General features: G+C 53.3%; 48 protein-coding genes, 2 tRNA genes and 2 pseudogenes (2 of these 52 running past the window's edge). 19 read left to right on the plus strand and 33 right to left on the minus strand.

Going from position 1 to position 57,671, the window contains the following annotated elements; all coding sequences use genetic code 11:
• From purL to ftsH, 11 genes are all read right to left on the minus strand, one after another.
• Window positions 1-3,690 carry the 5' portion of a phosphoribosylformylglycinamidine synthase gene (gene purL / locus ACQE3E_RS12155; protein WP_313730245.1) on the minus strand. 183 nt of this gene lie to the left of the window's left edge, so only the first 3,690 of its 3,873 coding nucleotides appear in the window; the start codon lies at window positions 3,688-3,690; the stop codon falls past the left edge of the window.
• 90 nt (window positions 3,691-3,780) lie between these two features.
• Window positions 3,781-4,566, minus strand: a complete 786-nt coding sequence (bamC, locus tag ACQE3E_RS12160) for an outer membrane protein assembly factor BamC (protein WP_313730244.1) — start codon at window positions 4,564-4,566, stop codon at window positions 3,781-3,783.
• Between the two features lies 1 nt (window position 4,567).
• Complete coding sequence (gene dapA / locus ACQE3E_RS12165; protein WP_064029676.1) at window positions 4,568-5,443, minus strand: 4-hydroxy-tetrahydrodipicolinate synthase; 876 nt, start codon at window positions 5,441-5,443, stop codon at window positions 4,568-4,570.
• Between the two features lie 81 nt (window positions 5,444-5,524).
• On the minus strand, window positions 5,525-6,220 hold the full coding sequence (locus tag ACQE3E_RS12170; protein ID WP_168031644.1) for a phosphatase PAP2 family protein: 696 nt from the start codon (window positions 6,218-6,220) through the stop codon (window positions 5,525-5,527).
• The gene (locus tag ACQE3E_RS12175; protein WP_313730242.1) at window positions 6,207-7,736 is read right to left on the minus strand and encodes an ArnT family glycosyltransferase; all 1,530 of its coding nucleotides are present in this window, start codon (window positions 7,734-7,736) and stop codon (window positions 6,207-6,209) included. Before ACQE3E_RS12175 ends, ACQE3E_RS12170 begins: the two co-directional genes overlap by 14 nt.
• Window positions 7,733-9,478, minus strand: a complete 1,746-nt coding sequence (gene recJ / locus ACQE3E_RS12180) for a single-stranded-DNA-specific exonuclease RecJ (protein WP_313730267.1) — start codon at window positions 9,476-9,478, stop codon at window positions 7,733-7,735. Before recJ ends, ACQE3E_RS12175 begins: the two co-directional genes overlap by 4 nt.
• A gap of 53 nt (window positions 9,479-9,531) precedes the next feature.
• Window positions 9,532-10,626, minus strand: a complete 1,095-nt coding sequence (gene thrC / locus ACQE3E_RS12185; RefSeq protein ID WP_064029682.1) for a threonine synthase — start codon at window positions 10,624-10,626, stop codon at window positions 9,532-9,534.
• A gap of 3 nt (window positions 10,627-10,629) precedes the next feature.
• A complete protein-coding gene (locus tag ACQE3E_RS12190; RefSeq protein WP_313730241.1) occupies window positions 10,630-11,940 on the minus strand; it encodes a homoserine dehydrogenase in 1,311 nt (436 codons plus the stop codon).
• A 35-nt stretch (window positions 11,941-11,975) separates the two neighbouring features.
• Complete coding sequence (alaC, locus tag ACQE3E_RS12195) at window positions 11,976-13,160, minus strand: alanine transaminase (RefSeq protein WP_064029686.1); 1,185 nt, start codon at window positions 13,158-13,160, stop codon at window positions 11,976-11,978.
• A gap of 183 nt (window positions 13,161-13,343) precedes the next feature.
• The gene (locus tag ACQE3E_RS12200) at window positions 13,344-13,496 is read right to left on the minus strand and encodes a hypothetical protein (protein ID WP_197471820.1); all 153 of its coding nucleotides are present in this window, start codon (window positions 13,494-13,496) and stop codon (window positions 13,344-13,346) included.
• 25 nt (window positions 13,497-13,521) lie between these two features.
• Window positions 13,522-15,429 carry an ATP-dependent zinc metalloprotease FtsH gene (gene ftsH / locus ACQE3E_RS12205; protein WP_313730240.1) on the minus strand — a complete coding sequence of 636 codons (1,908 nt, stop codon included), beginning with the start codon at window positions 15,427-15,429 and terminating at the stop codon, window positions 13,522-13,524.
• Between the two features lie 331 nt (window positions 15,430-15,760).
• Here ftsH and ACQE3E_RS12210 point away from each other — a divergent pair, with 331 nt between their 5' ends.
• The 17 genes from ACQE3E_RS12210 (at window position 15,761) to ACQE3E_RS12290 (ending at window position 33,619) form a co-directional block, all read left to right on the plus strand.
• Window positions 15,761-16,717 (plus strand): hypothetical protein, encoded by a 957-nt coding sequence (locus ACQE3E_RS12210; protein WP_313730239.1) that lies wholly within the window; start codon window positions 15,761-15,763, stop codon window positions 16,715-16,717.
• Window positions 16,710-17,795 carry a flavin monoamine oxidase family protein gene (locus tag ACQE3E_RS12215; RefSeq protein ID WP_427500584.1) on the plus strand — a complete coding sequence of 362 codons (1,086 nt, stop codon included), beginning with the start codon at window positions 16,710-16,712 and terminating at the stop codon, window positions 17,793-17,795. Before ACQE3E_RS12210 ends, ACQE3E_RS12215 begins: the two co-directional genes overlap by 8 nt.
• Window positions 17,796-17,812: 17 nt before the next feature.
• Window positions 17,813-18,280, plus strand: coding sequence for a hypothetical protein (locus ACQE3E_RS12220; protein ID WP_064029692.1), 468 nt, complete (start codon window positions 17,813-17,815; stop codon window positions 18,278-18,280).
• A 3-nt stretch (window positions 18,281-18,283) separates the two neighbouring features.
• Entirely contained in the window at window positions 18,284-18,904 is a 621-nt protein-coding gene (locus tag ACQE3E_RS12225) for a glutathione S-transferase family protein (RefSeq protein ID WP_064029694.1), read from the plus strand.
• A 402-nt stretch (window positions 18,905-19,306) separates the two neighbouring features.
• Complete coding sequence (locus ACQE3E_RS12230; protein WP_168031660.1) at window positions 19,307-20,110, plus strand: spermine synthase; 804 nt, start codon at window positions 19,307-19,309, stop codon at window positions 20,108-20,110.
• Window positions 20,107-22,266, plus strand: coding sequence for a YgiQ family radical SAM protein (locus tag ACQE3E_RS12235; RefSeq protein WP_313730237.1), 2,160 nt, complete (start codon window positions 20,107-20,109; stop codon window positions 22,264-22,266). Before ACQE3E_RS12230 ends, ACQE3E_RS12235 begins: the two co-directional genes overlap by 4 nt.
• A gap of 132 nt (window positions 22,267-22,398) precedes the next feature.
• On the plus strand, window positions 22,399-23,229 hold the full coding sequence (locus ACQE3E_RS12240) for an ABC transporter permease (RefSeq protein WP_313730236.1): 831 nt from the start codon (window positions 22,399-22,401) through the stop codon (window positions 23,227-23,229).
• A gap of 19 nt (window positions 23,230-23,248) precedes the next feature.
• Complete coding sequence (locus ACQE3E_RS12245) at window positions 23,249-24,511, plus strand: polysaccharide ABC transporter ATP-binding protein (protein WP_313730235.1); 1,263 nt, start codon at window positions 23,249-23,251, stop codon at window positions 24,509-24,511.
• Window positions 24,508-25,194 (plus strand): class I SAM-dependent methyltransferase, encoded by a 687-nt coding sequence (locus ACQE3E_RS12250; RefSeq protein ID WP_313730234.1) that lies wholly within the window; start codon window positions 24,508-24,510, stop codon window positions 25,192-25,194. Before ACQE3E_RS12245 ends, ACQE3E_RS12250 begins: the two co-directional genes overlap by 4 nt.
• A complete protein-coding gene (locus ACQE3E_RS12255; protein WP_313730233.1) occupies window positions 25,191-26,147 on the plus strand; it encodes a glycosyltransferase family 10 domain-containing protein in 957 nt (318 codons plus the stop codon). The genes ACQE3E_RS12250 and ACQE3E_RS12255 overlap by 4 nt, the downstream gene beginning before the upstream one ends.
• A gap of 78 nt (window positions 26,148-26,225) precedes the next feature.
• A complete protein-coding gene (locus ACQE3E_RS12260) occupies window positions 26,226-26,870 on the plus strand; it encodes an FkbM family methyltransferase (RefSeq protein ID WP_313730232.1) in 645 nt (214 codons plus the stop codon).
• Window positions 26,871-27,005: 135 nt separating this feature from the next.
• Window positions 27,006-27,875 carry an alpha-1,2-fucosyltransferase gene (locus ACQE3E_RS12265; RefSeq protein ID WP_427500585.1) on the plus strand — a complete coding sequence of 290 codons (870 nt, stop codon included), beginning with the start codon at window positions 27,006-27,008 and terminating at the stop codon, window positions 27,873-27,875.
• Window positions 27,872-28,906, plus strand: coding sequence for a glycosyltransferase family 2 protein (locus ACQE3E_RS12270; RefSeq protein WP_313730230.1), 1,035 nt, complete (start codon window positions 27,872-27,874; stop codon window positions 28,904-28,906). The genes ACQE3E_RS12265 and ACQE3E_RS12270 overlap by 4 nt, the downstream gene beginning before the upstream one ends.
• Window positions 28,907-28,910: 4 nt before the next feature.
• Window positions 28,911-30,152 (plus strand): glycosyltransferase, encoded by a 1,242-nt coding sequence (locus ACQE3E_RS12275; protein WP_313730229.1) that lies wholly within the window; start codon window positions 28,911-28,913, stop codon window positions 30,150-30,152.
• Window positions 30,139-31,398, plus strand: a complete 1,260-nt coding sequence (locus ACQE3E_RS12280) for a glycosyltransferase family 2 protein (RefSeq protein WP_313730228.1) — start codon at window positions 30,139-30,141, stop codon at window positions 31,396-31,398. Before ACQE3E_RS12275 ends, ACQE3E_RS12280 begins: the two co-directional genes overlap by 14 nt.
• Window positions 31,399-31,427: 29 nt before the next feature.
• On the plus strand, window positions 31,428-32,495 hold the full coding sequence (locus ACQE3E_RS12285) for a glycosyltransferase (RefSeq protein ID WP_427500586.1): 1,068 nt from the start codon (window positions 31,428-31,430) through the stop codon (window positions 32,493-32,495).
• Window positions 32,492-33,619 (plus strand): FAD-dependent oxidoreductase, encoded by a 1,128-nt coding sequence (locus ACQE3E_RS12290; RefSeq protein WP_427500587.1) that lies wholly within the window; start codon window positions 32,492-32,494, stop codon window positions 33,617-33,619. The genes ACQE3E_RS12285 and ACQE3E_RS12290 overlap by 4 nt, the downstream gene beginning before the upstream one ends.
• Here ACQE3E_RS12290 and ACQE3E_RS12295 read toward each other — a convergent pair.
• The 22 genes and pseudogenes from ACQE3E_RS12295 to gcvT all read right to left on the minus strand — a co-directional run bounded on the left by ACQE3E_RS12295 (window position 33,612) and on the right by gcvT (window position 56,233).
• On the minus strand, window positions 33,612-34,856 hold the full coding sequence (locus tag ACQE3E_RS12295; protein ID WP_427500588.1) for a glycosyltransferase: 1,245 nt from the start codon (window positions 34,854-34,856) through the stop codon (window positions 33,612-33,614). The genes ACQE3E_RS12290 and ACQE3E_RS12295 overlap by 8 nt on opposite strands.
• A gap of 16 nt (window positions 34,857-34,872) precedes the next feature.
• A complete protein-coding gene (locus ACQE3E_RS12300; RefSeq protein ID WP_071156663.1) occupies window positions 34,873-36,000 on the minus strand; it encodes a sodium ion-translocating decarboxylase subunit beta in 1,128 nt (375 codons plus the stop codon).
• Between the two features lie 38 nt (window positions 36,001-36,038).
• Window positions 36,039-37,862: a sodium-extruding oxaloacetate decarboxylase subunit alpha gene (gene oadA, locus ACQE3E_RS12305; protein WP_427500589.1), complete on the minus strand. Its 1,824-nt coding sequence runs from the start codon at window positions 37,860-37,862 to the stop codon at window positions 36,039-36,041.
• 55 nt (window positions 37,863-37,917) lie between these two features.
• On the minus strand, window positions 37,918-38,157 hold the full coding sequence (locus tag ACQE3E_RS12310; protein WP_064029716.1) for an OadG family protein: 240 nt from the start codon (window positions 38,155-38,157) through the stop codon (window positions 37,918-37,920).
• Between the two features lie 287 nt (window positions 38,158-38,444).
• Window positions 38,445-38,912 (minus strand): peroxiredoxin, encoded by a 468-nt coding sequence (locus ACQE3E_RS12315; RefSeq protein ID WP_313730222.1) that lies wholly within the window; start codon window positions 38,910-38,912, stop codon window positions 38,445-38,447.
• Between the two features lie 4 nt (window positions 38,913-38,916).
• Window positions 38,917-39,441, minus strand: a complete 525-nt coding sequence (locus tag ACQE3E_RS12320; RefSeq protein WP_071157051.1) for a glycine cleavage system protein R — start codon at window positions 39,439-39,441, stop codon at window positions 38,917-38,919.
• An 83-nt stretch (window positions 39,442-39,524) separates the two neighbouring features.
• The gene (gene pgaD, locus ACQE3E_RS12325) at window positions 39,525-39,965 is read right to left on the minus strand and encodes a poly-beta-1,6-N-acetyl-D-glucosamine biosynthesis protein PgaD (RefSeq protein WP_313730221.1); all 441 of its coding nucleotides are present in this window, start codon (window positions 39,963-39,965) and stop codon (window positions 39,525-39,527) included.
• Window positions 39,962-41,299 carry a poly-beta-1,6-N-acetyl-D-glucosamine synthase gene (gene pgaC, locus ACQE3E_RS12330; protein WP_313730220.1) on the minus strand — a complete coding sequence of 446 codons (1,338 nt, stop codon included), beginning with the start codon at window positions 41,297-41,299 and terminating at the stop codon, window positions 39,962-39,964. Before pgaC ends, pgaD begins: the two co-directional genes overlap by 4 nt.
• Window positions 41,300-41,317: 18 nt before the next feature.
• The gene (pgaB, locus tag ACQE3E_RS12335; protein ID WP_313730219.1) at window positions 41,318-43,231 is read right to left on the minus strand and encodes a poly-beta-1,6-N-acetyl-D-glucosamine N-deacetylase PgaB; all 1,914 of its coding nucleotides are present in this window, start codon (window positions 43,229-43,231) and stop codon (window positions 41,318-41,320) included.
• Between the two features lie 477 nt (window positions 43,232-43,708).
• A pseudogene (locus ACQE3E_RS12340) lies at window positions 43,709-44,190 on the minus strand (type I restriction endonuclease subunit R); the annotation flags it as partial.
• Between the two features lie 269 nt (window positions 44,191-44,459).
• Window positions 44,460-44,536: transfer RNA gene (locus ACQE3E_RS12345), tRNA-Pro, on the minus strand.
• A gap of 58 nt (window positions 44,537-44,594) precedes the next feature.
• Window positions 44,595-44,948, minus strand: coding sequence for a MerR family transcriptional regulator (locus ACQE3E_RS12350; protein WP_064029728.1), 354 nt, complete (start codon window positions 44,946-44,948; stop codon window positions 44,595-44,597).
• Window positions 44,932-45,228 carry an integration host factor subunit alpha gene (ihfA, locus tag ACQE3E_RS12355; protein WP_426993711.1) on the minus strand — a complete coding sequence of 99 codons (297 nt, stop codon included), beginning with the start codon at window positions 45,226-45,228 and terminating at the stop codon, window positions 44,932-44,934. Before ihfA ends, ACQE3E_RS12350 begins: the two co-directional genes overlap by 17 nt.
• A 2-nt stretch (window positions 45,229-45,230) precedes the next feature.
• Window positions 45,231-47,606, minus strand: a complete 2,376-nt coding sequence (gene pheT, locus ACQE3E_RS12360) for a phenylalanine--tRNA ligase subunit beta (protein WP_313730217.1) — start codon at window positions 47,604-47,606, stop codon at window positions 45,231-45,233.
• Window positions 47,607-47,620: 14 nt separating this feature from the next.
• Window positions 47,621-48,640 carry a phenylalanine--tRNA ligase subunit alpha gene (gene pheS / locus ACQE3E_RS12365; protein ID WP_064029733.1) on the minus strand — a complete coding sequence of 340 codons (1,020 nt, stop codon included), beginning with the start codon at window positions 48,638-48,640 and terminating at the stop codon, window positions 47,621-47,623.
• Between the two features lie 127 nt (window positions 48,641-48,767).
• Window positions 48,768-49,130 (minus strand): 50S ribosomal protein L20, encoded by a 363-nt coding sequence (rplT, locus tag ACQE3E_RS12370; RefSeq protein ID WP_064029735.1) that lies wholly within the window; start codon window positions 49,128-49,130, stop codon window positions 48,768-48,770.
• A gap of 31 nt (window positions 49,131-49,161) precedes the next feature.
• Window positions 49,162-49,359, minus strand: coding sequence for a 50S ribosomal protein L35 (rpmI, locus tag ACQE3E_RS12375; protein WP_054761633.1), 198 nt, complete (start codon window positions 49,357-49,359; stop codon window positions 49,162-49,164).
• 148 nt (window positions 49,360-49,507) lie between these two features.
• On the minus strand, window positions 49,508-50,032 hold the full coding sequence (gene infC / locus ACQE3E_RS12380; protein WP_082885574.1) for a translation initiation factor IF-3: 525 nt from the start codon (window positions 50,030-50,032) through the stop codon (window positions 49,508-49,510).
• 22 nt (window positions 50,033-50,054) lie between these two features.
• Window positions 50,055-51,962, minus strand: coding sequence for a threonine--tRNA ligase (gene thrS, locus ACQE3E_RS12385; protein ID WP_427500590.1), 1,908 nt, complete (start codon window positions 51,960-51,962; stop codon window positions 50,055-50,057).
• A 48-nt stretch (window positions 51,963-52,010) separates the two neighbouring features.
• Window positions 52,011-52,088: transfer RNA gene (locus ACQE3E_RS12390), tRNA-Val, on the minus strand.
• Window positions 52,089-52,237: 149 nt separating this feature from the next.
• Window positions 52,238-55,144, minus strand: a complete 2,907-nt coding sequence (gene gcvP / locus ACQE3E_RS12395; protein WP_427500591.1) for an aminomethyl-transferring glycine dehydrogenase — start codon at window positions 55,142-55,144, stop codon at window positions 52,238-52,240.
• Between the two features lie 3 nt (window positions 55,145-55,147).
• Complete coding sequence (gene gcvT, locus ACQE3E_RS12400) at window positions 55,148-56,233, minus strand: glycine cleavage system aminomethyltransferase GcvT (RefSeq protein ID WP_427500592.1); 1,086 nt, start codon at window positions 56,231-56,233, stop codon at window positions 55,148-55,150.
• A gap of 242 nt (window positions 56,234-56,475) precedes the next feature.
• Here gcvT and bfr point away from each other — a divergent pair, with 242 nt between their 5' ends.
• Window positions 56,476-56,943: a bacterioferritin gene (bfr, locus tag ACQE3E_RS12405; protein ID WP_071156611.1), complete on the plus strand. Its 468-nt coding sequence runs from the start codon at window positions 56,476-56,478 to the stop codon at window positions 56,941-56,943.
• Between the two features lie 146 nt (window positions 56,944-57,089).
• A pseudogene (gene groEL / locus ACQE3E_RS12410) lies at window positions 57,090-57,671 on the plus strand (chaperonin GroEL) (its annotated part continues 430 nt past the right edge of the window); the annotation flags it as partial.

Here is a 57,671-nt window from a genome sequence, read left to right on the forward strand (position 1 = left end):
CGCGGGGAAGGCTTCGGTTGCTTGGCCGGCGTTGTCCACATAGCGCACGGCGATCAGCCCGTCACATGGTCCCTGTTCGCCAAACACCGCCCTACCCTCGCCGTGCGCCACCACCACCGGCAATCTGGACCCGGCCATGCCGTCGAAGAAAATCGACGGCGACGCGGCAATTTCGACCATCGCGACACGAGCCTCGAACTGCTCCGACAAGTTACGTTTGAACGCCGGCCAATGTTCGGCGCCCGGGATGATGTCCTTCAAGCCCGACATCATCTGGCAGCCGTTGCAGACGCCCAGGCCAAAGGTATCCGGGCGGGCGAAGAAGGCGGCGAATTCATCGCGCGCCTTCGGGTTGAACAAAATCGACTTGGCCCAACCGCCGCCGGCGCCGAGTACATCGCCGTAGGAAAAGCCGCCGCAGGCCACTAAACCCTTGAAGTCGCTCAGACTAAGCCGGCCGGCGATAATGTCGGTCATGTGCACGTCGATCGCGGCAAAGCCGGCACGGTCAAATGCCGCCGCCATTTCTACGTGGCCATTGACACCCTGTTCGCGCAAGATGGCGACTTTGGGGCGCTCGGCATGCACGAATTGAGCGCTGATATCGTCGTTGATATCGTAGGTCAACACCGCCGACAAGCCGGGATCGCCATCATCGGCAATACGTTCAAATTGCTGTTCGGCGCAATCCGGATTGTCGCGGAGCGCTTGCATCCGGTAGCTGACTTGCGACCAAGTTTGCTGCAATTCGGCGCGCGTCGCACCGTAAAGCTGTTGTCCCGCCTTGAATATCCGCAATTGCTGACCGTCGACGACGCGACCGACCACATGGCTGCAATCGTCTAGACCGGCGTGGTCCAGCAGGCGAGCAACGTGGTTATAGTCGCTATTTTTGACCTGCAACACCGCGCCTAATTCTTCGTTGAACAACGCCGTCAGTGCGTCGCCCGGCAAATCGGACAAATCCAGATCGACACCCAGGCGGCCGGCGAACAGCATTTCGGCGACTGTCGCCAACAGACCGCCGTCGGCGCGGTCGTGGTAGGCCAAGATCAGGCCTTTGTCGTTCAAGGTTTGGATCGTTTCGAAGAAACGTTTGAACAACATCGCATCGTCCAGATCCGGCGCTTGGTTGCCGAGCTGACAATAAACCTGAGCCAGAACCGAGCCGCCGAGACGATTTTTGCCGAATCCCAAGTCTATCAGCAACAGTACGCTATCTTCGGCCTTCAGTTCGGGGGTCAAGGTGGTACGGATGTCCGTGACCGGCGCGAACGCGGTAATGATCAACGACAGCGGCGCCGTCATGGTGTTATCCGTTTGACCGTCGTGCCAGACCGTCTTCATCGACAGCGAATCCTTGCCAACCGGAATTGCGATGCCCAGCTCCGGGCACAATTCCATACCGACCGCCCTGACGGTATCGAACAATGCCGCGTCTTCGCCGGGACTGCCGCAAGCCGCCATCCAGTTCGCCGATAATTTGACATCGCTCAGTTTGGCTATGCGCGCGGCGGCCAGATTGGTCAGCGCTTCGCCGATCGCCATCCGGCCGGATGCCGGGCCGTCGATCAGCGCCAGCGGCGTGCGTTCGCCCATCGCCATCGCTTCGCCGGTATACGCGTAAAAGCCCGACGCGGCGACCGCGACGTCGGCAACCGGCACCTGCCAAGGACCGACCATCTGGTCGCGCGCCACCAACCCGGTCACCGAACGGTCGCCGATATGAATCAGGAAACTCTTGTCGGCCACGGCCGGAAATGCCAGCACGCGCTTGATCGCTTCGGCCAGTTCGACCGGTTCCAGCGATAAGTCCGGCAGATTTTTACTGATACGTTGCACATCGCGATGCATTTTCGGCGGCTTACCGAACAGCACCGACATCGGCAGATCGATAGGTGTAGACGTTCCGAACCATTCGTCGCTCAAACTCAAATGTTCTTCGTCGGTGGCGTGGCCGATCACCGCGTACAAACAATGCTCGCGTTGGCAGAATGATTCGAACAAATCCAAAGATTCCGGTTTGATCGCCACCACGTAGCGTTCCTGGGCCTCATTGCACCAGATTTGCATCGGCGACATGCCTTTGTCGGCACTCCGCACCTTGCGCAGCTCGAAACGGCCGCCGCGATCGCAGTCGTGGATAATCTCCGGCACCGCGTTGGACAAACCGCCGGCGCCGATGTCGTGGATCGAAACAATCGGAGTGCGCTCGCCCAGCGAATTGCAGTGGTTGATCACTTCCTGACAACGGCGCTGCATCTCCGGGTTTTCCCGTTGCACCGACGCGAAATCCAGTTCCGCCGCGCTGGCGCCGGAGCTTTGCGACGAAGCCGCGCCGCCGCCCAGGCCAATCAACATCGCCGGGCCACCCAAAATGACGATCAAGGCCCCGGTAGGGATCGCTTGCTTTTCGACCAACATCGGCCGGATGTTACCCAAACCGCCGGCGATCATGATCGGTTTATGATAGCCGCGATATTGTCCGGCTTGGCCGGTTTCGGCCGGCTGCTCGAAGCTGCGAAAATAGCCGGCGATATTCGGCCGGCCGAATTCGTTGTTGAACGCCGCGCCGCCGATCGGGCCGTCCAGCATGATGTCGAGCGCCGACGCGATGCGTTCCGGCTTGCCGAGGTCGGTCTCCCAGGGCTGCGGGAAACCGGGAATTTTCAAATGGGACACGCTAAAGCCGGTCAAACCGGCCTTGGGCGCGGAACCGCGGCCGGTGGCGCCTTCGTCGCGTATCTCGCCGCCTGAACCGGTCGCGGCGCCGGGGTGCGGCGAAATCGCGGTCGGGTGGTTATGGGTCTCGACCTTCATCAAAATATGCGCGGCTTCCTCGACATAGCCGTAACGATGGCTGTGCGCGTCGCGAATAAACACTTGCGCGCTAGGTCCTTCCAGCACCGAGGCATTATCCTTGTAAGCCGACAGTACGCCTTGCGGATGCAGATTGTGGGTGTTGCGGATCATCGCGAACAGCGATTTGGCCTGTTCTTCGCCGTCTATCGTCCAGCTGGCGTTGAAAATTTTGTGGCGGCAGTGCTCGGAGTTAGCCTGGGCGAACATCATCAGTTCCACGTCGGTCGGATTGCGGCCAAGCTTTGTGAAACTGTCGGTCAGATAATCGATTTCGTCGGCCGACAATGCCAGGCCCAATTCGACGTTGGCTTGCTCCAGCGCGGCACGGCCGCGTTCGATTATCGCCACGGTTTGCAGCGGTTTGGGTTCGTGTTCGGCAAACAGAGTCAGTTCGGCAAGATTCGTGACGACTTGCTGCGTCATCCTGTCGTGGAGTGCGGCCGTCAACGCGGCTATGTCCGATTCGTCAAACGGTGAGCTAGTGGTGAACGCGTATTCGATACCGCGCTCAATCCGCTTGACCGAGGTCAAGCCGCAGCGTTCGGCGATCTCCGAGGCTTTGCTGGACCATGGCGAAATAGTTCCCAGCCTGGGTACGACGCAAACCCGATTCATCGGCTCAGCCGGCCAAGCCTCATGACGATCGCCATAATCCAACAAGCGTTCCAGCATCGCCCGTTGGTCAGTATCCAGATCGGCCGCTAATTGCACGAAGTGCAGATAACGGGCCGCGACGGCGGTCACTTGGGGCTGCTGAGCTTGCAAGACGCTGAGTAGTTTTTCGATTCGAAAACGGGACAGTGCGGAGCTACCGGGTAGGGTCAACATGGGCATGTACTCGATATTAGGTGCGGCGTCGGCCGCGAGGCTGTTTGGATACGGTGAATTCAGGCGCGCGGGCGGCGCGGGGCGAACCCGTCAGGGTTGCGCGGCCGGCTCGCCATCCGCCGGCAAGTCCTGCTTGATACCGTCGGTGATCAAGCGCAATAACGAAGTCGCGGCGGCATTGGACAAACTTCGACCTTCGCTGTCTTGCACCGTCACTTCGGTGGCATCGGCCGATAAGGCCTGCAAGCTGATCCGGTACTCGAGTTCCTGGCTGGGATCGTCGCCGAACATGAAATTAAACTCGTCCAGAATAGAGCCGTCTTCGGGTTTGATCGCATTCGGATCGTATTTGACAAAGAAATAGCCTTTGTCCATGTTACGTTCGACGATCTCCAACTTCTGGCGACTCAGCGATTTGCTGACCAACCACCAAGCTTGGATAATCGATTGATCGATTTCCAGACTGCTGACGCCGTCGCTAGTCTGGCGCTGGGGGCGTTCGCCGGCGGATTCGGCCGGCGAAACGCCGGGCGCCGGCTCTACCGGCGCCTTGGCGACTTCCGGTTTCGCGGCCGGCTCCCTTGGCTTGGCCGCGGCCGGCTCCGCTGCCGCGGACGAACTCGTCTCCGCCGTCTCGACCGGTACCGACGCGGTCGCGGCGACCGGCGCCGGGGTGTCGGTCCGAGTGGCGGCGGGCGCGCGGGTCGGAAAGGTTTTGTTTTTCAAATCGTCCGGCACGACTAATTCGGGGATCTCTGTCGTAAACTGGTAATCCCGCTCTTTATCGGGAAACAGGCTTTTGACGTAACCGCAACCGCCCACCGCGCTCAGCACACCCGCCAGCAATAGCCAGCGACCTAACCGAATGGCGCGCATGTTAAAGCGCACCCGCCTGCCGCATCGCGGCTCTTACCGGGTCGTAACAATCCTCGGTCAGCCAAGTCAACGGCAAACGAATACCGGTACCGATCAGGCCCATTTCGGCGACGGCCCATTTCACCGGAATCGGATTGGACTGAATGAACAGCTTGGCATGCAATCCTTGCAATTTGGCGTCTATCGCTTCGGCTGCCGCCCGGTCGCCGCGCATCGCGGCCGTCAACATGTCGTGAACCAGGCGTGGCGCGACGTTGCCGGTCACGGTGATGCTGCCGTTGCCGCCCAATAGACAGAATTCCAGACTGGTGGCGTCGTCGCCGGTGTAAATCGCAAACTCGGCACCGGTGAGATCCCGGATTTGCCGGACTCTTTCCAATTTGCCGGTCGCCTCTTTAACGCCGACAATGTTTTCGACTTGCGCCAAACGGCCGACGGTTTCCGGCAACAAATCGCAACCGGTACGGCCTGGGACGTTGTAAAGGATCTGCGGGATGTCGACCGCTTCCGCGACGGCTTTGTAATGCAGATACAAGCCTTGTTGAGTCGGTTTATTGTAATAAGGCGTCACCAGCAAACAGGCATCCGCTCCGGCCGCCTTGGCCCGCCGAGTCAGCGCGATCGCTTCGCGGGTGCAATTGGCGCCGGTGCCGGCGATCACCGGTATCCGGCCGGCGACATATTCGACGCTTGCCTGGATGACTCGGCAATGCTCGTCTTCGTCCAGCGTCGCCGATTCGCCGGTCGTGCCGACCGCGACCAAAGCGTCGGTACCTTGCTCGATATGAAACTCCACCAAGCGCTTCAGAGCGGCGAAATCCACTGCGCCGTCATCCGTCATCGGGGTTACCAGAGCAACGATACTACCTTGAATCATGCAAATCTCTCGTCAGGAATTAATCAAAAACAGTCGGCATTATATCAAGCCAAGCGCTAAAGCCCAGTGCGCTTACCGATTTTAACCGTCGCGGCGGCGAAACCATTTAATCTCGAGAAACCAGCCGTAATACAGCGCGAACGCCACCAAAAACACCAGATACCCGGACCAAAGAATGTCCGATAAAAAATGGCCGCCCGCGGTCATCCGGGTGAACCCCAAGGTCCAACCCAACGCCAAGGTCAACAATAAATAGACCAGCTTGTGGTTTTGCGACAGAAAATACAGCACGAAAAAACTGTAGCCGACCGAACAATGACCGCAGACGAAAGACTTGTCCGGCGTTCCGCCGATCTTGCCGGGCGGAATATAGCGATGCTCGCCGCCGAACTCGGTTACGTGCACCGGCCGCGGCCGCCCCCAATGATCCTTGACGATCAAATTGACGACCACGCCCGGTCCTACCGCGATCACCAACAGAATGTAAAGCGCCCGCCGCCGGAAGCGGCGAGTGAAGTGGTGAAAATGGCTGGAGATATATACCGCCAACGCCGCGACACCCGACCACACGGTAAACGGAAACGCGTAGTCGTAGAGCGGCTTAACCAACCACCAATGCCGATACGGCCAAGCTTGTTCCGGGTCGTCGGGCCGATAAAACCAACCGGCGATCGTCAAATCCAGATCGGTCAACCAGAAAACCAAGGTCGTCGTGGTCGCGAGCAGAAACCAAATGGCCAATTCCAATCGGGCGCGGGCGAGTTTACGGTGAGGCATGACCTTCCTGATGCAGTGTTAGCGGCGCTGGCCAAGCCTTCAACTTCTCGGCCCGATAAACATAGTATTTTGTCGACGGCTTGGCCGGATCGGCGACTTCGCCCAGCAAAGTCAGGCCTTCCAGGCTGTCCGACCAGCGCTTGTCGAAGCGCGCGGCTTGAATGTCGGCGACCAGAAACGCCGGCTGGCCCAAGCGTTCGTTCGGACCGGGCCAGACTTCGTACTGCGAGGTCACGCCGCCGCTGGCTTCGTAGCGGTAGACGCGAGGATGGTCCGGCAAATAAAACGCCAGCTGACTGGCCAAAAAGCGGTGTCCGACCGTGACGAGGACCGACCGGTCCGAGCCGGATTCGGTCCGATAGGTGTCGATACGCTCCGCCAACACCCGCCATTGCTTGAAACGTTTCGTCGGATCGAGTTTGGAGTTTTGCAAATTCAAGGCTTGTAAAACCGCCGGTAACGCATAGGTCAGCAAGACCATCGCCAAGCCGACCGCCAAGCCGGCTTTCAACCAGCGGCCGGGAGCCGGCGCGGCGCCGGCCACTAGAATCAAGCCAGTGAAATAAAACGGCATCGGCCAGTTGCCCTGGACTTTTTGGCCGAAACTCAGCGCCAAAATCAACAACAACCAGGCCGGCCCCATCAGCCATAGAAAGCGCCGCTCGTCATCCCATTGCCGAAATCCGGACAACCCGCGTAGCGCGGTCGCCAGCGTCAAAACAAACATCAGCGGATTCAACAGCAACAGTTGGTAAAACCAGAAATCACGAACATCGCGCAGGCGTCGCCAAGCATCGAATTCACCCTCGTTGCCGAAATGACTCTTGCTATGACCGAACATGACCCAATCATGCTGGTCGTTCCAGACCAGAATAGGCACCGCGGCCAAAACGACCGGCGCCAGATAGCGCCAAAAGTCACCGCGAAAATGCCGGCGCCGCGCCGTGCTAGCGCCCAAAAACACCGCCAACGCCAACGGCTGCAGCAATGCGGCCTGCTTGCTCAGCAAGGCGAACGCGGTCGCGCATCCCGCCCACAGCCAAGCCCGCTGGTGACCGTCGAACACGGCGCGGCGCAGATAATAAACCGCGGCGATCCAAAAACAATATAACGGCGGATCGATGGTCATCAGAAAATTGGCCAGCACATTGTTCGGCGTCGCCAATACCAGCAACAGCGTCAGCGCCGCCGCCCGCGTGCCGTAAAACGCCCAGGCCGTGGCGTGCAGATAGTAAAGAAAACCGGTGCCGAGCAACACCGCCGGCAGCCTTACCGCCCAAGCGGTATCGCCGAACGACCAGGTGGAAGCGCCTATCAGCCAGGCTACCATCGGCGGTTTGCTGTAATAGCACCAGTCCGGTCGCCGCGACCAGTCCCAGTAATAACTCTCGTCGCCGATCAGATCCAGGCCGTTGAACGCCAAGAAGCCGATCCGTAGTGCGAGAATCGCCAGCAGCAACGGCCAGCGCCATCGGTGTACGCTGTCCAACCAGTGCTCGAAACCGGCCGCGCTCATTCCCATTTCTCCAAATAATGCACCAGCAATTGCAGACTGCGTTGTCCGCGAAATTCGTTGATATCCAGTTTAAAGGCCGCATTCACCTTGCGGCAACCCAGCCAATTTTCCGGCCTATCGGCAAAAAACGCGATGGCGTCGAACAATTGGCCGCCGAACGGTAATTTGAGCACCAGCTTCAGGTGCTGCTGCCCGACAATGCGACATTGGATGACATCGAACACGCCGTTAAACACTGGCTCCGGAAAAGCCTGCCCCCAAACGGCGGCTTGTTGCAAAGTTTCGGCAAAGGCCAGCGTCATGTGCGCCTCATCCAGTTCGCCGTCGCTATAGACTTTTTGTTCGAGATCCACCGCATCCAGACGAGCTTCGACCGCGCCGGCAAACGCCAACGCAAAGTGCGGGTAATCGTGCAATTTGATCGTCAATCCGGCCGCCATCGCGTGACCGCCGAATTTTTCCAACACCTGAGGATGAGCGGCCGCGACATCGGCCAACACGTCGCGGATATGCACGCCGGGTATAGACCGGGCCGAACCCTTGATGTCGCCGTGGTCGGCCGGCGCGAATGCGATCACCGGCCGGTGCAATCTGTCCTTGATCCGCGAAGCCAGAATGCCGACCACGCCTTGATGCCAATTGGCGTCGTACAAGCAAACCCCGGCCGGGACGTGCTTTTCGTCCAGCGCCTTCATCTCGGCCAGCAAGGCCATCGCTTCGGATTTCATCTGGCCTTCGACGTCGCGGCGATCCTGATTCAGGGCGTGCAGCTGCTCGGCGATGTCGCGGGCCAGACCGGCGTCTTCCGTTAACAGGCATTGAATGCCCAAACTCATGTCGTCCATCCGACCGGCCGCGTTCAGGCGCGGCGCCAACGCAAAGCCAAGATCGGCAGCATGGATGCCGGCCAGCGTTTTGCCGGCCACTTCCGCGAGTGCTTTAATGCCCGGCTGACATTGTCCCGAGCGTATTCGCAACAAACCCTGGTGCACCAGTATCCGGTTGACCTGATCCAGCGCAACGACGTCGGCGACCGTACCGAGCGCGACATAATCCAGCAATTGCGCCAGATTCGGCTCGGCGATGCCGTTTTTCTCGAACCAATGCCGCTCGCGCAGCCGAATCCGCAAGGCCATTAGCACATAGAACATCACACCGACCCCGGCGATGTGGCGACTGGGAAACTTGTCGTCGGGCAGATTGGGATTAACGATGGCGTCGGCATCCGGTAATTCTTGGCCGGGCAAATGATGATCGGTCACCAACACTTTAATGCCGGCCGCCTTGGCCACCGCCACCCCGGCAATGCTGGAAATGCCGTTATCGACGGTGACGATCAAATCTGGCTTCCGGCGTTTGACCAGTTCGACGATTTCCGGCGTCAAGCCGTAACCGAATTCGAAACGGTTGGGTACGACGAAATCCACCCCGCGAGCGCCCATCAACGCCAAACCCTTGATCGCCAATGCGCAACTGGTTGCGCCGTCGGCATCGAAATCCGCGACGATCGTAATCGCCAAGCGCTGCTCGACCGCGTTCACCAAGTGCTCGACCATCGACTTGATACCGGACAACAACCACGGCGACGGCAAACGCGCCAGACCGCGATCCAGTTCGTCGCTACCCTGCACGCCGCGACTGGCGAAGATGCGCTGCAACACCGGGTCCATCCCGTCGAAATGGCCGTGCTTGACCAGCACCGGCCGCGGCACGATCGCTTTCTTGCTGCCCTGTAAGTACATGTCTTCCAATAAAAAAGCCGGCTAAGCCGGCTTCGCCAAGTTCGCGGCGGCGATCACATGTTGTCCAGAATCGCTTTTTTTACGGCATCCAGCGTGGCTTCTATCGTGACCGGATGCGTGTCCTTACACTGAGCGATCGCGGTATCGGGGTCCTTGATGCCGTTACCGGTCAATGTACAGACGATGGTACTGCCGTCCGGAATCTTACCGCTACCGATATCGTGCAGCGCGCCGGCCAGCGAGGTGGCGGAGGCCGGCTCGCAGAAGATGCCTTCGAATTGCGACAACATCTTTTGCGCGGCCAGAATTTGTTCGTCGCCGAACGACGCAAACCAGCCGCCGGATTCTTTTTGGACGTTCCAAGCCAAATCCCAGGATTGCGGGTGGCCGATCCGAATCGCGGTCGCGACCGTTTCCGGGTTGTCGACCATTTTGCCGACCACGAACGGCGCCGCGCCGGCGGCTTGATATCCGCACATCACCGGACGCTTATCGATGACGGCCGCGTGGCCGGCGCTGTCGGAGGCGTATTCGCTGTAACCCTTCCAATACGCGGTGATGTTGCCGGCGTTGCCGACCGGCAGACAGTGAAAGTCCGGCGCCCGGCCCAGTTCGTCGACAATCTCGAACGCGGCGGTCTTTTGGCCTTCCAAACGAAACGGGTTGATCGAATTGACAATGGTAACCGGCGCGTGGTCGGCGACTTGTTTGACCAAGGCCATGCCGGCGTCGAAATTACCGTTGATCTGGATGATTTGCGCGCCGTACATCAGGGTCTGCGCCAATTTACCCAACGCGATCTTACCCTCCGGAATCAACACGAAAGCTTTGATGCCGGCCCGCACCGCGTAAGCGGCGGCGGCGGCCGAGGTATTGCCGGTCGAGGCGCAGATGATGGCCTGGCTACCGGCTTCGACAGCTTTGGTGACCGCCATCGTCATGCCGCGATCCTTGAACGAGCCGGTTGGATTCAGACCTTCGAACTTGACGTAAATATCGACATCCTTGCCGATCAGGCGGGGGATGTTTTGCAATTGAATCAGCGGAGTGTTGCCCTCGCCCAAGCTGATCAGCCGAGTGGTGTCGGAGACCGGCAGGCGATCGCGGTAATGCTCTATCAAGCCGGTGTAGCGTGTGTGTTGTGCCATTGATTATCCTAAGGTTTCCAAGCGGATGCGCGCGACTTTGCCGCTGACCGTGGTCAACGCTTCGATGTCGGCGATCGCCGCATTCATTTCTTTTTCCAAGGTTTGCTGGGTCAGCATGATGATAGCCACCGACGTTTCGCCTTGCGGCGGCTCTTTTTGAATCAAGGCTTCGATGCTGATGTTGTATTTGGCTAGAATCCGGGTCACATCGGCTAGCACGCCGGGCTTGTCCTCGGCAGTCAAGCGCAGGTAGTACGCCGTTCGAATCGCGTCGGCGGACAGGACCGGAATATCGGCGATGGCGTCGGCCTGAAAGGCCAGATGCGGTACTCGGTTTTCCGGATCGCTGGTCATCGCCCGCACCACATCCACCAAATCCGCCACCACCGCCGACGCGGTCGGCTCCGCGCCGGCGCCAGCGCCGTAATACAAGGTCGGCCCGACCGCATCGCCGCAAACCAACACCGCATTCATGACACCCTCCACGTTGGCGATCAAGCGGCGCTTCGGGATCAGCGTCGGATGCACGCGCAATTCGATGCCGGACTCGGTCTTGCGGGCAATACCCAGATTTTTGATTCGATAGCCCAAGGCCTCGGCGTATTCCACGTCGAGGCGGGTGATTTTGGTAATCCCCTCGGTGAAGACTTTGTCGAACTGCAACGGTATGCCGAACGCGATCGACGCCAAGATCGTCAATTTATGGCCGGCGTCGATGCCTTCGACGTCGAAAGTCGGATCGGCTTCGGCATAACCCAAGGCTTGGGCTTCGGCCAATACATCCGCGAAGTCGCGACCTTTGTCGCGCATCTCGGTCAGGATGAAATTGCCGGTGCCGTTAATGATGCCGGCCAACCATTGAATTTGATTGCCGGCCAGGCCTTCGCGGATGGCTTTGATGATAGGAATGCCACCGGCCACCGCCGCTTCGAACAACACCATCACGCCTTTCTTGCCGGCTTCGGCGAATACCTCGTTGCCGTGCAGCGCGATCAAGGCCTTGTTGGCGGTGACCACGTGCTTACCGTTGGCAATCGCGGTCAAAACCAATTGTTTGGCGAGGTCGTACCCGCCTATCATTTCGACGACGACGTCTATCTCGGGATCGTTGACGATTTCGAACGGGTCGGTGGTGAGGGCGATGCCTTGGGTGTCGCAAATGCGTGCCCGGTTCAGGTCCCGCGCCGAGGCGCGGGTCACGACGATTTCGCGGCCGGCACGGCGCGCGATTTCTTCCGCGTTGCGTTTCAAGACGTTGACGGTACCGCCGCCGACGGTCCCCAACCCCAGTACACCCACTCTAACCGGCTTCAAATCCGACTCCTAAACTTTGTCCAAAATGGCGGCGATTATACAACGTTGTCTTTTTTCAGCATATTACGGATGCTGCGCAAGGCCTGCCGAGTGCGATGTTCGTTCTCGATCAAACTGAAGCGAATATGGTCGTCGCCGTGTTGGCCGAAACCGATGCCGGGCGATACCGCCACCTTGGCATCGATGATCAATTTCTTAGCGAATTCGATCGAACCCATGCCTTGATAGGCGTCCGGGATCTTGGCCCAAACGAACATCGTCGCCTTGGGTTTTTCCACATGCCAACCCATCGCGTTCAGGCCGTCGCACAATACGTCTCGGCGCGCCTTGTACATATCGCGGATTTCCGCGACGCAATCCTGCGGACCTTCCAGCGCGGTAATCGCCGCGACCTGGATCGGCGTAAAGGTACCGTAATCCATGTAAGATTTGATCCGGGTCAATGCCGCGACCAAGGTCGGATTACCGCACATGAAGCCGACCCGCCAGCCGGGCATGTTGTAACTTTTAGACAACGAGAAAAACTCGACCGCGATGTCCTTGGCGCCTTCCACTTGCAGAATCGACGGTGCGACGTAGCCGTCGAATACGATGTCGGCGTAGGCAATATCGTGAACGATCCAGATATTGTGTTCCTTACAAATCGCGACGACTTTCTCGAAAAAATCCAGCTCGACGCACTGGCAAGTCGGATTGCCGGGAAAGTTGAGGATCAGCATCTTAGGCTTAGGCCAGCATTCGGCGATGCCTTTGTGCAATTCCTCGAAGAAATCGGTACCGGGCGTCAGCGGCACGTGCCGAATGTCGGCGCCGGCGATGACGACGCCATAAGGATGGATCGGATAGGCTGGATTCGGCACCAACACCACGTCGCCGGGACCCAAGGTCGCTAGCGCCAGATGCGACAAGCCCTCCTTGGAGCCTATCGTGACAATGGCTTCGGTATTGAAATCCAAATCCACGTCGAAGCGTCTTTTATACCAACCGCAAATCGCCTTGCGCAGGCGCGGAATCCCTTTGGACACCGAATAACGGTGAGTATCGTCGCGCTGGGCGACTTCCAACATTTTGTTCAGGATGTGCGGCGGGGTCGGTTGGTCCGGATTGCCCATGCCGAAGTCGATAATGTCCTCGCCGTCCGCTCGGGCTTTGGCTTTCAGTTCGTTGACGATGTTGAAGACGTAAGGCGGTAGGCGGCTGATGCGATGAAATTCTTCCATTAACGACTCTTGATCTGGTGCTGGTGAGGTTTTAAACAAGGCCGGCTAAGGTACTGGTGTTGCCTGGCAATGTCAATTGCCGGCCCAAATGCAACAGGCCGGCGGCGAGGCTTATGGCCCGCAGCTGTAGCCTAGCGGCCTAAATGTCGACCGGCGGACTGAGCGGCGAGCCGGCGATAGCGATCAGCGGCCGGCCGAGGAGGATTTCTCCACGCCTTCGCTCGCGGGTTGGTTGAGATAGGAACCGCCCACCAAAAACACCAGTACTATCAGATACAGCACCGCCGCGATATTTTTTGCCCGTTTACTGCCGTCGTCCGGATTGATTTCAGTCATTGCCTCACTCGCTCTATCCTCTAATTCAAATACCGGCCAGCGCCGCCAACATATCATCGCGCTGGATCACCTCTTTTTCCTGCAGCAAGTCGGCAAGTCTGTCCAGCTGAGCGCGCCGGCCGGCCAGCACACCCGCCGCCCGATTTTCGGCCTCCTCCAACAATGCGCAGATTTCGGCGTCGACCGCGCGAGCGGTCTCTTCGCTGTAATTGCGCTGCTCGCCGACATCGCCGGGCAGAAATTGCAATTGCTGACGTTGGCCGTAGACCCTCGGTCCCAGTTTTTTGCTCATGCCCAAGTAGCACACCATGTTACGGGCGATTTCGCTGGCGCGCTCCAGGTCGTTTTGCGCCCCGGTCGAAACGCTACCCAGCGCCGATTGCTCGGCGGCGCGGCCGGCCAATAGGATGGCCAACTGATCTTTCAACTCAGCTTCGGTGGACAGATATTTTTCCTCGACCGGCAGTTGCAACGTGAAGCCCAGTGCCGAGACTCCGCGCGGAATAATGGAAATTTTATGCACCGGCTGGCCGGTCGGCAAGTTTTCCGCGACCAGGGCGTGCCCGGCCTCGTGGTAAGCCACCCGGCGTTTTTCGTCCGGCCCCAGAATGCGATTTTTCTTTTCCGGACCGGCCATCACGCGATCGATAGCAGCCTCGAAATCGGCCATCGTCACGGTTTCTCGGCCGCCGCGGGCGGCCAGGATGGCCGCTTCGTTGGCGATATTCGACAAGTCCGCGCCGACGAAGCCCGGCGTGCGCTTGGCAACGGTCTGCAAATCCACGTCATCGGCCAAACGCATCGCCTTGCAATGCAGCGTCAAGATCGCCACCCGGTCGATCAAATCGGGTTTATCGACGACGATTTGCCGATCGAAGCGTCCGGCGCGCAATAAGGCCTTGTCGAGGATCTCCGGCCGATTGGTCGCGGCCATCACCACGACGCCGGCAGTCGCGTCGAAGCCATCCATCTCGGTCAATAACTGGTTCAGGGTTTGTTCGCGTTCGTCGTTGCCGGGCATGGCCATCGGCCCGCCGCGACTGCGGCCGATCGCATCGAGCTCGTCGATAAAAATAATGCAAGGCGCTTTTTGGCGGGCCTGCTCGAACAAATCCCGCACCCTGGCCGCGCCGATGCCGACGAACAGCTCGATGAATTCCGAAGCGCTGATGTTGAAAAACGGCACCCCCGCTTCGCCGGACACCGCCCTGGCCAACAGCGTCTTGCCGGTACCCGGCGCGCCGACCAACAACACTCCTTTGGGCATCCGGCCGCCGAGTTTTTGCAATTTTTCCGGGGACTTTAAAAAGTCGATGGTTTCCTTCAGTTCCTGTTTGGCGCTTTCGGCGCCGGCCACGTCTTCGAAGGTGGTTTTGACCGCTTCTTGTTGGATTCTGACCTTGTTGCCGAGGTTCAGAAACGACCGCCCCGCCCCGCCGGTCATTTTCGGTAACAGCCACATCCAGATTCCGGCGAAAATCGCTAGCGGTATCACCCAGTTAAACAGCAGATTGCTCAGCCAATTGTCGCCGCTACGCACCACGTATTCGACCCGGTGTTCCTGAAGTTGCTTTCCCAAGGCGTCGTCCCACAGCGGCACGGTAAAAAACTGCTTGCCCAGAACCTTGTCTTCGGTCTTGAGGGTACCGTTGATAAAGCGTTGCGTCACCACGGCTTTTTCGACTTGGTTGTCGTTGACCAAGGCCAAGAATTGGCTGTAGGGAATTTCGCGGCCTTCGATACGCTCGCCACCGGCCAGTATCGACAACAATAGCACGCCGACCAAGGCATACCAAAACCAGCGAGGCGACCTAGGCTTATCACCGTCGGCGGCGGGCGCTTGCTGCTTCCAAGCCCGATAATGGTCTTGCAACCACGCCCAAGCCGCCGACCACAATTTCGCCAGCGCTTCGATTACTTGCTTACCCGTCATGACCACCCCCGGTTATTGGTTATTATCTCGGAAAAAATCGGTTCTTCGTCGCGTCCCGTGCTCGATCAAGTCGACAGCCTACCAGACTTTCGGACCGGCGCGAGTTCGTCGCCGCGCGGCGCCATTCGGCGTCCGGATTCGTCGGCCTAAGTGCCGAAACCAGGCGCGTGACAAATTCTTAGTCGATTTGTCGTCTCTCCGACACAAGCCACCTCGGATATCTTAGGCTTACGGCCTCGGTAAGCCTTCCCTGATTTTACCCACATGTCAACAAGTTACGGCTTTCAGTCCGCAATGCCGCCACAAGCGGGACGCTTGGCCCCGATTTTGTATGGCCGAGTACATGACCAACCATTCGCAGCCGACAGCCGACCCCAGCGAACACATTTTTCCGCTGCCTGGACGCCAACTACCGCCGAAAGCCGGTATCCACCCGATGGCGGCGATTTCGCCCGGCCGGCGCTACCCGCTCAATCCGAATTTCGCGAACATTGCCGGCGGCATCGATGGCCTGATCGGCGGCTACCGTTTATCCCTGGACAGAGCCGAGATCCTGCCGATAGTTCCGAACCAAGGCACTGCTCACGGCTTCGTCTGGGACGAGGGCCGCCTGCCGGTCGGCGTCGCGACTGAGTTGGCCGCGTCGCACGGCGGCGGCGGACGCAGCCGCCTGACCTTGCACGCGGCTACTCTGGAAGGACTCGAGGTCAAACTGATTCAGCAACTACCGGTGTTGAACATCACCCCGAGGTTTGCGGTGGAGTGGGAAACCCGCGGCCACGGCGCACAGCTCGGCGTCGTGCAGCTAGTCGAATCGGCCCGCACCGCCCATTTCGCCGACGGCGGCACGTTGAACCTACTGAATACCTCGAGCGCCAATACCGGGCCGGTTTTATATCTGGACGATCCCGGCGCGCCTTCGCCAGTCATTCCGGTGTGCGGCTTTCAAAACGCCGATGAAACCAGCCGCTTCGAGTTCAGCGAGTCGGTGCGCCAGCCAATTTACGCCGAATTGGACGGCCAACCGGTCGCGTCTATCAGCGTCCTGGAGCAATACACGCTGTACTTCCTAGCCAACGCCGCGCCGGACCGGCCGGATGATTTCATTTGGACACCAGTGCATTTGCCGATCGTTTGGGGCTGGAGCATACGAGTGCAACAACGCTTCGACGGCGTTTGGGACATATTTCGGCGTAAGCTGATCATGCCGACACCGTCGACCGAAGCGCCGCCGTTACCGACCTGGACCGACAACAGCCTGCGTTGCCGGACTCCGTTGGATGTCTGAACTGTTGGAGGTTGCGATCGTCGGCGCCGGATTGTCCGGCTTGGCGCTAGCCGAACGGCTATCCGCCGCAGGCCGCGCGGTCGGCGTATTCGAAGCCCGCGACCGCTGCGGCGGACGCATATTGTCGGTGCCGTTGGCGGACAATTTAACAGTCGATTTGGGCCCGACCTGGCTGTGGCCCGGTAGCCAACCACGCATTGCCGCGCTGTGCCGTCGACTGGGATTGACATTATTTCGCCAAGCCGACGCAGGACAAAGTCTTTATAAAATCAGCGCGGACACCGTGCCGGTCGGCTATCACGACCGGCAAACCCACGCCGATGCCTGGCGCATTCAAGGCGGCTGCGCCGCATTGATCGATGCGCTGCTAGCCAAGCTCGCCGACATCGATATCCGCCTGAATCAAGCGTTATTGCGAATCGTCGACCGCGACGATCACGTCGAACTGAGCTTTTCGACCGTCAACGGAACCGACACCGTCCGAGCCAAACGCGCGGTCTTGACCGTTCCGCCGCGTTTGATGGCCGAACGAATCGCCTTCGTTCCGGCCCTGTCGGCCGACTTGTTCGAAGCATGCCGGGCCACCCCAACCTGGATGGCCGGCCACGTCAAGGCGGCAGTGGCCTATCCGAGCGCCTTTTGGCGCCAACAGGGCTGGTCCGGCAACGCGGTGTTACCCTACCCCGGCGCGATTTTGTCGGAAATTTACGACGCCGAAGACCCGCGCGGTGAGTTCGGCGCCTTGTTCGGCTTTTTTGGGATACCGGCCGAATTTCGCGACCGCTATCGTGCGGACTTGCCCGGCTTGCTGATTCACCATTTGTCCGAGCTCTACGGTCCGGGCGCGGCCGAGCCGTTACGATCGACGATACAAGACTGGAGCTTGGAGGCCTATACCGCCACCGCGCTGGACCGGCTGCCGCCGATAGGCCACCCCAATTACGGCCACCGTTGGTTGCAACTGGACCATTGGACCGACAAACTTTATTTCGGCGGCACCGAAACCGCCGCCGAGCACGGCGGCTATCTGGAAGGCGCGCTGGTCGCGGCGGAAAGAGTCTACGCCGCATTAACCTGAACCCTTCCGGAGTCACGATGACCGAACACCCCGTAAACACCGAAAGTCTGGCGCGTTTTGCCCGTCAGGCCGCCGAGATTAAAAGCGCCGCCCGATCCAGTTACGACCGCCTGCTGGCGGCGGATTTATCGCGGCAACGTTGGGACGGCTGTTTTCAACGCAATGTGCTGGCGGTGCTGGCGCAAGTCTACGACCAGGCTGCAAACGTACTACAAACGTTGCCGTTTGCCCCGGACCCCACGCCATTGGATAGGGGCATGTCCGCGCTGACCAAATTGGTGCTGGCCGAGTTCGACGGCTTTATCGAGACATTCCTCGCCTATGTCGTGGATAAACACCGCACGTCCTGCGCGTTGTCTAACTTCCCCGACGAACACAAACCCGATCGGGATTATCTCGAGGTGGTGAAACGCGATATCGCCCAGTTATGGCGGGAGTTTGCGGTCAACGTCAACAACCGATTTCTCGCCTTAACGACGGAGTAAACCATGAAGTTTTACATGACCCCCGGCTCGTGTTCGACCGGTATCCACATTTTGTTGGAAGAATTGGAACTGGTCTTCGAAGTCTATCCTGTCAATTTGTTGGCCGGCGATCAACTAAAACCCGAATATCTAGCGATCAACCCCAAGGGGACGATTCCGACGCTGGTGCGCGACGACGGCGGGACGTTGACCGAGTTCAGCGCAATCGCTTACTGGCTGGCACGCCGTTACCCCAAGGCTGGCCTGTTGCCGGGCGATGCCGACGGCGACGCCCGCGCGATAGAACTGATGGCACACGCGGTCGGCACCCTGCACGGCGCCGGTTTTGCCCGGATTTTTACGCCGGAAAAATTCGCCAGCCAATCCGCCGACATCGACGCGGTCAAAGCGCAAGGCCTGGAGATCGTCCGGCGCGGATTTGAGGTATTGAACGACAGTTTACCGACGGCAGGCTACGCACTGGGTCAATTCAGCATAGCCGACGCGGCCTTGTTCTACCCCTGCTTCTGGGCCGATAAAACCGCCATCGAGCTACCGGAACGTTGTCTGAATCACTATCGCCTGATGCTGACCCGGCCGGCAGTCCGGCAAGTGCTAATGGAAGAAGGTTATCGGGTGAACTAAGCAAGTCACCCGTAATTACCCGCCGGGCTGGTTGATCGCTCGGCTTTCGACAAGCCCGGTTGTCGGCGCTGGCGGCGGCTTTCTCCGGCCTGTCCTAAGACAAACTAGGGAAAAGTCGAGAAACTCGCATCGGAACGCGATATTCGTGGCGTTGTCTTGGGTATTTCTTCTTCGCATGAAACGCCCTCGATAAGAGTAACGCCGTCGGCGCGACGAAGTTGTCGCACTCCCACGATGACTTTCTACTGACTTCAGCTACTTTTTTTTACCGCAAAGTCCGGTTCCAGACTCGGGCCGCGACCAGTCGGCACACGCGTCCCTTTCCGTCACCCGCAACAATTCGCAAGACAATTATCGGTTTTTCAAGGAAAATACCGGGGATTTTCAACGTTTCCGCGTTACATGTACAAATACGACGGCCTGGTTATCCACCAAAGCCACGACGACGAGGGCATCATCGAAGTCGTCGATAACGATGGGGTTCGAGCTCTGCATTTCGGTTCGCACGCCCGGCAAAGCTCGATGTTGATCGCCGAACCCGACCGCCTGCATTCCCTGTACGCCCGCGCGATGATGGCCGGCCTGCTGTTTCAGCCGCCGCCCAGGGATACCCTGCTAATCGGCTTGGGCGGGGGCACGATCGCCAAGTTTCTGCTCCATCAATTTGCCGACTGCCGGGTGCGGGTGGTCGAGTTTCGCGGCAGCGTTTTAAAAGTGGCGCGCAGCCATTTCAGCCTGCCCTTCGATGCCCGCTTGAAAATTAAAATCGGTTGCGGCGCCCAACACGTCAGACAATATTCCCGCGAACATGGCGAATGCCACGATCTGATCATGATCGACGCCTATGACCACGACGGCATGGCCCCCGAGGTCAGTAGCGAAGCCTTTTTCGACGCCTGCCGAACCTTGCTGACCCGCGACGGTCTGTTGGTCATCAACCTTTGGGGTACCGACAAGCCGATGTTTCAACAAGTCAGTTGGAATCTGGGCCGGGTGTTCAACTGGCGGATGCTGTTTTTGCCGGTGCGCGGTCGCGGTAATATCATTGGCTTCGCCTTCGGCGATCAAACCGCGAAACCCACCCTAAAAAATCTGATAGACCGGGCCAAGCACCTGGAGCAACGCTATCAAATCGAATTTCCGACGTATCTATTGGACTTAAAACGCCACAATCCCAACGTTTTCAACCGGATCATCAAACCGTGATACACAACGCCCCCAACCTGTTCGGCTACAAAAAATACTGGGCTCACCGCTTCGGCCCGGCGCCGGAATTGCCGATGAGCCGCGCCGAAATGGACGCCTTGGGCTGGGATGCCTGTGACGTGATATTGGTGACCGGCGATGCCTACGTCGATCATCCCAGCTTCGGCATGGCGGTGATCGGCCGGGTGCTGGAGGCGCAAGGTTTCCGGGTCGGCATCATTTCCCAGCCGGACTGGCACAGCGCCGACGACTTTCGTACGCTCGGCCAGCCCAAGCTGTTCTTCGGTGTCACCGGTGGCAACATGGATTCGATGGTCAACCGCTATACCTCGGACAAGAAAATCCGCTCCAACGACGCCTACACCGCCGACGGCGCCGCCGGCAAGCGCCCGGACCGCGCGGTCAATGTGTATTCGCACCGCTGCCGCGAAGCGTATAAAAACGTGCCTATTATCATCGGCGGCATCGAGGCGAGTTTGCGCCGCATCGCCCATTACGACTATTGGTCGGACAAGGTGCGCAAGTCGATATTGCTGGATTCCAAGGCCGATTTGTTGGTGTACGGCAATGCCGAACGGCAGGTCGTCGAAATTGCCCATCGCTTGGCTAAAGGCGAGAGCATTCACGATTTGAAAGGCATTCGCGGCACCGTGCACTTCGTCAAACAAGTGCCGCAAGGTTGGATCGAAAAAGATTCAACCGACATTGACAAGCCCGGCGCGGTCATCGTCCACCAAAATCCGTATCAGGAGATGCCGGCATGCGAGGATAAACCCGTAGGAGGGGCTTTAGCCGCGACTGATAGTTTGAGCGGGGCTGACGCTCCTCCCACGCATCGTGAACAAGTCATCCAATTCAAACCGATCGCCAACAAGAATCGGGCGCAAACCGTGATTCGCCTGCCCGATTACGACGCGGTCAAGGACGATCCGATTTTGTACGCCCACGCTTCGCGGGTCATGCACGGCGAAACCAATCCCGGCAATGCTCGTGCGCTGATCCAACGCCACGGCAATCGGGAAGTGTGGATCAATCCGCCGCCGCTACCGCTAACCACCCCGGAAATGGACGGCGTGTTCGATCTGCCCTACTCGCGCTTGCCGCATCATGCTTACGGCAAGGCCAACATCCCAGCCTTTGAGATGATTCAGCATTCGGTGTTGATCATGCGCGGCTGTTTCGGCGGTTGCAGCTTTTGCTCGATCACCGAACACGAAGGCCGCATCATTCAGAACCGCTCGGAAGATTCGATCATTCGCGAAATCGAAGCCATCCGCGACACCTCGCCCAACTTCACCGGCCACATTTCCGACCTGGGCGGACCAACCGCCAACATGTGGCGGCTGGCCTGCAAGGACCCGAAAATCGAGGAGTCCTGCCGCAAGCCATCCTGCGTTTATCCCGGCATCTGCCACAACTTGAACACCGACCAGACGCCATTAATTAAGCTGTACCGGCGCGCCCGCGCGCTGCCAGGCATCAAAAAAATCTTCATCGCTTCCGGTCTGCGTTACGACATCGCCGTCGAAACCCCGGCCTATGTAAAAGAGTTGGTGACTCACCACGTCGGCGGCTATCTAAAAATCGCGCCCGAGCACACCGAACAAGGCCCGTTATCGAAGATGATGAAACCCGGCATGAGCAGTTACGACCGTTTCAAGGCGATGTTCGACAAATACTCCAAGGAAGCCGGTAAGGAACAGTATTTGATCCCTTACTTCATTGCCGCCCATCCCGGCACCACCGACCAGGACATGCTCAATCTCGCACTGTGGCTAAAACGAAATGGTTTTAGAGCCGATCAGGTGCAAGCCTTTTTGCCGTCACCGATGTCGATCGCGACTGCGATGTACCACTCGGGCAAGGACACGCTGCATAAAGTCGGCCGCAATGTGCCGGATATCGCGATTCCGCGTGGCGACAAGCAACGCAAGTTGCACAAAGCCTTTCTACGCTACCACGACCCGAAAAATTGGCCGCTGTTGAGGGAGGCTTTGAAACAAATGGGACGCGCGGATCTAATCGGTAATGGCAAACATCAACTGATTCCAAATTTTCAGCCCAAGGGCGACGCAGCGCCGCAGTCGCCAAAAATGCGTTTTGCCACCAAACACACCCAAGAAAAATCGCAGCCCGTCAAGGGCCGGCGGCGCTGAATCAGGCGTCATTGCCGCCAAAACCGTCCGTCAGTCGAGAAAATGCCGGTCTGAGCCGGCGTGGCTTCTCCCGTCTCAGCGATTTTCCGCTAAACTTTCGCTGCCTATACTTCCAACTTGCCCAAACAACCGATGTCCGGCCGTCCCCAAATCGTCATCACGCCAACAAAAACCCTAGGCGACTCCGGCCGGGAACTATGGGAATATCGGGATTTACTCTACTTTCTGGCTTGGCGCGACTTTAAAGTCCGCTACAAACAAACCGCGATTGGCGCGGCTTGGGCGATCATTAGGCCGTTATTGACGATGCTGGTGTTCACAGTAATCTTCGGCAGAATCGCCAAACTGCCAACGGAAGGCGAAGCACCTTATGCCATCATGGTGTTTACCGCGATGCTGCCCTGGTACTTTTTTGCCAATACCCTCAGCGAATCGGCGAATGCGGTGGTTAATAACTCCGCGATGATCAGCAAAGTCTATTTTCCGCGCATTATCGCGCCGACCGCACCGTTACTGGTAAACATCGTAGATTTCCTAATTTCATTCATATTATTGCTGGCGCTGATGGCATGGTATCGATTCCAGCCATCGATTTATATTTTTTTGATGCCTTTATTCCTGTTATTGGCGGCCATCACCGCCCTTGGTATAGGTTATTTAATATCGGCGCTTAATGTCAAATACCGGGATTTTCGTTACGTTATTCCTTTTATCGTACAGATAGGTTTATATATTTCGCCAGTCGGCTTTAGCAGCCAAGTCGTACCGGAACAATGGCGGATATGGTATTCCTTAAATCCGATGGTTGGCGTTATAGATGGGTTTCGCTGGATGATAATTGGTAATGGCGCCAATATTTATTGGGATGGTTTTATGCTATCTAATGCAATATCTCTGACATTATTCTTAATTGGTTATAGATACTTTATGCATACAGAACGGCAGTTTGCCGACAGCCTTTAAAAAACACGATTAAATTTTAATGAGTTGCGCAATTAAAGTCGAAAATCTCGGCAAAAAATACATTATTAAGCATCAGCAGCAAAGCCGTTATCATTATAACAGCCTGGGAGAATCTCTAAGTAGGCGCTTTAGAAATCTAACTAAAAATTTATTACACCCATTACAAAGCGATACTAATTTCGAAAACACCGAAGAATTCTGGGCACTCAAGGATATTAATTTTGAAATAGAACATGGCGACCGGGTCGGGATAATCGGCCGAAACGGTGCAGGCAAATCAACTCTATTAAAAATACTAGGCCGCATAACCCACCCCAGCACCGGAAGAATTACCATTAATGGCCGCGTATCAAGCTTGCTGGAAGTCGGCACAGGATTTCATCCTGAATTAACTGGTAGAGAAAATATATTCTTAAACGGCGCGATATTAGGCATGCGCAAGCACGAGATTCAAAGAAAATTCGACGAAATCGTTGATTTCGCGGAAGTAGAAAAATTTTTGGATACGCCGGTCAAGCATTATTCCTCGGGTATGTATGTCAGACTAGCTTTTGCCGTCGCAGCGCACTTGGAGCCGAATACCCTAATTGTAGATGAAGTGCTGGCTGTAGGGGATTTGCAATTTCAGAAGAAATGTATGGGAAAAATGAGCGCCATCGGCAAAGAGGGAAAAACGGTTTTGTTCGTAAGCCATAATATGGCGGCAATTAGTGCTCTGTGTAGTAAAGCCATGTTGCTTGGTAATGGGAGTAATCTCGCCATGGGAGATGTATCTAAGGTGACACTCGAGTATTTGAAGGAAGGCAATACTATTAAAGTCTTGCTTCCTTTGCAAAAAGATGAATTGATTATCCATGAGTTTTACGTACAACAAACTGGAGTACGAGTTGACCATATTGATGGAGGACAATCATTTAACGTAAACGTAAACTTTGAACTTTTGAAGACGGTAAGCGCATTTAGACTCGGCATATACTTTAAACTTCCTACCGGAGACGTGGTATTTAGGTCTTTTTTGGCAGATTGGGAGCCAACCTATGAATATATCGAATTAGGTAGATACTCGGTTACGTTAAAGGTCCCGCCTAATTTAATATTTCCAGGCACCTATCAAGTTCTTTTGCACGCCAGCAAGTATGGAGTTAAAGATTATTTAAATAAGAGCCACATAATAAAAGAGATAAATGTATTGCAGCCGAATAATTTTAATCAAACGCATATAAATGAAACCTTTAATTCACACATACTAATGCCTGAAAAATGGCTAGTAGAAAAGTTATGAGAAGTGTAAAAACACTCATTAATAAAATAATTTACATGTTCCCCTGGCTTAATTGGATAATGTTAGCTTACCCATTTAGAAAAATGATTAATTCATTTGCATATCATTGCGGGGTATATAAGAGAATTGGCAAACGCTTTAAGGGCTTGCATCTTGGTGCAGGAAGTCTAATTATTCAAAATTATCTCAATATCGACGGAAATCCTGCTTCCAAATGTGACATTGTAGCCGGGGTGGAGAAGATCCATCTCCAAGACTGCACAGTTGACAATATTTACACTTCGCATGTATTTGAACATATTCCTAGAGGACGAATATCCTTAGTGCTCAAGGAGTGGCACAGGGTATTATCCCAAGACGGCAAAGCGTATATTTGTGTACCGGATATGGAGGTTTTATGCAAGATATATTTAGAAGGGTTACCCAGCTATCGCGGTAGCCCGGATGTGCAGTCGCGTGTTGATTTAGCTTGCGACGTAATTTTTGGCGGCCAGATTAATCAATATGATTACCACTATTATGGCTATTCATTCGAAACTTTGCTACGGTATTTGAAGGATGCTGGATTTTCTGATGTAAAAATGTTCGACCGCGAAAAGATGACAGAATATCCTAATAGTGATGCATCCTTTGCAACCATTAATAGACGGCCTATTTCGCTTAATGTGGTTGCCTCAAAGTGACTAAAGTCAAACTAACAACTTCGTTTCCAGCTTGGCCTCTATTACGTCAGACACCCGGGTGGCGTGGTGAATGGGATGGTTATAAATTCTACGTAAATGATGACGCGATTATAGATTGCGATTATTGGGTTGTTTACGACGGTTTATTAAAGCCAGAAACAGCAATATGTCCAAATGACAATATAATTTTTATTGCATCCGAACCGCCTGATATTAAGCACTATAGCTCAAATTTCCTAAATCAATTCTCATTGGTGATATCCTGTGACAACACCATTGATCATCCAAACAATCTCATTGAGCAGCAATCATTGCCATGGATGGTAGGTATCAGACAGCTACACGGAAAATACGAGACATTATTAGATTTTGACACTCTTAACTCTTCTACAAACAATATTGTCAAACAAAAATTGTTATCTGTTATATGCTCTACAAAAACTATTACAAAAGGGCAAAGACAAAGATTATCTTTTATAGAAAACTTGGCAGAAAAGCATGGTAATAAGATAGACATCTTTGGTCGTGGCTTTAACGAAGTCCCTGACAAATGGGACTCAATTGCTCCATATAAGTACCATTTAGTCATGGAAAATAGTGATATTAATGACTATTTCACAGAAAAACTTACCGATGCATTTCTTGGTCGAGCATATCCTATTTATTGGGGCTGCCCTAATTTGGAAAAGTATTTTCCAAAAGAATCATTTTTTAGGATACAACTAGGAGATTGGCCTAAAATCAGCGAGATTATCGACAGCGAATTATATGAAAAATCAATAGGGCATATTGATGTAGCAAGAAATATGGTACTTCATAGATATAATTTGTTTTCGATGCTTACAAGCAAATTTAAGCAAAAAAAAACATCACCCACAAAAAGAACACAAACAATATTCCCTGAAAAAATAAGTAAGCTCTCTAGAGTTTCTTATCTCACAAAAAAATTTTAACTAATGATGTTAACTAAATATTTATGGAGAGTAAGGCTAACTTTCAGACAGGCACTACGACTTATAGCAGTTATTGCTATGAAACTTGGAGATAAAGTTTATCAAAGCGATCTTGAAAAAAACGTCGCACTTTGGAATCAAGATCGGGGAAATGAAACACATCGCTTGCAATATGAAGGAATTAGCAGAGACTCACTAGTCCTAGATGTAGGTGGCTATAAAGGCCAATGGGCGAGCGATATATATGCGATGCATCGATGTAGAATCTATATCATTGAACCTGTTGAACAGTTTGCGGAAATTATTAAAAAACGATTTACTCACAACTTAGATATTTCCGTGTTCGTCACAGCTTTGTCTGATGAGAATAGAATAGGTATGATTTCGATGGAGCAAAACGCATCTTCATTACTCAAAAAAGCTAATGAATGCGCACAAATAGATATTGTAGATGTAGTTGATTTCTTCAAAGAAAACAATATTGAGTCCGTCGCAATAATGAAAATTAATATTGAAGGAGCAGAATATCAACTACTTGAACGCATCCTCAATTCTGAGTTAGTTGAAAAAATTCAAAACTTGCAAATCCAATTTCATGACTTTATACCAAATGCTGAAGAAAAGAAGAAACTCATCCAAAAAAAACTTTCACATACCCACGTCTGCACGTATGAATATCCATTTGTTTGGGAAAACTGGAGTCTAAAATCAACGCTGCGGTAGAATAATACGTTATATATTTAAGCTAAATTTAGCTTAAAATAACATTATAGCGCGGCAATACAAAAAAAAGATACCAAGTGCATTGTGGAATGTGCATCATAAACTACTAGTTATTTTATAAATACTCTCATGATCATGCAGAACATTATCGGAGGCCTTGGAAACCAAATGTTTCAGTATGCTTTTATATATGCACAGAGCAGAATCCGAAACACATCATTTAAATTAGATATCAGCAGTTTTAAAACATACCCTTTGCGGAAATACACATTAAACCGATACAATATTAAAAATATAACTGCCTCATTTAAAGAAATAGATCAACTAAAGTTTAAGCATGAAGGCACTCTAGAGAGATTAACAAGAAAACTACAACACAAACCGAGACCTTTGGCATCTTCTTACTATAAAGAATCAAGCATGGAATTTGACCCAAATGTCTTCAATCAGAATGGTGACATTTATTTTGATGGTTATTGGCAGAGTGAGCGTTATTTTCACAACTATAGAAATGAACTATTGGACCAGTTTACGTTGAAATCGTCTATTCAGGAAAAAACTAAAAAATATCTAGAGATATTATTTTCGTGTTCGTCGATAAGTTTGCATATCAGGCGCGGGGACTATATAACCAATAAAACAACCAACAGCATACATGGGGCTTGTGATATTTCTTATTATCGAAAAGCCATGTCTCGGGTAATGATGGATATTAAACAGCCTAATTTTTTCATTTTCAGTGATGACTTAACTTGGGCTAAAGACAATTTATCAATTAACGAACCTGCTACGTTTATCGAACTTGATAATGAGTTTTCTGATTGCGATGAAATATTTCTAATGAGCCAGTGCAAACATAATATTATCGCTAACAGTTCATTTAGCTGGTGGGGAGCATGGCTCAACCAAAATCCGGAAAAAACTGTTATTGCCCCACAGCATTGGTTTCGTGATAATACTTTACAAACAAATGACATGATACCGGTAACTTGGATCAGATTATGAGTCCTCCGTTAATTTCAGTGATAATGCCTGTCTACAACGGCGCAGAATATTTGCCCGAATCAATTGAAAGCATACTTAAACAAAGTTTTATAGATTTCGAGTTTTTGATAATTGATGATGGATCAACAGACAACACATTTGAAATAATAAAAAAATATGCAAATTTAGACCATAGAATACAAGCCATCCATAACAAAAATAATATAGGCATAGCATCATCATTGAATATTGGTTTAGCACGCTCAAAGGCGCCATTGATTGCAAGAATGGATGCTGATGACATTTCCACAACAGATCGCCTTGAAAAACAATGGAACTTTCTTAAAAACAACCCTGAAATTGATGTAATTGGTTCTTACTATAGGATTTACGAATTTTTATGGCGCATAGTAAAAACACCTTCCAATCACGAAAATATACTGCCTAGACTACTATTTGATACAAGCTTTTTTCATCCCACTGTAATGTTCCGAAAACACACAGTCTTAGAATCAACTAATGGCTATCGAATAGAAACCACACCTGCCGAGGATTACGATTTATGGTGCAGATTGGCTGAAGACAAAAACATCATTTTTTCGAACATAAAAGAAACTTTACTACGTTACCGTATACATCCAACTATAGAACGCGTTGAATATTTAGATAGACAGTTTCAAAAGGCCAATGCCATTCGTAAACATCAATTAACGAAACTAGATTTATACCCAAATGAAAAAGAATTTATGTGTCACAGTTTTATGGCAAATCCCAATTTCTTTACCCTAACTAACATTCCATCACTTATGGATTGTTCGCGTTGGTTACATAAGATTGAAAATGCGAATTTAGAAACACAGATATATTCAAAAAAAACCTTAAGACAAGAACTAGAGTTTAGATGGACAACAGCTTGTCTACGCGCTGCATTTGTAAGACCAAGCGCAGCTTTAGAATTTATTCAGAGTGATTTGACCCCCCATTCATTAACCAAATTTTATTACGCACTGATAATGATATGGAGATATATAAAACACCGCCTCACTAAATAATAATATGTATATTGCTGTCATTAGCAAATCCGACGCTACAGGCGGAGGGGCCAGCCGAATCGCCGCAGGCTTAACGCAATTGCTAAATAATTCTCAGGACGACGAAGCTCATCACTGGGTTGGACGTCCCGGCGTAAATGCCGATTGGTATACCTTCAAATTACACGGCGGTCAATGGCTATCCTTACTTCAAGGCACATTCGCCATATTTTCCAGAGTAATTGGCTTACCAGATTTTCTTACTCCCGAGTTATTGATCCATTTACTGAGAAAACGCACTAGTTACTTGCTATATCACTTTCACGATATCTCCTTCACCTTTTCGCCCATTTCCTTAAAGTGGCTGGCTAAACGTAAGCCGGTTATTTGGACGTTCCACGATTGCTCTCCGTTTACTGGCGGTTGTATCGCCCCCATGGATTGCAATGCTTTATATTCAGGATGCAAACATTGCCCACAACTTGATAAATTGCCGTTGGGAACATCCATTGACTTAACCGGCTATATGCAACGCTATAAGCTAAACTTATTAAACCAACTACCTGTTATACCTATAATGCCTTCCCGTTGGTTAGCGGAGCAAGCCAAACGAGTAGTGAAATTTAAAGTCGATCCTATCATTATTCCTAATTACGTTGACTTAGATATTTATAAACCATTAGATAAAAACTCTGTTAGAAGAATTTTAGGCTTACCGCTCGATAGATTTATTGTATTGCTATCAGCAACTAGCTTATCCGACCACCATAAAGGTAATCATTTAGCTATTACAGCACTAAAGCAGAGCGGCATCCATCCGTTTATCATCGCCGTAGGGAAGCTGGAGCGACATCAAAAACACTTTTTTCAAGACCTTGACGTAAAAGTTACCGGATATATTTATAACGATCAATTATTAGCGCAATATTACGCAGCTGCTAATATATTTTTATATCCAACACTTGCCGATTCTTTCGGTTGTGTGGCCATTGAAACCATGGCTTGCGGAACACCAGCCATTGCTTTTGCAACAGGTGGCGTCCCAGAAGTTATTGAACACAACAAAACTGGCTGGTTAGTGAAAACCGGTGATGTACAAGGCTTAGTCGATGGCTTACATTATGCCGTTAATAATCCTAAACTATTAGAGGCATGGCGTACTGCCGGCCTGCAAAAAGTAAAAGCACGCTACACCAAAGAGCTATTCTTGGCGGCACATTTAAAAATCTATCAGCGAGTTTTAAATAACACTTATGCAGACCTCTAAAGTTGCAATTGTCATAGTAACATGGAATAAAAAAACATTCGTTTTAGAGCTGTTAAAGTCATTACAACTTCTTAGTTATCCAAATTACGACGTGGTCGTGGTCGATAACTGCTCTACCGACCAAACAAGCGACGCTATCGCGGAATATTTTCCAGACACCATTGTCATAAGCAACCCAGAAAACACCGGAGGAGCCGGCGGCTTTAATATAGGCTTGCAATACGCACAAGATAACGAGTATACCTATTGCTGGCTACTGGATAACGATGTAATCGTCGATAAAGATGCATTATTGTATTTGGTCAATACTTTGGAAAGCACTCCAGATGCCAGCATCTGCGGTTCACAAATATTAATAGTCGGCAGCGACATTGTACAAGAATGCGGTGGCAATATTAACTGGAAAAAGGCCAACATTACATTAAACAATCATGGCAAACCCAGGCATTTAGATAAATCGACATCCGGCGCTATCGAGGTTGATTACTGCGCTGCTTGCTCCATGCTCGCCAGGATGACCGATGTCAAACTTTATGGAAAAATCGATCCGGAGATGTTTATCTTCTGGGATGACATAGAATGGTCAACACGAATAAAGTCCTTCGGCAAAATGATACTCTGCAACACAAATTCTGTTGTTTGGCATCATTTCAATGGTTACAAGCCATCCAATGTATGGCGTGTTTACTACAGAGTCAGGAACAAGCTATATTTTTTCAACAAATACTCAAAATCTAAAACTGCCCTAGCCAAGCTTTTAGCAATTTACGAAGAACTGCAGGAATTTTACCACTACATGGGGATTGTCGATTATTCTTATTCTGTTGAATCAGCCATTACTGATTTTAAAAATGATATTCGAGGAAAATGGCCTTCCCAGGCTTACATCCCAACCACGGCCACACACTTTAAACCAGATATTATTCCCGATAACAATTATTTGGTAATTTATGATCATAATTATGGTCAACTAAGCTATTCAGCATTTGGCGATAACACAATACATTATGTCATAGACACCAATTTGTCCGCCACTAAGTTTTCGTTAGCGTTATTAAAATCGATTATTAGGCCTTCTATCGCAGTTGGCAATCAGTTAAATATATTTATGCTATTTTCTAGCTTTGCTATTCTCTTAACAGAAAACGGATCACGCGTCATTAAAAACAGCAAAATTAAAAACACAGCATTTATTATTTATCGCTGTATTTTTTTTGCTGGAAAATATATTTCTCAATTTAAATGAGAATTGTTTTCTTATGTAAGCGCCACTATATGCAAAACGACGTCATTGACGACCGTTATGCTAGGCTTTATGAACTGCCAAAAGCATTAGCATTAAGCGGGCACGATATCCGGGGAATTTGTCTTGGCTACCATCGTTGTACTTCCGGTCATTTTATACATATAAAAAATAATTCGAGTTCTTTAGAGTGGCATAGCTTCGATGCCGGCAGGTTAATAGCCCCCGGTTTGCCGAGATACTTTGCCAACACATTTTTGCTTATTAAGCAATTTAAACCGGATATTTTATTGGGTAGCTCTGACTGTCTTCATGCCGTTATAACCGCTCTATTCGCCCAACTTTTTAAGATACCCTATTATCTCGATCTTTACGATAATTATGAGAGTTTCGGGCTGGCAAAATTACCGGGACTTTTGCCTTTATATCGTCTGGCGATAAGAAACGCCGAAGGCATTAGTTGTGTCAGCGAACCGCTTGCCGATTATATTCGGCAACGTTACCAGCATCGCAACGTCATCACGTTGGAAAGCACGATCGCTGGCAATGATTTTTTTCCACAGGATAAAGCTTTATGCAGGCAACAACTTCATTTGCCTACTCATGCAAAACTAATTGGCTTGGCCGGTTCGCTGGACAGAAATCGCGGTGTCGATTTGCTCTACGCCGGTTTTTTGCAATTAGCCGATAACGACGGTTCGGTTCATTTAGTGTTGGCCGGACCAACTGACCTTAGCTGCCCTATCCCCAATCATCCGCGCGTTCACTATTTAGGTCTATTGCCGCATCGTCAAATTAACGGCTTTTATGGCGCGATTGATTTGGCAATAATTTGTCTGCGCGATAGCGAGTTCGGCCGATATGCCTTTCCGCAAAAGACCTACGAGATTCTCGCCACCGAAACGCCGATTTTAGCCACGAATGTCGGCGCGGTTGGGCAAACCTTTCGCGATCACCCGGAATGTTTATATACACAGGATGATCTGGCCGACTTCTGCAACAAGGCTTGTTATTTATTGGACTCCGGCTATACAGTTCGCCTGACGATTCCGAGTTGGGCAGACCAAGCTCGTCGCCTTATCGAATGGATTAACTCATGATAGCGGATATTCTCATCGTTGGCGCCGGGTTTGCCGGCGCTGTGATTGCACGGCAGTTGGCCGATAGCGGGCGGTTTAACGTGAAAGTGATTGACCGACGCGACCATATTGCCGGCAATGCGTATGACCCGATTAGTCCGGACTTGAGTTTACGCGTTCACCAATACGGTCCGCATATTTTTCATACCAACGACCAGCGGATTTTCGATTATCTGTCGCGATTTACCGAGTGGCTACCTTATCGACATCAGGTTCAAGCCTGGGTCGATGACGTAGGTTATGTGCCTTTGCCTATTAATCGAACCACCATTAACCGTGTTTATTCGCAAAATTTCGCGAATGAAGGCGCGGTCAGAGCGTTTTTAAACTCGTTGCGGATTCCCTATGAAAACCCAAGTAACGCGCGACAAGTAGCGGAAAACGTATTCGGGCCGGATTTAACCGAGTTATTTTTCGGCCGTTACACACGTAAGATGTGGGATTTGGATTTAACGGAATTACCGGCCGAAGTGTTGAAACGTTTGCCGATACGCTATGACGACAACGCAGATTACTTTAACGATAGTATTCAGGCTATGCCGGCGGATGGTTATATCGGCCTGTTCAAAAAGCTATTGGACCACCCGGCGATTTCCATTGTTTTAAATTGCGAATTCGATAAAGCTATGGAACACGAGTATTTCCACGTATTCAATTCGATGCCGATCGATGTTTATTTCGATGAATGTTTCGGGCGCTTGCCTTATCGGTCCATCAAGTTTGAGCATCAATTGGTAGCGAAACATCATCAACCGACACCCACCATAAATTTTACCGATGACGGACGTTATACCCGGCAAACCGACTGGCGTTTATATCCTGGTTGTAATTTAGGCGCCGAACAGGTGTTGCTGACCAAGGAAATGCCGTGCCGCGACGAGGACAATCGTTTCGAGCGCTATTATCCGGTTAAGACGGTATCCGGCGAGCCGCAACAGTTATATAAGCGCTATAAAGCTAAAGCGGAACAACTGAAGCATATGACCTTTATCGGCCGTTGCGGCCAATATATTTATTACGACATGCATCAAGTGGTCGCTAATAGTTTGAAAATCGCCCAAGTTTTCTTGGCGAGGGCTAACTAACCGCATCCATACTTACAATCGGAATGAGTTTCTGGTAAACCGTCGCAAACGTCTCGGAAACCGCTTTCCAATCGTATTTACTCGCGGTGATTTTCCCCGCGTCACTCAATCGTTGACGATATTGCCGATCTTGAATCAAGGTCGTCAGGGCTTCGGCCAATTGTTCCGGACAATTAGGCTCAACCAAAATACCGTTCACGGCGTGTTCGATCACTTCGCCGATACCGCCGGTTCTGGTGCTGACCACAGGTACCCCAGCCGCCATGGCTTCCAGCAATATAACGCCCTGCCCTTCGGTATCGCCGCTCGAATCGACTATCGACGGGGCAACAAATATATCGGCATTTGCGTAGTGGTCCGGTAACTCGTGGTTCGCGATTCGTCCGAGAAATGTCACACGGTGCGAGATGCCCAAGCGTAGGGCTTGCATTTCGAGCGCTTGCCGTTCCTCGCCATCACCAATAATCCTTAGCTCGACTCGCTGGTGCAAGTCATTTGGCAGCCGGGCGCACGCCATGATTAAATCGGCCACGCCCTTCTTTTCGACTAAGCGACCGATAAACAACACCACGTATTTTTCGGGATGACTTTTATCGGTCACTATCGGTTTAGAAACCGCCGCGAAGCAGTCGAAGGGTATGCCCATCGGTAAAATAACCGCACCGCGATGCTTGCAAGCCACTGCTCCGGCCGTCGCCTGGGTATTGCTAGTCCAAGCCGATGCCTGCTGGACGGTCCAGCGCTTTATCGCCGCCAGCCCAGGCCCAGTTAATCCGAACGCATCCGCACCATGCGCGGTGACTAACACCGGGATCTTAAACAGTTTGCCTAACAACACAGCCAGTGTGCCTTGCGGAAAAATCCAATGGGCATGAAGCAACGTGGGTTTATCACGGACGATTTCTCTGGCGGCGCGGAAAAACATCGCCGCGATGAATCCAGGCACCTGAAAAATCAGCGTCGGTCTAACTCGCAGATTTGGCAATATGCCAGAACCGTACGCCAGCGCCTGTTTACGTCGATTGAAACTGTAACGAAAATGCTGGAGGGAAACGGCGGAGTCGTATGAACATTGATCCGGATGATCGGGTGCTAACACCCGAATATCGAAATTTTGTTTGGCAAGCGCTTCGGCCAAGTAGCGTAGAAAAACCGATGCACTATCGTTTTGGTAGCGCGGGTAGCTTGAGGTTAGCCAAAGAACACTCGCCTTTCGAGCCTCGGCTTCGGCTGTCATAAAATTGGTCAGACTATCAACGCACCAAACTCAACAACACACCGGCCGCAACCGCAGAACCAATCACGCCAGCCACGTTCGGCCCCATCGCATGCATTAGCAGGAAATTGTGCGGGTTGCTTTCCAAACCGATTTTGTTGGCTACCCTGGCCGCCATCGGCACCGCCGATACCCCCGCGGCGCCAATCAGCGGATTGATTGGCGTACTGCTGAATCGGTTCATGATCTTGGCCATGATGACGCCGCTGGCGGTACCGATCGCGAACGCGATCGCCCCCAAACCCAGGATGCCCAAGGTCTGGACTTTCAAAAAGGCTTCGGCGCTGAGTTTGGATCCGACCGACAAACCTAAAAAGATCGTGACGATATTAATCAATTCGTTCTGGGCAGTCTTGCTCAAGCGATCGACGACACCCGAGGCATTCATCAGGTTACCGAGACAAAACATTCCGACCAGCGGCGCGGCCGACGGCAGCAGGAAGGCAGTTAACACCAGTAGCATCAAAGGGAACACAATTTTTTCGGTCTTGCCGACGTTACGCAATTGCTGCATTTCGATCCGGCGTTCGGCTTCACTGGTCAGCGCACGCATGATCGGCGGTTGAATCAACGGCACCAGCGCCATGTAGGAATAGGCGGCGACCGCGATGGCACCGAGTAATTCCGGCGCCAATTTAGACGCTACGTAAATCGCGGTCGGACCGTCGGCGCCGCCGATAATCGCGATCGCGGCGGCTTCCCGCAAGCTGAATTGCATGCCTGGGACCGCATTCAAAGCCAACGCGCCGAACAATGTGGCGAAGATGCCGAATTGAGCGGCGGCCCCCAGAAATAAGGTTTTGGGATTGGCCAGCATCGGGCCGAAGTCAGTCATCGCACCGACACCCATGAAGATCAACAACGGAAACACGCCGGCTTTAATGCCGTAATACATGTAGTACAAGATACCGCCCTCGTCTATCATGCCGGCGGCTGGAATATTGCTCAGTACCGCGCCGAAACCGATAGGCAGCAACAACAAGGGTTCAAACCCTTTTTTAATGGCCAAATACAGCAATAGAAATCCGACCGCCATCATAGCGACCTGCGATCCGGTCGCGTTATAGATGCCGGTGTTTTCCCACAATAGTCTGATATTTTCCATGGAGCTCTTGATTGGTTCGCTAAAGGCCTGACGAATATTTACAACGTGACCAGGATGTCGCCGACCGCCACCGAGTCGCCCTGCCTGACGTTGACGGCGCTAACGATGCCGGCCACCTTGGCGCGAATCTCGGTTTCCATTTTCATGGCTTCCATGATCAACACCACGTCGCCTTCCGACAAATGCGAACCGACGTTGACATTAACTCGCAATACGACGCCGGCCAGCGGCGACTCGACCACGCCCTTGCCGCTGACGATGGGCGCGGTAGCCGCCAACATGGGTCCGCTTTCGTCGATGACCAATTTGCTGGCAATCGGCTGTACAACGATCTCGGCCGCGCCGCCGCCCGGAGCTACCACCACGTGGAAATTCTTGCCGTCCACGTTGACGGTGTAACTCTCAGTCGGGCTTTCGGAGCAAACCGGCGCCGGTGTCGGCGCGGCGGCAACGACGGTGGACTCCGCGCCCGGAACGGGTTCGAACGCGGCCGGGTTGCCTCGGTTTTGAATGAACTTCCAACCAACTTGAGCGAACAAACCGTCGATCAACGCATCTTCCTCGACATTCTCGGCCAATTTGACATTTTCGGCCGCCGCCTTGGCTTTAACTTCGGCGATCAGTTTGTCCATTTCCGACTCCAGCAAATCGGCGGGCCGGCACGTGATCGGCTCACCGCCATTCAACACTCTGGCCTGTAATGCCTTATCGACAGGCGCCGGCGTCGCGCCGTACTCGCCTTTCAATACCCCGGCGGTTTCCTTGCTGATGGTTTTGTAACGTTCGCCGGACAGCACGTTCAACACGGCCTGAGTACCGACAATTTGCGAGGTTGGCGTTACCAAGGGGATGTAACCGAGATCCTTGCGAACCTTGGGAATCTCGAGCAGTACCTCGTCGAAACGATCGGAAGCACCCTGCTCCTTCAATTGACTTTCCATATTGGTCAGCATGCCGCCGGGTACCTGCGAAATCAGGATGCGGCCGTCCACGCCTTTCAAACTACCTTCGAATTGCGCGTATTTTTTACGGACTTCCCTGAAATAATCGGCGATACGTTCCAGCTTGACCAAATCCAGGCCGGTATCGCGCTTTTGACCAGCCATCATCGCCACGACCGTTTCGGTGGGGCTGTGACCGTAAGTCATGCTCAGCGACGAGATCGCGGTATCGACGTTATCGACGCCGGCCTCGATGGCCTTGATATAGGTCCCGACACTCAGGCCGGTGGTGGCGTGGCATTGCATATGAATAGGAATGGCCACGGCCCGTTTCAATTTGCTGACCAATTCGTAGGCGTCGTAAGGTGTTAGTAAACCCGCCATGTCCTTGATGCAGATCGAATGGGCACCCATGTCCTCGATCTGTTTGCCCAGTTCGACCCACTTTTTAATGGTATGCACCGGACTGGTGGTATACGAAATCGTGCCCTGGGCGTGAGCATCGGTATTTAGAACGGCTTTGACGGCGCGTTCGATATTACGCATGTCGTTCATCGCGTCGAATATCCGGAACACATCGATACCGTTTACGACGCAACGCTCGACAAATTTATCGACTACATCGTCGGCATAGTGCCGATAGCCTAGAATATTCTGGCCGCGAAACAACATCTGTTGCGGCGTGTTCGGCATGGCTTTTTTGAGCAAGCGCAAACGCTCCCAAGGATCTTCGCCCAAATAGCGCACGCAAGCGTCGAAAGTGGCGCCACCCCAAGACTCGAGCGACCAGTAGCCGATTTGATCCAACTGCTCGCAGATCGGCAGCATATCCTCGATACGCAACCGGGTTGCCAGAATCGACTGATGGGCGTCTCGCAACACCACCTCGGTGATTCCCAGGGGCTTGATAACCTTTTCCACTCTCTATCTCCTAATGACTTTTTTGGGTCGTATATCGATGCCTTTTGGGCAAGGCTTATGCTTTTCGATGTTTCTTGCGGTATTGATGTACCGCCGCCGCAATGGCGGCAACCACGGCTTTGTCACCGCTTTGAGCGACCGGAGCATCCGGATACTGAGCCGGCAGTTCCGGAAAATAGCGTTGGATAAACGCCGACATTAAGCTGATCGCGACGATCAGCATGGCCAAAAATGCGTAAACCATGCCCATGCCAATCAACATGACTTCAATTCCGGAGGTCAGCATTTCGTTCATGTTTGGTGTCCAAATGATTAATATGTCACGGCATTATCGCCAAAACCACCCGATTAAACAATCTTAAGCGGGCCGCGAGCTAGGACGGGCAATGGAACGAACGCTAGAGCGGGCGCGGCCTAGCGCTCGTAAGAAGTTGAAATCAGGCCGGAAAACCTATCGGGTATCGGGCGTTCCAACTAAGCGGCGGCAGATCGCTTTTTGGGCGGCAATCGCGCGAATTAACCCAACGGGGACTTCCCTAGCGATTCCTTAAACACCTAGGGAGGGCCAGCTCGACCGGGGAATCAGGCCAGACTTTCCAAATAGGCCAAGACTGCCGGGATATGCGTTTTGACCTGCACCTTACGCCATTCCTTCAGCAATACCCCGTTTTCGTCGATGACGAAGGTGCTGCGTTCGATGCCTAATACTTGTTTGCCGTACATATTCTTGGTCTTGATCACATCGAACAAACGACAAAGCACCTCGTCCTGGTCGGCCAGCAGATCGAACGGAAATTGTTGCTTGGCTTTAAAGCCTTCGTGTACTTTAACGCTGTCGCGGGAAATCCCGAAGATCACCGCATTCAATTGAGAGAAGCGGTCTATATTATCGCGAAACGCAATACCTTCCTGAGTGCAGCCCGGCGTATTGTCTTTGGGATAGAAATACAAAACCAGTTTCCTACCCCGGTAGTCGCCGAGACGAATGGTTTTATCGCCGGTGGCGGCAATTTCAAAATCAGGAACAGGGGCGCCAATAGAAAGAGTCATCACGTTACCTTTTGATAGGTTCCAAAATCGCATCGATATTCAAGGTGTCGCAGAAATCCAAAAACTCTTCCCGCAACGACAGAATCCGCACGTCCGGCGGAACCAGCAGCACGAAACGGCTGGATAGAACCGGATTGTTGAAGAACGGCGCTTGATGGCGGCTGGCACTCACTTCCTCGATCGTGATGCCCCGCTCCATCAAAAACGCACTGACCGCGAACAACACATCGTCCTTATCCACTGAAATGGTTTCCAGCGTATAAGGCACGCCCTCAATATCCAATTTGCCGTCCTCGGGCCTCAGATAACTGATTTGCAGGTTGAAACGCAGCTTGACGGCATCCAGCATGCCTTCCAATTTGGCGATATGATTCCAGTTGCCGGATATCAATAAATAGGCGGAACTCAGTTGGGTCAGATTAGCGGTACGCAACTCGATCACCGTGCACTGACAGGCACTCAATGCCGATAAAATTTCCACGATGAAGCCGCTAGCCTTGTTGCCTAGCGCCGAGATTGCAAGCTGCATGGTCATTGATCCTTAAAAACGGGTCTTTACAGTGTAGCATCAAGCCCTGTCCGGACAAAAGCCACCCGCGCCGGCTGGTCGATTCAAGGACCGTTGTTGATCCGGGTAATGACGGCGTGGTCGTCGAAATGCACGGTCAACTTATTACCCGTACGCGCTTTGCTCAACAGCTCGACGTCGACTTTGAAGGCGGTGGCCAACTGCGAGTCAGTCACCGGCGGCGGCCGATGCGGCGGACGATGCGCACGTAGCCAAGCCAGATAGACCGTCCACACCAACCAAAGCAGCGCTATGACCAATATAATTTCGGCATAGAGCTGCATCAGCTCCAACAGGGTTTTGTAGCCGCCGAACCAGCGGATTTCGTCGGACAGACTCTTCAAACCCATCAGCCAGGCCCCAAGCGTGAATAAGGGTGTCAAGAAATATAGCCACAACAGCCAACTCGCGAGCGCCAGCAGCGCCGAACCAAACTTCTGCCGCACGCTTTGCAGGTGCGGCTGATTGATGATGATATCCTTCATTTGCGCCGCAAACCTCTGTCCAAGGTGACCCAGACCGCTCGTTGGCCGCGCTTCTTACGCAATGCGCTGATGCAGCCGTTGATGGTCGTGCCGACATTGATCAACCAATACACGATCGGATACCAAATCATCCAGTAGTAATGCTGCGCGGACTGGCCGTTCTGGCGCTCATAGCGCGCATCGATCGCCAGACTCACCCCAAATTGGATCAGGCAGGTCACGCACAACAGCATGCTGGTCCAATGCGGCGACAGGTCCTCCAGAGCCTCGGCCGGCTGCTGGGCGGAAATCCATTGCCAGGGCACCCAAGCCAACATGCCCACGACCAAAAACGCCCAGCTCAGACTAATGCAGCATTCCAGGTATAAAGGCCACATACCGCGGCTGCGCCAGTTAAACAGCGAGCGAAAATAGCGCAGCATCACCTCGACGCCGCCTTGCGCCCAGCGGCTACGCTGTTTCCACAAGCCCTTCAAGGTCTCCGGCATCAGCACCCAGCATAAGGCATTCGGCTCGAAGCGTATCATCCAGCCGGCCAGTTGCAACTTCCAACTGATGTCGATGTCCTCGGTCACCATGTCCGGACTCCAATAGCCGACATCGTGCAACGCGGACTTGCGAAAGCCCGCTATCACGCCGGAAATCGTAAAGATATGTCCGTAAGAGCGCTGCGCGCGCTTGATCATGCCGACGATCGCCGAAAATTCGCCGACCTGAATCTTGCCCAGCAGTGTCGAGCGATTACGGATGCGGGGATTGCCGGTCACCGCGCCGACGTTCGGATCTTCCAAAAAATGCCTGACGATCCAGGCGGTGGCGTTAGGCGCCAATAGCGCGTCGCCGTCGATGCCGATCAGGATTTCGCTGTTGGCCAACAAGGCCGCGGTGCGCAAACCCACGGCCTTGCCTTGGTTGCTGGCCAGATTCACGACCCGCAGCTTAGGATGTTGGTCGGCCAACTCGTGCAGAATTTCCAAGGTATTGTCCTTGCTGCCGTCGTTAATCGCGATGATTTCGAAGTTCGGGTACTTCTGGTGCAGCACATATTCGATGGTCTCGCGGACGTTCTCGCCCTCGTTGTAACAAGGGATCAGAATCGACACCGGCGGGTATTCGGCCAAATCCGGAACGTCCGACCAAACGCTACCGCGCTTGCGTTCCCAACGCCAGTAATACAGGATGCCGCCCAGCATCCAGACGTAGGCCATCAGCAACGGATAGTAAAATACGAAGCGCGACAACCATTCGTCGATGTGCTCCCAAGGTAAGTCTTGCAAACGTTCCTGCAACAGCAGTTTCCAGTCAATCAGCTGTTCGAACCACGGTTGAGACATGATGTCATCCATAAGGGCTTATTCCTTCCTGGCGACCGGAAAATACTTCTTCAATTCTTCCAACTTGGGCTGGTCGTGATACAGGTTATCCGGGTAATAGCCGATGTGCTTGGCGCCGTTTTTTTTCAGAATCTGAAATTGTTCGCCGAATACCGCCATCGGGATGTCCTGCTGTTTTTTCCAATTCACCGTTTGCAGTTCGAACACCATTTTGTCTAAGCCGCCAGGCACTTGCGCGGTTTTCTGCACCAATTCCGTCAACCATTGCTTGGGATTCTCGGCATCTTCCATGAACGGCATCGCCTCGATCGCCACATAGTCGTAATGCTTCATAAAGGCCGGAAACGATTGGGCATACCACTCCTCGCTATACGGCTTCAACAAAGGCAGCGAATAAAAATTGCGCGCGGTCGAAATATAGGGGCGGTAAAAGCGCACTCGATCGGTCAAATAGTCGGTGAACTGGCCGATCAACTCGGTCTTGTGTTGCGCCCAGCGGAGACGCAGTTCGCTGGAAGCGTGGAGTTTGTCGAATTCGGCCGGCAATCCCCAAACGTCGCGGGCAAACTCCAATGCCTGGGGCGACGCATCCTCGAAATCGGACAGAATGCCGTCGTCATGAAACAAAATACCGTTGAAATCGCAATGCTTGGCCAAGTCCTCGTAAATTTCGCCGACGAATTGGCGAGCTTCCGGGTTGAACGGCGACAAGCGGGTGTAGACGTGCCGAGATAACTGCGGCTCGCCGTCCCGCCACTCCTTAACATACCACTTCAACGGCACGTCGGCCTTGTAGGCCATGATCGGCATCCAGGCGTAGACCTTGACGCCGGCACGCTTACGCAATTGAAACGCCACGTAATTAAACATATCCCGGCGTACCGGCAGGTGCCGATTCGGGAAATACAATTTATCGGCGTTGCCGTCGCCATCGGGATCGGAATAGGCTTGTAGATAAACAGTATTGGCGCCGCTCTGCGCGATCCGTTCGACCAACGCGCTCAAGTTTTTGGCGGTCTGCTCCTCGTCGTCGTCGTAGATATAGTCCATGTCTACATGCGCGACCCGCAACTCTCTCCCCACGCGTTTTTTGGTGACGATTTCCGCGAATTGTTGAACATTGGGATCGTCAGCCAACATCATCCGTTTCATCGCGCGAACGTTGGCCAGCGTGTTCACCCCGTCGTCCAAACCCATCGTCAATGACATGCCGGCCATTTTGGCGGCTTCCAGCGCGATAGTGTTGTATTCGCCGTAGGGCCATACCATCACACGGGGCCGCTGACCCAATACCTGCAACAGTCGCTCCGAACTCTTATTAAGCTCCTGAAACAGGCGTTTTCGATAATCCTCGTCTTTTTCGTACTCTTCGTATTCGCTACTGTAAAGTCTGGACGTGACGGCGCTTTCTTCACTACCTTGCGGATTGGCGACCACGCCATGATGCAGGTCGTAGCTATGCGAAGCGATCTCGACCAAACCGCTGGCCATCACTTCGCGAACCTGGGCCGCGCTCATCAGCGGAATATTGTTGTGCGAGGCTTTTTGATCCAACCACGAACCGACCACCGCCAACGTCGCCGGATACTTGTACTTTTTCAACAAGGGCAAGGCTCGGGTATAAAAACTCAAATAGCCGTCGTCGAAGGTCAGAATCACCGCCTTGCTGGGCAGCGCCTTCTCACCGTGCTGGGCATCCACTAAATCCTGAATGCTGATGACATGGTAGTTGTTCTTTTTCAGCCAGGCGAAGTGGTCTTCCAGATGGGTTTTGTTGACCGCGATCCTGTCGAACGGCGGCACTCGCTCTTCCTCTTCCAGAATGTCGTGGTAATTCAAAATCAGAAAGCCGGCATTGCCGACATCGGCAGCTCGGCCGACCACGGAATACAGGCAAAGCGCTAAAAAAATCACGCGAGCAAAAAAACTCATATCCATTTGATAACAAGAGGGAAATGTCAGAATAGCAGAGATTGCCGGCGGCGGGATCGCGCCGGATTTGGACTGCGGATTTTACCTGAAACGCAATTTTTAGCCTGTTTTAATTTAATAACAGAGGTTCCGCAGGTTCCGTCAGACAAAAAGAGCATCAAGCTGAAAGTAGAGCTATCAGCCAGTGATCGTCAGAAGCTACTAGATTACTTGGCAGTCATTGGCGAAAACGATCCCAGCATCATCAATGAACTCCTCGGGTAGTGCAGTCAGGATGCGACAACCATGGCAGCGGCGCTAAGCCGTGCGGAACATGTTTTGAACATAGAATACGAGGTCACAACCGGCTTAGTGCAATGTTCAAGCTGTAAACAATTAGCCGGCGATGCTTGTCAGTTTAGCAATTGGCACCTCGTGGCCGATAAATGGCGGCGCTGCTGAGACTTCGCCCCACTCCAGAAACCGGAAGCCTCGGGACTGAATGACCAGTTTTTCGTTTTGGTCGGTGATTCCGCGAAATTGCTTGTAGCGTTGCCAGAGTTGGTCTGGGGGCAAAAAGGCATCCAGGGTGAATTCGGTTTCGATGTCTTCGTTAGGAGCTGGGACTTTGTTGTGTGCGGCAAACGCATCGCCGTTGGAGCTAAAGGCGCTAGGCACTTGCAGGATTTCGGCATAGCCCAAAGCTTGTTGCAGACCGTGGCTGACGGTGTGGTTGTTGTCTTTGACTTCGACTACCGCAACGGGCACGCCGGGTTCTCACTACAGCACATAGTCGGCAAATTTCTTTTTTTTCTTATTGCGCGAGGAAACATTGCCACGAACGACGATGGGGCCAGGGGTTAGAGTTACTTCGCGGCGGATTTGTCGGAGGCGTCCCAGCCGGCGTCGCGGATAGCTGGAGTGATGAAAAGGTCGCAGATGTCGGTTTCGCTGAGGGCTTTCTTTTCGTTTTTATCCATAAATCAGGAGTCCTATCTAACGATTCGGTTGGCCGAATAGTATAACGTTAGAGTGGCTGAACGTAGATATTGCCAGAAAATTTGGTAATCAGGCCGGGATTAGTTTGCAACTAATTTGGATGACCAGGATTTTAACCAAGTCCGGCTAGAGCAAAGAGAGTAAGTAGCTTTCCAGTAACGATCAGTCGGCAAGCATTGAAAATTGTTGTACCGAAATGACAATTCTGAAACTTATAGCAACCACATGCTTTATAAGTAGTTGATTTAATTGGTCGGGACGGCGGGATTCGAACCCACGACCACTTGCCCCCCAGACAAGTGCGCTACCAGGCTGCGCTACGCCCCGAAAAGAAATGCTGATGAACTAAATTAGCCGGTTATTGTAGCACGGCTTTGCCGATTGATCACTTCAAAAGTTCTAAAATATCTTCCAGTTCGCTTATCATCTGGTGGATAAGCTGCTTGGTCCTTAGCGTGTCTTCCTTGGCGCTACCGCTGGCCAGATGCGCCCTGGCGCCGCCTATCGTGTAGCCTTGCTCGTACAACAGCGCTCTGATTTGCCGTATCAGCAATACGTCGTGTCGTTGGTAATAACGGCGGTTGCCGCGGCGTTTTACCGGACTGAGTTCGCTAAACTCCTGCTCCCAATAGCGCAATACGTGGGGCTTAACCCCGCATAGTTCGCTAACTTCGCCTATCGTGAAATAGCGCTTCGCCGGTATAACCGGCAACTCGTTGTTATTACTGGGTTCCAGCATAGGCTTCCACTCGGGCTTTCAGTTTCTGTCCGGTTCTGAACGTCACGACCCGGCGTGGAGTAATCGGGATTTCTTCTCCGGTTTTAGGGTTACGGCCCGGTCGGCCGTTTTTGTCTCTCAGCTCGAATTTGCCGAATCCGGAAATTTTCACTTGCTCCCCGGTCTCCAGGCAACGTTTAATTTCTTCGAAAAACAATTCGACAATTTCCTTGGCTTCTCGTTTGTTCAAGCCTAGGTCTTCGAAGAGTCTTTCCGCAATGTCTGCTTTGGTTAATGCCACAATCACTCCCTCAATTTTGCATTCAGATTGGTCGCCAAAGTATCGAGCACCCTGCGAAATATAGCATCAATTTCAGTGTCGGTCAGAGTTTGCTCGAAATCCTGTAATACCACGCTCAAGGCCACGCTTTTGTGACCTTCACTGACGCCTTGCCCTTGGTAGACGTCGAAAATCGCCGCTTCCCGAATAGCCGGTTCCCGACAGTCTAGGACACAACGGACGATATCGCCGGCGGCAACGGCCTGATCGACCACCAATGCTAAATCCCGACGTACCGACGGGAATTTAGACAGCGGGCTGAAACTGGGCACTTGCCGAATCGTTAAAGCATCGAGAGCCAATTCAAATAAAAATACCGGACTATCGAAACCCAACTGCTTTTCCAACAAAGGATGCAACATTCCCAGCCAACCGATACTGTCGCCCTCTAAACCAACGATTTCAGCCGACTGACCAGGATGCAGGGCCGAATGTTGAGCACTGCGGAAACCGGCGGCTGACGCACCTAACGCGAGTAGAGCTTCGACATCAGCCTTCACATCGAAGAAATCGACCCTACGGGCCTTCTCTGCCCATTGTTCCGCATGAACGCTACCCAGGGCCAGCCCGGCGAGCATTTTTTGCTGCTGGATCTGACCATCGCGATATACGAAACGCAGGCCGGACTCGAACAAGCGAACTCGACTTTGTTGGCGATGAGTGTTGTAAAGCGCGGCGTTCAACAGACCGCACCAGAGCGTGGTACGCATGACCGCCAGTTCCGACGAAATCGGGTTTTGAATCCGTATAAATTCGGCACCGGGTGCGACGGCCTTTTGCATCGCCTCATCGACAAAGCTGTACGTGATAACTTCCTGATAGCCTCTATCCACCAATGCGTCTTGCAACCGCTCGAGCGTCAAGCGATTTTCCGGCGCTTTGCCCAGTTCGGCGCGCATGCGCAAATTGCTGCTGGGCAGGTTGTTATAACCATGGATGCGGCCGATTTCTTCCAATAGATCCGCTTCGATGGATATATCGAAACGAAATCCTGGCGGGGTGATTTCCCAACCATCCGCGACTTGCGCAACCGTCATTCCCAAGCCCTGGAATAAGGTTGCGACCGCTTCGTTGGACAACTCGATTCCGAGTATCTTCGCAATTCGGTCGCTACGCAACTTGACCGGACTACGGGCCGGCAGCGCATCTTCGTCGACCGCTTCCGTGATCGGACCAGCGCTACCACCCGCAATCTCAAGTATCAATTGCGTCGCGCGCTCGAGGGCCCGATGTTGCAATCTGAAATCGACGCCACGTTCGAAACGGTGGGACGAATCGGTATGCAAGCCATATTGCCGAGCCTTGCCGGCTACGCTAATCGGCGTGAAGAACGCGCATTCCAAGAAAATATCGCAAGTTTGATCCGATACCGCACTGTCCTTGCCGCCCATCACACCGGCCAATGCCAGGGATTGGCGTTGATCGGCAATAATCAGACTGCCGTCGTCCAACTCGATGGTTTGGTCGTTTAACAACGCCAGCGATTCGCCCGCCTTAGCGCGCCGAACGACGACGGGCGCGGCCAGCTTAGCCGCATCGAACGCATGCAAGGGCTGACCCAATTCCAAGAGCACGTAATTGGTGACATCGACAACCGCGCTCAAGCCTCGGACACCGCTACGACGCAAGCGTTCCAGCATCCAGAGCGGGGTTTTGGCATCCCTAGCAATCCCTTTAATCAAGCGTCCCAAATAAACCGGGCACGCTTCCGGTGCTTCAACCTGAACTTCCAGCACGTCCGAATGACCGATTTCGGCGGCGGCGGGTTCGGTTGGCGTAAACGCCTGCTTGTTCAATACCGCCATTTCCCTGGCAACGCCAACCGCACTGAGGCAATCGGCTCGATTAGGCGTCAATCCCAACTCGATAATATTGTCGTTCAACAACAGATATTCGCGAATATCGACGCCTACCGGCGCGTCGCTTTGCAGCTCCATCAAACCGTCTGAAGTCGCCGCAAGGCCGAGTTCTTTTTCCGAACACAGCATGCCGAACGATAATTCACCGCGTAACTTGGATTCCTTGATTTTGAAGTCGCCGGGCAAGATCGCGCCAATCAGAGCGGCCGGCACCTTCAAACCAGGCCGGACATTGCTGGCACCGCAAACGATTTGCAGAGGCTCGGCTTGGCCGACATTGACTCGACAGACTCTTAACTTATCGGCGTTGGGGTGCTGCTCGGTCGACAGCACTTCCGCGACGACGACGCCGCTGAATTCCGCCGCGACCGGCGTGACCGCATCGACTTCCAAGCCGGCCATCGTCAGTTGAGCAACCAAGGCGGCGGTATCGATCGGCGGGTTAACCAGCTCCCTCAACCAGGCTTCGCTAACTTGCATGATTCAATCCACCGTTACCTAAACTGTTGCAAAAATTTCAAGTCGTTTTCGAAGAACATCCGCAGGTCGTTGATACCGTAACGCATCATTGCCAAGCGCTCAACACCGGTTCCGAAGGCGAAACCCGAGTATTGCTCGGGATCGATACCGACCGACTTGAAGACTTCCGGATGGATCATCCCGCATCCGCCAACTTCCAGCCAACCTGTCTGTTTACAGACGCGACAGCCCTGGCCGTCGCACATGACGCATGAAACGTCGAACTCCGCCGACGGCTCGGTGAACGGGAAATAAGACGGCCGAAACCTGACGTCGACTTCCTTCTCAAAAAAAGCCCGCAGGAATTCGAATATGACGCCCTTCAGGTCGCCGAAGCTGACGTCGGTATCGACCAGAAAGCCCTCAACCTGATGAAACATCGGCGAATGGGTCATATCGGAATCGCAACGGTAGACGCGGCCGGGCGCGATGACTTTCAGCGGCGGCTTCTCCGATTCCATGACCCGAATTTGTACCGGCGACGTATGGGTGCGCAGCACGGTATGCGCATCGAAATAAAAGGTATCGTGCATCGCCCTGGCCGGGTGATGCTCGGGTATGTTGAGCGCGCCGAAATTGTGGTAATCGTCTTCGATTTCCGGACCTTCGGCGATCGTAAAACCGGCGTCCGCGAAGATCTTGGCGATGCGTCGCTGGGTGACGGTTACCGGATGCAGTCCGGCGCTGGATTGCCCTCTACCGGGCAACGTGACGTCGATTCGCCCCGCAGCCAAACGAGCCTCGAGTTCGGCATTCTCCAGCAACTGCCTACGCGTTTCGAGCGCGTCCTGAAAGGCGGTTTTGGCATTATTGATAACTTGACCGACACTCCGTCTCTGCTCGGGGTCCAAACCGCCCAGGGCCTTCATGCGCTCCGTAAACAGGCCTTTTTTGCCCAAATAATGAACCCTGATCTGATCCAGCTGTTCCAGATCTTGTGCATTGGCAAGCGCTTGTAATGCCTGCGTAATAATATCTTCGATACCAGCCGACACGACTCAGCTCACTATAGTCTGACATTGAGGGGGTAACCGCTCCCTTTAGCGGATTCCCGGGGAGCCCTCCCCGCCTTGGCGGAGAGGTAGCGACCGCGAGTCGTCCGCGCGGACGACTCGGATTTTGTTACGGTTTGCTTTGGTTGGCGATAGCGACTTTGGCTATCTCGCCAAACGCTTCGATGTCGCGCACGGCCAAATCGGCCAGGACTTTGCGATCGATGGCAACATTGGCTTTGTTCAAACCGTTGATCAAGCGACTGTAGGATATGCCGAACTGACGCGCGGCAGCGTTGATACGCACGATCCACAGAGCGCGGAATTGGCGTTTTTTAGCCTTACGGTCGCGGTAAGCGTACTGGCCGGCCTTAATGACCGCTTGCTTGGCGACGCGATAGACTCGGCTGCGGGCGCCATAATAGCCTTTAGCCAATTTCAGGATTTTTTTGTGTCTTGCTCTAGCGGTGACACCGCGTTTAACTCTAGCCATGTTTTAACTCTCTCTGCAAATGACGAATCGATCAACTATAAGGCAGCATGCGTGCTACCAATGGCGTATCCGATGGATGCAGGATGGCTGTTTTACGCAATTGTCTTTTACGTTTGGTGGTTTTTTTGGTCAGGATATGACGCTTATGCGATTGCTTGCATTTGAAACCGCCGGTGCCGGTTTTCTTGAAGCGCTTACCCGCGCCACTGTGGCTTTTCAGTTTTGGCATTTGTTTTCTCCAGTGAGTCAAAGTAATAATCCCTGAGAAAAAACCCAGTGAGGCAAAATGCTTGGCCCCATTGAATTTTTGGGCAAAACGCCCTTAAGACCGCACCATCCCGCGCGGACTACCGTTTATCGAAACGGCGAAATCTTAATTATTTCTTTCTTTTCGGGGCCATAACCATGACCATCTGCCGACCTTCCAACTTGGGGAATTGCTCGACGGAGGCCAGCTCTTCCAGGTCGGTTTCGATACGCTTCAACAAGTCCATACCCAACTCACGGTGAGTCAGTTCGCGACCTTTAAAACGCACGGTAATCTTAGTTTTATCGCCCTCGTTGAGGAATTTGACCAAACTCCGAATCTTGACCTGGTAATCACCTTCTTCGGTGCCCGGTCGGAACTTGATTTCCTTAATCTGGATTTGCTTTTGTTTCTTCTTGGCAGCTTGCAGTTTTTTGTTCTGCTCAAACTGATACTTGCCAAAATCCATGATTTTACAAACGGGAGGATCGGCATTCGGCGAAATCTCGACAAGATCCAGATTTGCGTCGTAAGCAAGCTGTAAAGCTTCGTTTATTGAGACTACACCGACTTGTTCACCTTCTGCGCCTATCACCCGAACCCGTCTAGCGGTAATATCGGTATTTAAGCGTGTTGCATCTTTTTTAGAGCTGATACCCTAATCCTCCACGTTGTTATTATTTCCTGTCGGCAATCTCGTGTTTCAAGCGTTCAACCAACTCCGAAACCGCCAGACTTCCCAGATCGTCACCTTGCTGCGTACGCACCGCGACGGTCCTATTCTCCATCTCTTTGTCACCGATTACCAGTAAATACGGTACACGCTGCATGGAATGCTCGCGGATTTTAAAGCCTATCTTCTCGTTTCTCAAGTCAATTTTAACTCTAAGACCTTGTTTTTCCAGCTCCAGACGCACTTGTTCGGCGTAATCGGCCTGTTTGTCGGTAATATTCATCACGACGACCTGGACGGGCGCCAGCCACAACGGAAAATTTCCGGCGTATTGCTCTATCAGAATACCGATGAAACGCTCCAACGAGCCCAACACCGCTCTGTGCAGCATCACCGGCACATGGCGAGCGCTGTCTTCGCCGATATAACTGGCATCCAAACGGGCCGGCATCGAAAAATCCACCTGTATCGTGCCGCACTGCCAAACCCGGCCAATGCAATCTTTTAATGAAAATTCGATCTTCGGACCGTAAAAAGCCCCTTCCCCAGGTTGCAATTGCCAGTCCAGGCCTTTGTTGTTCAAGGCCAACTCAAGAGCGCCTTCCGCCTTATCCCAAACCGCGTCATCTCCGACCCGGTTTTCAGGGCGTGTCGACAATTTGATGATCACTTGATCGAAGCCGAAGTCTTTGTACACTTCGAACAAAAGATCGATGAACGCCGAAACCTCGGACTGGATCTGATCTTCCGTGCAGAAAATATGGGCATCGTCCTGGACAAAGTTGCGGACCCGCATCAAACCGTGCAGGGTACCCGACGGCTCGTTACGGTGACAGGAACCGAATTCGGCCAAGCGGACCGGCAAATCGCGATAGCTCTTGATGCCTTGGTTGTAAATCTGGATGTGGCACGGACAGTTCATCGGCTTGACCGCGTAATCGCGATTTTCCGAATTGGTCGTGAACATCATCGCACTGAATTTATCCCAGTGACCCGACCTTTCCCACAAGCTGCGATCGACGATCTGCGGAGTCTTGACTTCGCCGTAGCCGTTCACTCGCAATTTTTCGCGAATGTATTGCTCGATCTGTTGATAAATGGTCCAGCCTTTGTCGTGCCAGAATACCATGCCCGGCGCTTCTTCCTGGGTATGAAACAAATCCAGGACCTTGCCGATTTTACGGTGGTCGCGCTTTTCGGCCTCTTCCAGCCGATGCAGATACGCCGCCAATTCCTTGGCATCGCCCCAGGCGGTACCGTAGATGCGTTGCAGCATTTCGTTTTTGGAGTCGCCGCGCCAATAGGCGCCAGCGATCTTCATTAATTTGAACGCCTTTAGTTTGCCGGTGCTCGGCACATGCGGGCCGCGGCACAAATCGGTGAAATCGCCTTGCTTATAGAGCGACAGATCTTCGTTGGCCGGAATCGAAGCAATGATTTCCGCCTTGTATTTTTCGCCCAGACCCTCGAAAAAGCTAACCGCCTCGTCGCGCGACGACACCGACCGGCTAACCGATATATCTTGCGAAGCCAGTTCTTGCATGCGCTTCTCGATAGCCGCCAAATCGTCGGGCGTAAACGAGCGTTCGAAAGCAAAATCGTAGTAAAAGCCGTTTTCGACGACCGGACCGATCGTGACTTGCGCTGAAGGAAATAACTGCTTAACGGCTTGAGCCAGCAAATGCGCGGTCGAATGGCGAATCACTTCAACGCCTTCATCGTCCTTGGCGGTAACAATTTGCAGAGTGGCATCGGTTTCAATAAGCGTGGACGCATCGACTAATCGGCCATTGACCTTGCCCGCCAGGGTGGCTTTTGCCAAACCCGCGCCGATGGACGTGGCGACATCCATTACGGTAACCGCTTGGTCGAATTGGCGTTGAGAACCGTCTGGAAGTGTAATTACCGGCATTTTTCGATCCCACAATAAAAAAAGCACCGTCATGCGGTGCTTTATATTTGGTAGGCGCGAGTGGACTCGAACCACCGACCCCCACCATGTCAAGGTGGTGCTCTAACCAAACTGAGCTACGCGCCTAAAGTCTGTCATTCGATTCGGGCATTATAACGATGTTTTTTTTTGTTGCAAGCTTTTTCCACTGACTTCCCTGTCGCGCTCCGCTCACTTGCGCGGTTTTCGAAGAGAATTGGCGCGCCGAAGCTAAAAATACCGAGTCGCTGCAAGCATCAAACCGCGCCTGAATCCGCTTCCGTCCAATCCAAAGGACAGCTACAGAACACGTGGCGATCACCGTAGACATTGTCGATGCGGCCGACCGGCGGCCAATACTTGTCGTCATGCTGGTGGCTATCCGGAAACAGTGCTTGTTGCCGCGAATACGGCAAGTTCCATTCCTGCAGCAACAGCCTATGCGTATGTGGCGCGTTATGCAAAAGATTGTTGTCGATAGCCGCGCGCCCTGCTTCGATCTCGCGGATTTCATACCGAATCGCGATCATCGCATCGCAAAAGCGGTCGATTTCGGCCCGATTTTCGCTTTCGGTCGGCTCAATCATTAAAGTATCGGCGACCGGGAACGCCACGGTCGGCGCGTGAAAGCCGTAGTCGATCAAACGCTTGGCGATATCCTCGACGCTGACGTTGGCGGTCTTCTTGAACTCGTGGCAATCGATGATGCACTCGTGAGCCACCCAGCCGTTCGCATCGGTGTACAGAATCGGATAGTGCGGCGCCAACCGGCGCGCGACGTAATTGGCGTTCAATAGCGCGGTCAGCGTGGCCCGTTTCAGACCGGCCGCGCCCATCATCGCAATGTAAGCCCAGGAGATGGTCAATATGCTAGCCGAGCCCCACGGCGCCGCCGACACCGTGCCGACCGTGCCATGTTCGCCCTTCAGCGGATTGACGCCCTCCACTACCGGATGATCCGGCAGAAATGGCGCCAGATGCTCGCGCACGCCGATAGGCCCGACGCCCGGGCCGCCGCCACCGTGCGGAATGCAGAAGGTCTTGTGCAGATTCAAATGCATTACGTCGGCGCCTATCGCGCCCGGCCGGCACAATCCAACCAACGCGTTGAAGTTGGCGCCGTCCATATACACCTGGCCGCCGGCTTGATGCACCAGTTCGCAGATTTGCCGGAACGCCTGTTCGTAAACGCCGTGGGTTGAGGGATAGGTAATCATCAAGGCCGCGACGCGATCGCCATGTTCGGCCAATTTCGCGCGCAAATCGTCGACGCTGACGTTGCCGTGGTCGTCGCAAGCCACGACGACGACTTGCAACCCGGCCAGCGCCGCGCTTGCCGGGTTGGTGCCGTGCGCGGACGCCGGAATCAAGCACACCGTACGCTGGCTTTGACCATTGACGTCGAGGAATTTGCGGATCACCAGCAAGCCGGTATATTCGCCCTGCGAACCGGCGTTCGGTTGAAACGAAAAGGCCTGAAAGCCGGTCAGGTCGCACAGCATGTCTTCCAATTCGGCGAACAATTGCTGATAGCCCTGGGCTTGATACAGCGGTACGAAGGGGTGCATCGCGTTGAATTCGTAAAACGAGATCGCCTGCATCTCGGTCGCCGCGTTCAACTTCATCGTACACGAACCGAGCGGAATCATAGACCTATCCAACGCGATGTCGCGCCGCGCCAGCCGGCGCATGTAGCGCATCATCTCGGTTTCGGAGTGGTAAAGGCTGAACACCGGATGCTGCAAAATCGCGTCGCCGCGCAACAGGTTTTCCGGAATGCATTCGCTCAATCGACCATCCAGGCCGTTGATGTCCGGCAAATCGGCGACCGGCGACACGAACACCTGCCACAGCGCCCGCAGATGATCCCGAGTCGTGGTTTCGTCCAGCGAAATTCCGACGTGATCGGCGTCGATCACCCGCAGATTGATGCCGGCTTCCTCGGCTTGGGCGGCAATGCGTTTGGCTCGGTTGGGCAAGCGGACGACAATCGTATCGAAATAACAAAGGCTAACCACCTGATGCCCGCTTTCGACGATGCCGGCGGCCAGAATTTGCGCGTAGCGATGCACCCGACCGGCAATCAAACGCAAGCCAGCCGCACCGTGGTAAACCGCGTAAAAACCGGCGATCACAGCCAGCAATACTTGAGAAGTACAAATGTTGCTGGTCGCCTTATCGCGGCGAATGTGCTGCTCGCGAGTCTGCAAGGCCATGCGCAGGGCCATCTGGCCGTGCACGTCCCTGGACACGCCGATGATCCTGCCCGGCACCGAACGCTTGAACTCGTCGCGGGTGGCGAAATAAGCCGCGTGCGGACCGCCGTAACCCATAGGCACGCCGAAGCGCTGCGCGCTGCCGACCGCGATATCGGCATCGAACGCCGCCGGCGGCTTCAGCAACACCAAGCTCAGCAAGTCGGCGGCCACCGTCGCCAGCGCTTGCTTTTGGTGGGCGATGGCAATGGGGGCAGTCAAATCATGAATCTCGCCGCTACAGCCCGGATATTGCAGAATCAGCGCGAAAAACTCATGTTGTTCCAAAGCGTCGAACGGGTCGGTCACCAGCACGCAATAGCCCAACGAACTGGCCCTAGTTTGCACGACGGCGATCGTTTGCGGATGGCAATCGCGGTCCACGACCACCAGATTCGACGAGCTCTTCGCCAGCCGCCGCGACATCGTCATCGCTTCGGCGACCGCAGTGGCTTCGTCCAGCAGCGAAGCGTTCGCCAGTTCCATTCCGGTCAGATCGATGATCATCTGCTGGAAATTCAACAGCGCCTCCAACCGGCCCTGGCTCACTTCGGCCTGATAGGGCGTGTAGGCGGTATACCAACCCGGATTCTCAAGGACATTCCGCTTGATCACCGACGGCAGGATAGTGTCGTAATAGCCCATGCCGATCATCGAAGTCAGCACCTGATTGCGCTCGCGCATCCGCCGCAGATATTTGATGACCGCCCGCTCACTGATGGTTTCGGTAAGTTTGAGTGGCTCACGGTTCAGAATGTCGGCCGGCACCACTTTATCGATCAGGTCCTCCAGCCTTTCCAAACTCAACGCGGCCAACATGGCTTGAGCCTGTTCGCGGTCCGGGCCGATATGACGTTGGATGAAGTTGCCGCGCATTTCCAATTGATCGAGACCTAGACGTTCCGACATAGCCTATCTCCGATAACGGTGAGGAACAAAGGGCAGCCGGCAAACGCTGGCCTGAACGGCTTGGTCCCGCACTTCGGCAAGCAGTTCGGTACCCACTCGGCTGTAGGTCGCTTCGACCAAGGCCATCGCGATCGGCCGGCCTAGCGTCGGCGAATAACCGCCACTGGTGACAACGCCGACCGGCCGCTCGCCGGCAAACAGCTTGGCACCATCGCGCACCGGCATTTTGCCGGTTATGCTCAATCCGACCCTTCGCCGGCGCGGTCCGTGTTGCAGCTGCGGCAGAATGATCGAACTGCCTGGAAAATCTTGATGGCCTTGTTTAAATACCCACGACAACCCGGCCTCAACCGGGCTAATATCGGCACTCAGCTCGTGGCCGTACAGACATAAACCGGCTTCCAAACGCAGGGTATCGCGGGCGCCCAAGCCTATCGGCGCCACGCCATCCTGTTCCAGCAACAAAACCGCTAGCCGCTCGACATCGTCAACATGCACCGACAGCTCGAATCCATCCTCGCCGGTGTAACCGCTACGACTAATGTGGCAGGCAATCCCGGCGATGTCGTCGTCGCAAACCTGCATGAATTTCAAGGTCGCGGCACTTGGCGAAAGCTTTTCGAGAATAGTCGCGGCCGCCGGTCCTTGTAATGCCAACAGAGCCAACTCCGACTGCTCGACGAATTCGCAAGAAGCGGGCAAAACGGATTGCAGATAGGCAAAATCGCCGGCTTTGCAGCCGGCATTGACGACAATCGATACCCCGGACGGAATCCGGGTGACGATGATGTCGTCGATCACGCCGCCGTCGGGGTGGGTTAACACCGAGTATTTCTGCGCACCGATCGTAAGTTCGGTCATGCCGCCCGGCGTCAATTGATCCAGTGCTTCGGCGGCATGCTTGCCCAGCACCAGACACTGACCCATGTGCGAAATATCGAACAATCCGGCCTGCTCTCGACAACGCCGATGCTCGCGCAGAATGCCGTTTCGGTATTGCACCGGCATCCGATAACCGGCAAAGGCGGTCATTTTCGCGCCTAGCCGGCCATGCAAATCGTAAAGTGGTGTGGTCTTTAACTCGGACATATCTCCCCTCCTGGACGACGCCGATCGAAGCCAGCCCAAGCTTACCGTGAACGGCGCCAATCGCCAATCCGTGGAGCCAAGGTGAGAACCTTCATTAATCAGGAATCGCTACCGCGAATGCGGTGGACGTCCTGAGTATAGTTAGAAAGCCGGAAAAGCCCGAGCCACCGCCCGGAACACCACCGGACCAAAGGGTTTTGTATTACCATAGTCCCCAGACAATTCAACACGGGAGAGCGGATATGCAAGGCGACAAACAAGTCATCGACTACCTCAACGAACTGCTGGCGGGCGAGCTAACGGCGATAGACCAATACTTCGTGCATTCCAGAATGTATCAGAACTGGGGATTACACAAACTGTACGAGCGCATCGCCCACGAAGTACAGGACGAAACCAACCATGCCGACGCGCTAATCAAGCGGATTCTGTTCCTGGAAGGGACGCCGAATCTGTCCAAACGCGACCCGCTGTTGGTCGGCGCGACGGTGCCGGAGATGCTGAAAAACGATCTGGCGGTGGAAATCTCGGTAGTCGGCGCGTTGCGCAAAGTCATCGCCTACTGCGAAAGCGTGCGAGATTACCAAACCCGCGAAATCCTGGAAGTGATGCTGGACGACACCGAAGAAGACCACGCCCATTGGCTGGAACAGCAATTGGGTCTGATCCAAATAGTCGGCCTGGAAAATTATCTGCAATCGCAGATGTAATTTCGCTTGGGGACGAAGTCAAGGTCGGCGGCGTCGAGCATGTCGTGGTGCGCGAGGACGAAATCCTCGGCGTCTTAGAAGGCTGAATTTCCAAGATGATTCATTTTTAACGTTCCGATTTAAGTGTTTTTGGAGGAAAAGCATTTATGGCTGCCAAACAAGTGTTATTTGCCGACGAAGCCAGCCAACGCATGCTGGCGGGGTGAATGTTCTGGCCGATGCCGTCAAACAAACTCTGGGCCCGAAAGGCCGCAATGTAGTATTGGAGCGCAGTTTCGGCGCGCCGACCGTGACCAAGGACGGCGTCTCCGTAGCAAAAGAAATCGAGCTGAAAGGCAGGTTCGAGAACATGGGCGCCCAAATGGTCAAGGAAATGTCTTCCAAGACTTCCGACGTGGCCGGCGACGGCACTACCACCGCCACGGGTCTTGCGCAAGCCATCGTCCGCGAAGGTTTAATATCGGTCTCGGCCGGCGCCAATCTTATGGGCATCAAGCGCGGCATCGACCAAGCCGTTAGCGTCGCGGTCGAGGAATTGAAAAAACTCTCCAAGCCCTGCACCGACAGCAAAGCCATCGCCCAAGTCGGTACCATTTAGGCCAACTCCGACGACGCTGTAGGTCAAATCGTCGCCGATGCGATGGACAAGGTCGGCAAGGAAGGCGTGATTACCGTCGAAGAAGGCTCCGGCATGCAGAATGAATTGGAGGTGGTGGAAGGCATTCAGT

Origin of the sequence: Methylomonas sp. MED-D (genome assembly GCF_050276835.1) — a bacterium.
GTDB lineage: Bacteria > Pseudomonadota > Gammaproteobacteria > Methylococcales > Methylomonadaceae > Methylomonas > Methylomonas koyamae_A.

Excerpts from the sequence above, each read along its gene's own strand:
- bamC (WP_313730244.1), bottom strand. The coding sequence starts at position 4,566 with ATGCGCGCCATTCGGTTAGGTCGCTGGCTATTGCTGGCGGGTGTGCTG.
- dapA (WP_064029676.1), bottom strand. The coding sequence starts at position 5,443 with ATGATTCAAGGTAGTATCGTTGCTCTGGTAACCCCGATGACGGATGAC.
- ACQE3E_RS12170 (WP_168031644.1), bottom strand. The coding sequence starts at position 6,220 with ATGCCTCACCGTAAACTCGCCCGCGCCCGATTGGAATTGGCCATTTGG.
- ACQE3E_RS12175 (WP_313730242.1), bottom strand. The coding sequence starts at position 7,736 with ATGAGCGCGGCCGGTTTCGAGCACTGGTTGGACAGCGTACACCGATGG.
- recJ (WP_313730267.1), bottom strand. The coding sequence starts at position 9,478 with ATGTACTTACAGGGCAGCAAGAAAGCGATCGTGCCGCGGCCGGTGCTG.
- thrC (WP_064029682.1), bottom strand. The coding sequence starts at position 10,626 with ATGGCACAACACACACGCTACACCGGCTTGATAGAGCATTACCGCGAT.
- alaC (WP_064029686.1), bottom strand. The coding sequence starts at position 13,160 with ATGGAAGAATTTCATCGCATCAGCCGCCTACCGCCTTACGTCTTCAAC.
- ACQE3E_RS12200 (WP_197471820.1), bottom strand. The coding sequence starts at position 13,496 with ATGACTGAAATCAATCCGGACGACGGCAGTAAACGGGCAAAAAATATC.
- ftsH (WP_313730240.1), bottom strand. The coding sequence starts at position 15,429 with ATGACGGGTAAGCAAGTAATCGAAGCGCTGGCGAAATTGTGGTCGGCG.
- ACQE3E_RS12210 (WP_313730239.1), top strand. The coding sequence starts at position 15,761 with ATGGCCGAGTACATGACCAACCATTCGCAGCCGACAGCCGACCCCAGC.
- ACQE3E_RS12215 (WP_427500584.1), top strand. The coding sequence starts at position 16,710 with ATGTCTGAACTGTTGGAGGTTGCGATCGTCGGCGCCGGATTGTCCGGC.
- ACQE3E_RS12220 (WP_064029692.1), top strand. The coding sequence starts at position 17,813 with ATGACCGAACACCCCGTAAACACCGAAAGTCTGGCGCGTTTTGCCCGT.
- ACQE3E_RS12225 (WP_064029694.1), top strand. The coding sequence starts at position 18,284 with ATGAAGTTTTACATGACCCCCGGCTCGTGTTCGACCGGTATCCACATT.
- ACQE3E_RS12230 (WP_168031660.1), top strand. The coding sequence starts at position 19,307 with ATGTACAAATACGACGGCCTGGTTATCCACCAAAGCCACGACGACGAG.
- ACQE3E_RS12240 (WP_313730236.1), top strand. The coding sequence starts at position 22,399 with ATGTCCGGCCGTCCCCAAATCGTCATCACGCCAACAAAAACCCTAGGC.
- ACQE3E_RS12245 (WP_313730235.1), top strand. The coding sequence starts at position 23,249 with ATGAGTTGCGCAATTAAAGTCGAAAATCTCGGCAAAAAATACATTATT.
- ACQE3E_RS12250 (WP_313730234.1), top strand. The coding sequence starts at position 24,508 with ATGAGAAGTGTAAAAACACTCATTAATAAAATAATTTACATGTTCCCC.
- ACQE3E_RS12260 (WP_313730232.1), top strand. The coding sequence starts at position 26,226 with ATGAAACTTGGAGATAAAGTTTATCAAAGCGATCTTGAAAAAAACGTC.
- ACQE3E_RS12265 (WP_427500585.1), top strand. The coding sequence starts at position 27,006 with ATGCAGAACATTATCGGAGGCCTTGGAAACCAAATGTTTCAGTATGCT.
- ACQE3E_RS12270 (WP_313730230.1), top strand. The coding sequence starts at position 27,872 with ATGAGTCCTCCGTTAATTTCAGTGATAATGCCTGTCTACAACGGCGCA.
- ACQE3E_RS12275 (WP_313730229.1), top strand. The coding sequence starts at position 28,911 with ATGTATATTGCTGTCATTAGCAAATCCGACGCTACAGGCGGAGGGGCC.
- ACQE3E_RS12280 (WP_313730228.1), top strand. The coding sequence starts at position 30,139 with ATGCAGACCTCTAAAGTTGCAATTGTCATAGTAACATGGAATAAAAAA.
- ACQE3E_RS12285 (WP_427500586.1), top strand. The coding sequence starts at position 31,428 with ATGCAAAACGACGTCATTGACGACCGTTATGCTAGGCTTTATGAACTG.
- ACQE3E_RS12290 (WP_427500587.1), top strand. The coding sequence starts at position 32,492 with ATGATAGCGGATATTCTCATCGTTGGCGCCGGGTTTGCCGGCGCTGTG.
- ACQE3E_RS12295 (WP_427500588.1), bottom strand. The coding sequence starts at position 34,856 with ATGACAGCCGAAGCCGAGGCTCGAAAGGCGAGTGTTCTTTGGCTAACC.
- ACQE3E_RS12300 (WP_071156663.1), bottom strand. The coding sequence starts at position 36,000 with ATGGAAAATATCAGACTATTGTGGGAAAACACCGGCATCTATAACGCG.
- ACQE3E_RS12310 (WP_064029716.1), bottom strand. The coding sequence starts at position 38,157 with ATGAACGAAATGCTGACCTCCGGAATTGAAGTCATGTTGATTGGCATG.
- ACQE3E_RS12315 (WP_313730222.1), bottom strand. The coding sequence starts at position 38,912 with ATGACTCTTTCTATTGGCGCCCCTGTTCCTGATTTTGAAATTGCCGCC.
- ACQE3E_RS12320 (WP_071157051.1), bottom strand. The coding sequence starts at position 39,441 with ATGCAGCTTGCAATCTCGGCGCTAGGCAACAAGGCTAGCGGCTTCATC.
- pgaD (WP_313730221.1), bottom strand. The coding sequence starts at position 39,965 with ATGAAGGATATCATCATCAATCAGCCGCACCTGCAAAGCGTGCGGCAG.
- pgaC (WP_313730220.1), bottom strand. The coding sequence starts at position 41,299 with ATGTCTCAACCGTGGTTCGAACAGCTGATTGACTGGAAACTGCTGTTG.
- pgaB (WP_313730219.1), bottom strand. The coding sequence starts at position 43,231 with ATGAGTTTTTTTGCTCGCGTGATTTTTTTAGCGCTTTGCCTGTATTCC.
- ACQE3E_RS12350 (WP_064029728.1), bottom strand. The coding sequence starts at position 44,948 with ATGCTGGAACCCAGTAATAACAACGAGTTGCCGGTTATACCGGCGAAG.
- pheT (WP_313730217.1), bottom strand. The coding sequence starts at position 47,606 with ATGCAAGTTAGCGAAGCCTGGTTGAGGGAGCTGGTTAACCCGCCGATC.
- rplT (WP_064029735.1), bottom strand. The coding sequence starts at position 49,130 with ATGGCTAGAGTTAAACGCGGTGTCACCGCTAGAGCAAGACACAAAAAA.
- rpmI (WP_054761633.1), bottom strand. The coding sequence starts at position 49,359 with ATGCCAAAACTGAAAAGCCACAGTGGCGCGGGTAAGCGCTTCAAGAAA.
- thrS (WP_427500590.1), bottom strand. The coding sequence starts at position 51,962 with ATGCCGGTAATTACACTTCCAGACGGTTCTCAACGCCAATTCGACCAA.
- gcvP (WP_427500591.1), bottom strand. The coding sequence starts at position 55,144 with ATGTCGGAACGTCTAGGTCTCGATCAATTGGAAATGCGCGGCAACTTC.
- gcvT (WP_427500592.1), bottom strand. The coding sequence starts at position 56,233 with ATGTCCGAGTTAAAGACCACACCACTTTACGATTTGCATGGCCGGCTA.
- bfr (WP_071156611.1), top strand. The coding sequence starts at position 56,476 with ATGCAAGGCGACAAACAAGTCATCGACTACCTCAACGAACTGCTGGCG.